The sequence below is a fragment of the Streptomyces sp. NPDC008313 genome (assembly GCF_042956125.1).
Taxonomy (GTDB): Bacteria; Actinomycetota; Actinomycetes; order Streptomycetales; family Streptomycetaceae; genus Streptomyces.
The window spans coordinates 1-55,906 of the sequence record NZ_JBIBFR010000012.1 but is presented as its reverse complement, the minus strand read 5'-3'; the positions used below and the strand labels follow the sequence as shown (position 1 = coordinate 55,906).

Below are 55,906 nucleotides of genomic sequence, written 5' to 3'. Positions count from 1 at the left end.
AGGTGAGCCGGGTCCTTGTAGACCGTGTCGGCCCCGGCCTCGGTCAGATCGGCCCGGGGAATCCCGCCGCACAGCACACCCACGCACGTCACGCCCGCCCGGGTGCCCGCGCGCATGTCCCACACGGTGTCCCCGACGAACACCGCGCGCTCCGCCGGGACGCCGGCCAGCTCCAGGGCGTGCTCGACGGGCTCGGGGGCCGGTTTTCCCTGCTCCACGTCGTCGGCGCTCGCCGTGGCCGTGATGGCGTCGTCCGCGTCGATCGCGCGGCGCAGCGCCGACAGCTCGTGCCCGCCCGCGGAGGTGGCGAGCACCACGGTCCAGCCGTCCCGGTGCAGCCGGCGCAGCAGCCGTCCGGCGTCCGGCAGGGCGGGCAGCCGGTCGAAGTACGTGCCGTAGAGGGCGGTGTGCGCCTTGCTGAGCGTGGCGGCCTCCTCGGGGTCCACGTCCTCGCCCAGGAGGTGGGTGACGAGGTCGTCGGAGCCCAGCCCCACCGCACGGTGGATGGCGTGCGTCGGCACCCGGCGTCCGGCCTGGCGGAACGCCTCCCACCAGGTCACCACGTGCAGATGGTTGGTGTCGACGAGAGTGCCGTCGACGTCGAAGACGGCTGCCCGGTCCATACGCTCTCCTTCTCGTGGGGCCGCCGCGCCGTCGCGGCGGGTCACCGGTCGCCGTACGGGTGCCCTCTCACGACGGGTCACCGGTGGCCGTACGGGTACCACGTCATCGGCCGGCCACGCGCGCCGGCCGGCGGCCCTCCCGGGTCCAGGCCAGCAGCTCGTCCGCGCTCCACGTGGTGATGACACGGTCGGCCGGCACCCCGCACTCCTCGGCCCGGGCGCAGCCGTGGATCTGCCAGTCGAGCTGCCCCGGGGCGTGCGCGTCGGTGTCCACCGAGAACAGCACACCCGCCTCGACGGCCCGGCGCAGCAGCCGCCGCGGCGGGTCGAGCCGCTCGGGGCGGCTGTTGATCTCCACGGCGGTACCGGACTCGGCGCATGCGGCGAAGACCTCGTCCGCGTCGAACTGCGACTCCGGGCGGCCGCGCCCGGTGACCAGCCGGCCCGTGCAGTGGCCGAGGACGTCCGCCCGTGGATCGCGTACGGCGGCGACCATCCGGCGGGTCATGGCCTTCGCGTCCATCCGCAGCTTGGAGTGCACGGACACGACGACGACGTCGAGCCGGTCGAGCAGCTCCGGTTCCTGGTCGAGCGAGCCGTCGTCGAGGATGTCGCACTCGATGCCGGTGAGCAGCCGGAACGGCGCCCACGTGCGGTTGAGGCGGGCGACGACGTCCAGTTGCTCGCGCAGCCGTTCGGGGGAGAGCCCGCGTGCCACGGTCAGCCGCGGTGAGTGGTCGGTGAGCACCGCCCACTCGTGCCCGAGCGCCGCCGCGGTCCTGCCCATCTCCTCGATCGGGCTGCCGCCGTCCGACCAGTCGGAGTGCAGATGGCAGTCGCCGCGCAGCAGGGCCCGCAGTCCTTCGCCCCCCTCCGCCAAGGGCGCCCCGGCCTCCTGTTCCAGGGTGCGCAGGTAGCCGGGCTCCGAGCCGTCCAGGGCCTCCCGCACCACCTGGGCGGTCTTCGGGCCGATGCCCTTGAGCGACTCCAGGGACCCGGCGGCCGCCCGCTCGGCGGCGGCTCCCTCCGGCAGTCCGGACAGCACGGCGGCGGCGGTCCGGAACGCGCGGACGCGATAGGTGGGCGCCTGGGCCCGCTCCAGCAGGAACGCGATCCGCTCCAGGGCCTCGACGGGGTCCATCGCCACCTCCCGGTTCCTGCCTCCAGCCTTGCCCAGGGGCGGCGTCCGCGCACGGCGGGGCCGGCGGTCCTCGCGCCACGTGGCGTACCGCCGGGCCGCTGACCGGCCGCAACCGCTCTACCCTCGAAGCATGACCGAAAGCGCGAGCCCTCGTGTCTCTGTCCCACGCATCATGGTGCTCGGGGTGCAGCCGGGCACGCCGCCGTTCCGCATCATGGAGATCGACGGCGAGATGGTCTGCGAGGCCAAGGGCATCACCGACGTCCTGCTGGTGGCCGCGGAGTACGGCATCACCGTCCACGACCTCGACGACCCGGACGTCGTCCGCTGGGTGGGCGGCGACAAGCTGACGTGGATGCCGCGCCGGGGACGGCGATGAGGGCGCGGGGCCCGGCCGCCGACACCCGGCGCGTCACCCGCGTCGTCGGTGTCCCGGCCGGGCCCCGCGCCGGCCTGCCCGTGCGGTCGCTCAGCCCACCGTCCACTTCTGGTTGGCCGCGCCCGAGCACGTCCAGATCTGCAGCCGTGTGCCGTTGGCCGAGTTGTTGTCCTTCACGTCCAGGCACTTGTTCGCCTGCGGGTTGACGATGTCGCGGGCCCCGGTGACGGTCCACTTCTGGGCGGCGGTGCCGTTGCAGTCGTAGAGCTGGACCAGGGCGCCGTCCGCCGTGCCGCCGCTGGTGACGTCGAGGCACTTGCCCAGGGCGCGCAGGGTGCCGTCGGAGCCCACCGTCCAGTTCTGGGCGGCGGTGCCGTTGCAGTCGTACAGCTGGACCGGGGTGCCGTTGGCGGAGTTGGCCCCGGCCACGTCGACGCACTTCCCGGCGAGCCCGGTGATCCGCCCGCCGGTGCCGCCGGAGTCGCCGCCCGTGGTCACCTTCACCTCGTCGACGATCAGCTGCTGCGGGAACGACGTCGAGCCGTCGGGGTCGCCGGGCCAGTAGCCGCCGACCGCGAGGTTGAGGATCAGGAAGAACGGCTTGTTGAACACCCAGGTCTTGCCGCCCAGGTCGGCGGGGGTGCGGCGCTGGTAGACGGTGCCGTCCACGGTCCAGGTGATGGAGTCAGGCGCCCAGTCCACCGCGAAGGTGTGGAAGGCGTCCGCGAAGGCCTGACCGCCGGGAAGGGTGTATCCGGCGCCTATACCGCCCGAACCGGAGTACCCGGGACCGTGGATCGTGCCGTGGACCGTCGACGGCTCGAAGCCGACGTTCTCCATCACGTCGATCTCGCCCGAGTTCGGCCAGCCGACCGATCCGATGTCGCTGCCCAGCATCCAGAAGGCGGGCCACATCCCCTGGCCGCGCGGGATCTTCATCCGCGCCTCGACGTGCCCGTACGTGCTGGTGAACTTGCCGGAGGTGTTGAGGCGGGCCGACGTGTACTCGCAACGCCCGTACCAGCACTGGTAGTCCGACGGGTTCTCGCGCCGGGCCGTGATCACCAGGTGGCCCTGGCCGTCCAGTGCCGCGTTCTTGTTGCCGGACGTGTAGTACTGCCGCTCGTGGTTGCTGACGTTGTCTCCGGTCTCGATCTGCCACTTGCCGGAGTCGACGGCCGAGCCGGCGGGGCCGTCGAAGGTGTCCGTGAACGTCGCGGCGGCGGCCGTCGAGGCGGAGTCGGGCGATTCGGGGCGTGCCTCGGCCGAGCCGACGGCGGCCGACGTCACGAGGACGGCGGACAGCGCGGCGAACAGGCATCTGCGGAGCAGGCGTGGGGAGTCCATGACTCTCCCTTCCGTGCGGCGCCGTGGGGACGGTGCGCCGACTGAGTGGGGGGCGGGGGACGTGCGTCGAGGGGATTCCGGGGTGCGTGGGATGCCGGGGACGCAGGCTTCGCCTCTTGATTTAAGAAGTGAACTAAGGGGGTGTCAAGACTCTGGTCCGGACCATCCGTTCAGAGGGAGCCCCCTGGGGCTCAGCCGAGGTCCCGGTCGCGCGGATGCGCCATGCGGCCCAGCCACCGGCCGAGCAGCAGATAACCCAGCAGGGCGCCCGCCGTGTTGAGGATGACGTCGTCGATGTCGAAGGCGCGTCCGGTGATGAGGGCTCCCTGGACCAGTTCCACCAGCAGCATCACCACCGCCGTCACGGCGGGTACCCGCACGACCCCCCGCAGCCGGGGGACCACCACCGGCAGCAGCACCCCGAAGGGCACGCCGAGCAGCAGGTTGCCGCCCACCTGCTTGAAGGCGTCGCGGAGTTCGGGCTGCGAGAGGTAGGCGTGCAGGGAGCGCCCCGGCCGCAGATTGCTGTGCGTCAGAGCCTCCGACGCCGGGGACGGCTCCAGGGTGATCCGGGCCAGCGCGGCCGCGAACGCCACCATCGCGGCGAAGGCCAGCAGCATGATCAGCAGCCGTACGGGCAGCGGGAGCGGACGCCGGCCGTGCGGGCCCGCCGCGCCCCGGCGGCGACCGGACTTCCCTCCGAGAGCGTGCGACTCCGTGTGGGGCATCCGGTCCTCCTGGCTTCAACTACCTTGTGTTTTCTGCCGGTTACCCCCGAAGGGGGACGGGATGCGCGATCCCCCGGCGCTCGCGGCGGGCGGCTTCGCGGCGGCGGACCCGGTTTCCGCCCGCGTTGCCGGGGCACTCCGGGCAGCGGACGGTCGCGCGCCGCCGCTCCGGGGAGCCGGGACGGTGCTTGGATGGCGAAACGGAAGATTCCGGACCGATCGATACGGGGCGGCGCGGACGGCGCGGGACGAGCCCGGGACGCCGCTGGACGGCGCGCGGCGTCGCCGGCCGCGCGCGGCGGACGGCCCGGCGGTGGCCTACGGCCGAAGACGGTGGAGGTGGCGGATGCGGCGGCGGACGGTGCTCGGCGGCGCACTCGAGGTGCTGGCCTGGTGGGCCGCTCTCACCCTGCTCTGGGTGATCCTCATCAGCGTGCCGGACGTCCTGGAGGCGGTGGTCGGCGCGGCCGCCGCCCTGCTCTGCGCACTCGTCGCCCGCGGCGCCCGCCGGGCGGTGGACGGCCGGTGAACGGATGGACCCTCGCGGCGGCCGCCGCGCTCACGGCGGGAGCCGGCGCCTGCGTGTGGGGCGTCGCCACCGGGCCGCTGCACCGCGGGCTGGTGGCGCAGAACCTGTCGACCTCGGTGGTCTGCCCCGGCCTGCTGCTGCTCGCCCAGGGCTGGTCCCGGCCGTCCTACGTCGACCTCGCCCTGGTCCTCGCCCTGCTCGGCCCCGTCGGCACCCTCGTCTTCGCCCGGCTGCTCTCCGAGGACCTGCGCGACGACCGGCCGCGCGCCCGGGGACTCACCCTCGGCGCCGCCGCCTTCGGCGCGGTGGTCGTCCTGGTGGTGTCCGCGGCCGCCGGACCCGGCCGGGCGATGGTGAAACTGCTGATCGTCGGCGTGCTCCTGGTCGGCGGGAACCTCGTCGCCTCACGGGCGCTGTCCGGCGGCCTCGAGGGAACGGAGGAGAACCATGGATGACGCCCTGGTCGTCGTCGCACTGCTGCTCGCCGCCGCCTCGGCGACCGCCGCCGTCGCCGTGCGCGACCCCGCGCGCCAGGCACTCGTACTGTCCCTCCTCGGCCTCGTCCTCGCCGTCCTGTTCACCGTCCTGCAGGCCCCGGACGTGGGCCTGTCGCAGCTCGCTGTGGGCTCGGCCGTCACCCCTCTGCTGATCCTCCTGTCGGTCCGCAAGGTCCGGCGCCGCGGCAAGGGGGAGACACGATGACCCGTCGCGCGCGGATGTGGGTCCTGGCCGCCGGCGGGGCCTGCCTCGCGGCGCTCCTCGTCGCCGCCTGCCTGGACCTGCCCGGCTTCGGCGGCGGCCGGCACCCCTACGGCGAACGGGCCGTGCACGCCTCCCTGGCCCGCCGGACCGCCAACGTCGTCTCCTCCGTCAACTTCGACCAGCGGGCCTTCGACACCCTCGGCGAGATGAGCATCCTCTTCGCCTCCGTCGTCGGCACCGTGGTGCTGCTGCGCCAGACCCGCGACGAGCACCGGGCCGCGCCCCGTCCCGCCCGCGTGGCGGCCCCCGTGCGGCGCTACGCGCTGCTGATCCTGCCCGTCGCCCTGCTCACCGGCCTCTACATCGTCGCCCACGGCCAGCTCAGCCCCGGCGGCGGCTTCCAGGGCGGCGTCGTCGCCGCGACCGCCCTCCACCTGCTCTACCTCGGCGCCGACTACCGCGCCCTGGAAAGGATGCGCCCCGTCGCCCTCTACGAGGCCGGCGACGCCCTCGGCACCGCCGCCTACCTCGTGACCGGCCTCGCCGCCCTGCTCGGCGGCGGCGCCTTCCTCGCCAACACCCTGCTCCCGTACGGGACGTTCAACACCCTGTCGTCGGGCGGCACCGTGCCCCTGCTGAACGCGGCCGTCGGCATGGAGGTGGCCTGCGCGGTCGTCGTCCTGCTCGCCCACTTCCTCGACCAGGCCGTCGAGATCGAGAAGGAGGGCGCCTCGTGAGCGTGTTCCCCTACCTGGTGGCCATGTGGGTCTTCCTGACCGGCTGCTACGGGCTCGCCACCAGCCGGAACCTGATCCACGCCGTGGGCTGCCTCGCGGTCTGCCAGTCCTCCACCTACATCCTGCTGCTCGCCGTGGGCTACCGGGACGGCGGCACCGCTCCGGTCTTCTCCGACGTGGAGCCCGGCTCGCGGCCGGTGGTGGACCCCGTCGTCCAGGCCCTCACCCTCACCGACATCGTCGTCGGCGCCACCGTCACCGCCCTCCTGCTCGCCCTCGTCACCCAGGTCGCCAAACGCCACGGCACCGTCGACCCGGACGAACTGCGGGAGCTGCGCGGCTGATGAACCACCTGCTGCCGCTGCTCGTCGCCGTACCGCTGCTCGGGGCCGCGCTCCTGGTCGCCCTCGGCCGCCTGCTGCCCCGCGTCCTCGCCGAGGCCCTGGGCTGCGCCGCCTCGGCGGCCACGGCGGCCCTCGCGATCGTCCTGCTGCTCGACTCCTCGCCGCCCATGGTCGAGTGGGCGGGCGGATGGATGCCCGTCTCCGGCGAGAGCGTCGGCATCGTCCTCGTCGGGGACGGGCCGGGACTCGGCATGGCCGCCCTCGCCTCGCTGCTCACGCTCGCTGCCCTCGCGTACTCCTGGCACTACTTCGAGGAGCCGCCGCGCGGCAGAGCCGGGGCGTTCCCGGCGCTGATGCCGCTCTTCCAGGGCGGCATGTGCGGATTCGCGATCGCCGGCGACCTCTTCAACGCCTTCGTCTTCTTCGAGCTGATGAGCGTCGTCGCCTACGCGCTGACCGGGCACCGGGTCGAGGAGGCCAGGGCCGTCCAGGGAGCGCTGACCTTCGGGGTCGTCAACTCCCTCGGCGCGTACGCCATGCTGCTGGGCATCGGGCTGCTGTACGCCCGCTCCGGCGAACTCGCCATGACACAGATCGGCCGGGGACTCGACGAGCACGGCGGACCCGACGCCCTCACCCTCGCCGCGTTCGTCCTCGTCCTCACCGGCCTGCTGGTGAAGTCCGCCGCCATGCCCTTCCACTTCTGGCTGCCGGACGCCCACGCGGTCGCGCCGACCCCGGTCTGCATGCTGCTGTCCGGCGTCATGGTCGAACTCGGCGCCTACGGCGTGTGGCGGGTGTACGGGGCCGTGTTCTCCGGTCCCGGCGGCGTCCCCGCCGCCGACGCGGAGCACGCCCTGCTGGTGATCGGCGCGCTGACGGCCGTCACCGGCGCGCTGATGTGCTGGTACCAGCGCCATGTGAAGCGGATGCTGGCCTGCTCGACGGTCGCCCACATGGGACTGTTCCTCGTCGGCATCGGCACGCTCACACCGGAGGGCGACGACGGCGTCGCCCTCTACATCCTCGGCCACGCCGGGGTGAAGGCCGCCCTTTTCGCCTGCGCGGGCATCCTCCTCGACCGGTACGGCTCCGTCGACGAGCACGCGCTGCACGGCCGCGCCCGCGAACTGCGCGGCGTCGCCGTGCTGTTCACCGTCGGCGGCCTCGGACTCGCCGGGCTGCCCCCGTTCGGCGCCGGGCTCGGCAAAGCCGTCACGGAGGAGGCGGCGGGAGCGGCGTTCAGCGTGCTGTTCGTCGCGGTGACCGCGGTGACCGCGGGCGCGGTGCTGCGGGTCGCCGCACGGGTCTTCCTCGGCCTCGGACCACCGCCCGAGGACCTGTCCTCGTACGAGACGACCGGCTCCGGCGAGGAACCCGAGACCCGGCACCGGCTGAGCCGTGTGCCGGACACGATGACCGCGGTGCCCGCGCTGCTGCTCGCCGCGTCGCTCGCGGTCGGCTCGGTGCCCGGATTCGCCGCCCGGGTCGGGCACGCCATGAGCGAGGCCGGTTCCGGCGGGGCGGTCGTCGCCCCGCCCCACTGGACACCGGCCGGCGTGCTGCTCGGACTCGCCTCGACGGCCCTGGCCCTGGGTCTCGCCGCGCTGGCTGTGACCCGGCCGGAGCTGCTGGGGGAGCGGGCCTGGACCGAGCCGCTGCGCCGGCTGCAGTCCGGGCACATCGGTGACTACGTGGCCTGGATGCTGGCGGGCGCGGCCCTGCTGGGGGTGCTCGCCCTCCCGGGGATCCTGACAGGGTGACGGCCCGGGGGGCCGCGCGGGTGTGCGGGGCGCGGCGGCGGGCGCGATCCGTCGGCCGGACGCGCGCGGCTCAGGTGCCGTAGGTGACCTTCACCTCCTCGAAGCCGAGCGAGTGCAGCAGTCCCTGGAGCATCCCGGTGGTGTTCTCCTCCGCGCGGTCGGCGAGTCGGCTGTCCTCGGCCGCGTCGCCGATGTGCCGGGCCGCGAGCCGCTGCACGGCCTGCTCGCTGTTCGGGTTGTCGGAGAAGACATCCCCGAGCCGGTCCAGGAGCCCGCGCTTCTTGGACACGGCGTACGAGCGGTCGGGGTCGAGGGCGGGCCGGCCCAGCCGGGCGTGCGGAAGACGCAGCGTGGCCGACGTACGGTCCTCGTTCACCTTCACGTCCTTCTCGCCGAGCCCGCCGAGGTCGACGTACGCGGCGACCGTGCCCGCGCCCACGTACAGCGTGCGGGTGCCGCGGATCGCGTCGGGCAGGTACTTGGCGTCCTTCTCCAGATCGACGACCACCTGGAAGTTGCCCGAGGCGGCGTCGTAACGGCTGATGTCCTGGATCGACTCGAGGAGGGCGGGCCCCGAACGGTCCCGGGTCTCCTCGCCGAACACGTCGCCGAGCCCCGGCAGGCCGATCAGCCGAAGACCGGCGAACAGCACCGCGAGCACCACGACCACCGAACCGACCGCCTTGGCCCAGCCGGGTGTGCGTCTGACGGACGTCGTCATGTCGACGGACCTCCTTCCTGGTCTCCGGATGCCCGCCGAACGCCGTGACAGGCCGCCCCGGTGGCAGACGGGGCGCAGACCGCGGGGCGACGCGGGTCCCACGGGGCGGAGGTCCGGGTGGGGGCAAAGGAGCGGGGGCCGTAGCATGAGCCGCGCATCCCGACTCGATCATGCGAGGAGCGTCCGTGCGTGACATCGCCGTGTTCAGCGGTAGTGCACATCCCGAACTGGCGGCCGAGGTCTGCGCGCATCTGGGCGTGCCCCTCAGCCCGACCCGCGTCAGCCGCTTCGCCAACGACTGCCTGGAGGTGCAGTTGCAGGCGAACTGCCGTGAGCGGGACGTCTTCCTCGTCCAGCCGCTGGTCACGCCCGTGCAGGAGAACCTCGTCGAGCTGCTGCTGATGTGCGACGCGGCGCGGGGGGCGTCCGCCGGCCGGGTGACGGTGGTCATGCCGCACTACTCGTACGCCCGCTCGGACAAGAAGGACGCGCCGCGCATCTCCATCGGCGGGCGGCTGATGGCGGACCTGATGGTGACGGCCGGGGCGAGCCGTGTGCTGGCGATGACGCTGCACTCCCCGCAGGTGCACGGCTTCTTCTCGGTGCCGGTCGACCATCTGCACGCCCTGCGGGAGCTCGCCGAGCACTTCCGCGGCTACGACCTGTCGCGCACGACGGTCGTCTCGCCGGACCTCGGCAACGCCAAGGAGGCCGCCGCGTTCGCCCGGATGCTAGGCGCCCGGGTCGCGGCCGGTGCCAAGCAGCGGTTCGCGGACGACCGGGTCAGCATCAGCTCGGTCATCGGGGACGTCGCCGGGCGGGACGTCATCGTGCTGGACGACGAGATCGCCAAGGGCAGCACGGTCATCGAACTCCTCGGGCGCCTGCGCGAACTGGGGCCGCGGTCCATCCGGGTCGCCTGCACCCACGGGCTGTTCGCGGCGGGCGCGCTGAAGCGGATCGGGGAGCAGCCCGACGTGCTGGAGATCGTCTGCACCAACACCGTGCCGATCCCGGCCGAGGAGCAGACGGAGAAGCTGCGGGTGCTCTCCATCGCGCCGGCGCTCGCGGAGGCGGTACGCCGCATCCACAACGGCGAGTCCGTCAGCGCCCTGTTCGACGCTCCGCAGGACTGACGTCTCCCGGACCGGCCGGGCCGGATGGGCAGTTCGTGCTCCGGGGGCGGCTCACACGGACCCGGAGGTCGTCTCGGGGCGGCACAGCGCCACGTCCAGCGAAGCCGACGGCGGCAGCAGTTCCGCGAGGCCGGTCACGCGCAGGACGCGCAGGGTCAGCGGGTGGACGCAGACGAGACGGATGCGGCCGCCGCGGGCGAGCACGCGGTTCCTCGCCCGGTGGAGCAGGCGCAGTCCCGAGCAGTCGAAGAACTCGACCGGCCGCAGGTCGATCACGACCCGCGGGTTCGGCAGCGCGGTCGCCGCGTCGAGCAGTGGGATGATCTCCACGGCCGCGGCGATGTCGATCTCACCGTGCAGTTCGAGCACGGTGTGGCCGCGATGCCGACGGACGCGCAGATGCCGGCTGACGGGTGCGTGTTCGTGCCGCACGACGACATCGCCTCCAACCGGCTGCTGACCCGCCCGGAAGCGGGTGGCCGTCACCGGGGTGCCGGTGCTCGCAGAACCGTTCCTTGCTCTGCAAGCTACCCCTGATGCAGTGAATTTCAGCATGGTCGGTTGACATATGTCGGTGAATTAAGGGTGCGGCGCTGGCGGGTGGCCCCGGACGTCCGCGCGGGCGTGGCACCCGTCGGCGCCCCCGCGGGCACCTTCCCGTGGCGGCCGGTGGCTCGGCGGCCGGCGGCTCAGCGGCTGGTGTGCAGCGCGACGAGCAACTGCCAGACCTGGTGGGCGATCTCCTCCGGGCCCGCGTCGACGAGGCCGTGCAGCCAGTCACCGAGGACACCCGCGAACGTGGCGGCGACGGCCGAGGCGACGAGAGGGGCGTCCGCGGCGCCCGCGAGCTCGCGCTCGGCGAGACTGCGGGCCCGCAGGTCCCGGTGGAGCACGCGGCCGAGCGGGCCGCCTCCGCCCGGGGTCAGCAGGGCGCGGTGGAGGGCGGCGTGCGGGGCCAGCCCGGCGAAGAACGCGAGGAGAGCGGGCGGCGCGGACACCGGATCCGGGCGGCCGCGCCAGGCGTGCAGCGCGTCCACGGCCTCACGCACGATGTCCGCGCAGGCGTCGACGGCCAGCGCTTCCAGATCCGCGTAGTGCACGTAGAAGGTGGCCCTGCCCACCCCCGCCCGGCGCACCAGGGCGGCGACGCCCACCTCCTCCAGCGGACGCTGTGCGCACTCCTCCAGCAGCGCGCGGCGCAGCCGGGCCCGGGTGCGGGCGGCCCGGGGGTCCTCGGCGGTCATCCCGCGACGAGGACGGCGGCCAGGGCGAGGGCGCCCGGCAGAGCCTGGGCGAAGAGGATGCGCCGGTTGGCGGTCAGTGACCCGTACACCCCGGCGACCACGACGCACACCAGGAAGAAGACCCGGACCCGGAAGCCGGTCGGATCGGCGGCGATCAGCCCCCAGGTGAGACCGGCGGCCAGAAACCCGTTGTAGAGACCCTGGTTGGCCGCGAGCGGAGCCGTCTCCCGGGCCATCTCCGGACCGAGCCCGTGCAGCCTGCGCCCCGGCTCCTTCTGCCACAGGAACATCTCCAGCACCAGGATGTACACGTGCAGTGCGGCCACCAGGCCCACCAGCACGTCCGCGACGATCCCCATCCCACAGCCTCCCCGGCGTACGCCCAGGTCGAATTCCTGGACAGGTGTCCACCGTAGCAGGACACCTGTCCAGGAAGACACCTGTCCAGGAAACCGGGAAAGACCCGTCGGGCGGACCGGGACGGGCATGGGGGGAGGGGCGTCGCGGGGTCACCCGGCGGGGACGGGGTATGCGGGTGGGTGTGGCAGCGGGCGGTCCACCGCTCCGCGCCCGCGATCCGTACGGAGGAAGCATGGCGCTGGTATTGGCGGGCGTGGTGGTGCTGGACTGCGCCGAGCCCGAGAAACTGGCCGCGTTCTACAAGGAGTTGCTGGACGCCGAGGAGACGGAGGCGACCGCGAACCGGGTCGAGATCCGGGGCGCCGACGGACTGCGCGTCGCCTTTCGCAGGGACGTGATGGCGACACCGCCGAGCTGGCCGCGCCCGGAGAACTCGCTCCAGGCCCACCTGGACTTCTACGTGGACGACCTCGACGAGGCGGAGCGCCGGGTCGTCGGACTCGGCGGGCGGCCCCTCGACACCAAGGACGCGTCGGGCCCCTTCGAGGAGCGCGGGTACGCGGACCCCGCCGGACACTCCTTCACCCTGCGCCGCGAGCCGAGCACGGCGCCCAAGCAGGGCTGACGGCCTCGGACCCGTGCGCGGGGAAGATGCGCCCGGCACGCCCGCCCGGGAGGCGGGCCGCCGGGCGCGGTTCAGTCCCGGCCGCCGTCCTCCGGTACGGGCCAGACACCCGTGGACCGTTCGATGGCCTTGGCGCCGGTGCGGTCCACCGCGCTGCGCACGACGGCGAACAGGGCACCCTGCAGCGCGGCGGCCAGCAGCACCTCGCCCCACCCGCGGTCCCGGTCCAGGGCGTCCGGTGCGTCGTCCTCGTGGCGGATGGCCTTCCACGTCGCCTGGAACGCCATCCCCGCGAGGGATCCGCCGACCCAGCCGAGTACGAAGCCGACCGGCTTGTAGGCGAGGGGGAGCTTCTTCTTCTTGGGCACCTCGGTCTCCTTCCGTGTCCGTGCCGGGCACGTCCTCACCGGCACCTCATCTGGCGGGTGTCCTGTTCGACGGTGAATACGCGCTCGGGCTCAGGGGCGCCCCCGGGCCGGGATCTCCTCGTCCGCGCGCACCGGGCCGGGCGGTGTCCCGTCGCCGAAAGGCCTGCCGCCCAGTTCGGCGCGGTGGTGCGGGGCGAGCCAGCCGGACAGACGGGGCCCGACCGGGACGATGCCGGTCGGGTTGATGCCCGTGTGGACCGTGTAGTAGTGCCGCTTGATGTGGTCGAAGTCGACCGTGTCCCCGAAGCCAGGCGTCTGGTACAGATCGCGGACGTACCCCCACAGCACCGGGTCCTCCGCCAGCTTCCAGAGGTTGCACTTGAAGTGCCCGTGGTAGACCGCGTCGAACCTGACCAGCGTGGTGAACAGCCGGATGTCCGCCTCGGTGATCGTGTCGCCGACCAGGTAGCGCTGTCCGGCGAGCCGCCCGGACAGCAGCTCCAGCCGCCGGAAGACGCCCGTGCACGCCTCCTCGTACTCCTTCTGCCCCGCGGCGAACCCTGCCCGGTAGACACCGTTGTTCACGTCCTCGTAGACGCCCTCCATGACCTCGTCGATCTCGTCGCGCAGCGCCTCGGGGTACAGGTCGGGCGCCCCGTCCCGGTGCAGGGCGGTCCACTCCGTGGCGAGGTCCAGCGTGATCCGCTGGTAGTCGTTGGTGACCAGCCTGCCGCTGGGCACGTCCACGACCGCGGGCACGCTGACCCCGCCGGGATAGCCGGTCTCCCGCGCGTCGTAGGCCTCGCTGAGGAAGCGGATGCCGAGCACCGGGTCGCGGCCGTCCGGATCGAGCGTGAACCGCCAGCTGCGGTCGTCCTGGACCGGGTCCGTGACCGCCAGGGACAGGGCGTCCTCCAGCCCCAGCAGCCGCCGCGAGACCAGCGCGCGGCTCGCCCAGGGGCAGGCGCGGCTGACGACGAGCCGGTAGCGGCCCGCCTCCACCGGCCAGCCGTCCCGGCCGTCCGCCGTGACGCGGTCCGCGAAGTGGCTCCTGGACCGCTTGAACGGCTTCCTCCCGTACGAGCTGTTGCCCTCTTCCTCGCTCTTCGTGTCACTCATGCGCCCGTTCCTTCCGGCATGTCGGGAAAGCAGTGTCTGGTGAGCGTTCCCCGTTTTCCGCCGGCGCAGCGGACCACCCGGGCCACAGCCCCCGCCGGATCTGCCCCGTCTCCCGCGAACCTCCGTGTGAGGCGCACCGGCGCGGGAATTCGGCGGGAGTGAGCCGGAAATCATCGAAACAGCCGAACGGACCGGGCGAGGCCGACGGGGCGGACCGCAGAACGCGGGTCACCGTCCTGGTCGCGCTGGGCGCCAACCTCGTCATCGCCGCGGCCAAGGCCGTGGGCGGTGTCTTCGCGGGATCACCCGCCCTGCTCTCGGAGGCCGCGCACTCGGTCGCCGACAGCCTGAACGAGGTCTTCCTCCTCGCCGCGCTGCGCCGCAGCCGCCGCCCCGCCGACAAACGTCATCCCTTCGGCTACGGGAAGGAGCGCTTCTTCTGGTCGCTGCTGGCCGCCGTCGGCATCTTCGTCATGGGCGGCTGCTTCTCGTTCTTCCAGGGGTTCGAGGCGCTGCGGAGCGACACCCAGGAGTCCTTCGAGGGCTACATCGCGGGCTTCGTGGTCCTCGGGATCGCGCTGCTCGCCGAGGGAGCCTCCCTGCTGCGTGCACTGCACCAGGTGCGCAAACAGGGCGGCGCGCAGGGGCTGCGCGACCCCGCCCTGCGCACCGTCGTCGCCGAGGACGGCACCGCGGTGCTCGGCGTGACGCTCGCGATCGCCGGGATGGGCCTGCACATGGCCACCGGACAGGTCGTCTGGGAGGCGTCGGCCTCGCTCGCCATCGGCGCGCTGCTGGTCTGCGTGGCGTTCTGGCTGGGGCGCGACGCGCGCGACCAGCTGATCGGTCAGGCGGCCGACGCCGAGGCGAGCCGGAAGATCCGCGCCCTGCTGAACGCGCAGCCCGAGATCGACAGCGTCGAGTCGCTGCTGACGATGCAGCTGGGCCTGGACTCGACCCTGGTGGCGGCCCGGATCGACCTCGCCCCCGGCATGGACAGCGAGGAGGTCGAGGAGATCGCCGTCCGCATCAAGCGGTCGCTGGCCCACGAGGTCCCGGAGGCCGACCAGATCTTCTTGGACGTGACCGACGCGGCGACGGCGCGCAGGGCCGCGCGCGACGGGGCGGCCGACGGCCGGACGGACGAAAGCCCCGCCGCGACGGGGGAGCGCGGCGGGGCCTGACCTTCGGGTGCCCGCCGTGCGCGGGACCATGCGCACGGGCGGGCGACGTCGCGGTCAGTTCCCGGAGACCGGCTCCAGTACGAAGACGGGAATCTCCCGGTCGGTCTTCTTCTGGTAGTCGGCGTACGCCGGGAACGCCGCGACCGCCCGCTCCCACCAGCGCGCCTTCTCCTCGCCCGTGACCTCGCGGGCCCGCATGTCACGGCGGACGGGGCCGTCCTGCAGCTCCACCACCGGGTGCGCCTTGATGTTGTGGTACCAGACCGGGTGCCGGGGCGCGCCGCCGAGCGAGGCCACCGCGGCGTAGTGGCCGTCGTGCTCGACGCGCATCACCGGGGACTTGCGGATCCTGCCGCTCCTGGCGCCCAGGGAGGTGAGGACGACGACGGGCAGCCCCGTGTCCCGCAGCGTCGTCCCCTCCGTGCCGCCCGAGCTCTCGTACAGCTCGACCTGTTCCCGCACCCACTGCGTCGGGCTGGGTTCGTACTCGCCCTCAAGAGGCATGACATCCGTCCCATCGTCGCCGTCGACTCGCTGTCCCACGTGCCCCCGCGGCGCCCCCTCCCGCGGCGGCGGGAGGACACCCACGCCACCAATGAACACCGGCGTCCCGGGGTTTCATCCACGCCGCGCCGCCCACGGTGCCGCCCGGCGGCCGATCGCATGACCTCACGGGTAATCGCCCTTCGCGGACGTCCTCGCGAGGATGGCGGGACGCACGAGCGAGGAGCCGTCCCATGACCCACACCACCCGAGACGTCGTCCGGGAACTGCTGCGCCGGATCGCCGCCGGCGACCCCGTCCGGACCGCCGAGCTGTACGCCGGGCACGTCGACTGGAAGCTGAACTGGCCCGAGGACGAGCACGGCCGGGCCGCCACTACGTGGATCCGGCACCGGTCCACGCGGGCCGACGTCGCCGGCCACTACCGCGAACTCGTCGCCCACCATGTGGCCGGGGAGGCGGCCACGGCCATCGAGCGGATCCTCGTCGACGGCACGGAGGCGGTCGTCCTCGGCGAGATCCGCCAGACCGCGCGGGCCACCGGACGGGCCTACCGCGCCCGGTTCGCCCTCCACCTCACCGTCGAGGACGGCCTGATCGTCCGGCACCACGTGTACGAGGACAGCCTTGCCGTGGCCGCCGCCTTCGGCACCGAGCCCGTCACGGCCGCGCGGGCCCGGTGAGCACGGCGGGGTCGACGGCCCCGGCCAGCGCGGCCATGCCCGCGTCGTTCGGGTGCAGGCCGTCGCCGCTGTCGTACGCGGGGCGCAGGGACCCGGGGACGCCGGGATCCGCGGTCGCGGCCGCGAAGTCGACGACACCGTCGAAGCCGTCGCCGCCGAGGATCCAGTCGTTGACGGCGAGGCGGACGGTGTCCTGCCCGGCGGTGAGGTTGCGGCTGGGCAGCAGGGTGCCGCCGACGATGCGGACGCCTCCCGCGCGCGCCATGTCGGTCAGACAGCGGTAGCCGTCGATGAGGTCCCCGGCGGTCAGGCCGGACCCGTCGGCGCCGACCCCGGTGAGGATGTCGTTGATCCCGGCCAGCACGACGACCGTGCGGACACCGGCATGGCCCAGGACGTCGTGCCCGAAGCGGTGCACGCAGGCGACCGCCGTCGAGTCGCTCAGCAGCCGGTTGCCGGCGACCCCCGCGTTGACCACGGCCGTCCGGTGGGACGCCAGGCGCCGCGCGAGGAGATCCGGCCAGCGCCGGTTCGTGTCCGGGGTCGTGTTCGCGCCGTCCGTGATCGAGTCGCCGAAGGCGACGACGGTGCCGTCGGCGTCGGACGCCTCGACCGTCAGCCCCGACAGGAAGTACCAGGACGACTCCGCGCCCGTGAACCCGGCCAGGCCCTCCCGGGCGGTGAGGTCGCCGGAGCCCGGCGGCGACACCCAGCACGTCCGCAACGCCTCCCGGTGGTGGGTGGACGGCCCCGTCTCCTCCGGCAGATGGACGCTGACCAGCAGCGCCTGCCCCCGCACGACGTCGACCGGCAGGACGTCGCTGTACACCTCCTGTCCGCGGCCGAGCACCGTCTTCGGGGCGTGGCCGAAGGTGACCGGCCGGAATGGGCCCGACGGCCCGGCGACACCGACGGCTCCCACGGTCAGTTCACCGGGTCCGTGCAGGTTGGAAACCCTGAGCCGGGCCCCGGGGCCGCTCGCGGTGGGGTGGATCACCATGCGTACGGTCTGGTCGGCGAAGGACCGCCCGAACGGCACCATGCTGGGCCCCCAGGCGGAAACGGTCTGCGTCGAGCTGCTCACGGCGTCCTCCATCGGACCCGAGCGTATCCGCTGTCCGTGAGAGGGCGGGCCGCGCCCGGGCGGGGTGGTTCGGCCAAGTCGGGTGCCCCCGCGATCTGGCCGAACTTCGCGTCGCCCTGTAGGTGTAGCCAGCATCTAATGAAGATCGACACGAGGGACCGCACCTTCGCCTGCGAGGTCATCCATGACAGAACCCGCCGTCACCGAGCCCGCCGTCACCGAACCCGCCGTCATCGGGCCCGCCGTCATCGACCACACCGTCACCGCTCAGGCCGCCGCCGGGCCCGCCGTCGCCGCTTCCGCCGGCACCCGGGACTCCGTCACCGCGAGCGCCGCCGCCGCACCCGTCCGCACGGAGCCGGTCGCCTTCCCCCAGGACCGGACGTGTCCCTACCATCCGCCCACCGGCTACGACGCGTTGCGCCGGGCGCGGCCGCTCTCGCGGGCGTCGCTCTACGACGGGCGTGAGGTGTGGGTGGTCACCGGGCACGCGGCGGCCCGTCAACTCCTCGCCGATCCACGGCTGTCGTCCGACCGCACCGGCCCCGCGTTCCCGGCGCCCACCGCGCGGTTCGCCGACAGCCGCAAGCGGCGGGTCGCCCTGCTCGGGGTGGACGACCCCGAGCATCACGCCCAACGCCGCGGGCTGGTACCGGCGTTCACCCTGAAGCGGGTCGCCGCGCTGCGGCCGCGCATCCAGGAGACGGTCGACCGGCTCATCGACGCGATGGAGGCGAAGGGGACGGAGGCCGAACTCGTCGGCGACTTCGCGCTGCCCGTCCCCTCGATGGTGATCTGCTCCCTGCTCGGCGTGCCCTACGCCGACCACGACTTCTTCGAGGAACAGTCCCGCAGACTGCTGCGCGGGCCGGCCTCGGCCGACACGCAGGACGCGCGGGACCGGCTCGACGCCTACCTCGGCTCGCTGATCGACCGCAAGCGCGCCGACCCGGGCGACGGGATCCTCGACGACCTGGTCCGCGACGGCCTGGAGTCGGGCACCCTCGACCGGGCGGAACTGACGTCCCTCGCCACGATCCTCCTGGTCGCGGGACACGAGACCACGGCGAACATGATCTCGCTGGGCACGTTCACGCTGCTCGCGCACCCGGGACGGCTCGACGAACTGAGGGCCGAGCCGGAGCTGATGCCCGCCGCCGTGGAGGAACTGCTGCGTTTCCTGTCCATCGCCGACGGCCTGCTGCGCGTCGCCACCGAGGACATCGAGACAGCCGGGGTGACCATCAGGGCGGGCGAGGGGGTCGTCTTCTCGACGTCGGTCATCAACCGGGACGAGGACGCCTACGCGCGGCCCGACGCCCTCGACTGGCGGCGCCCGGCCCGTCACCACGTCGCCTTCGGCTTCGGCGTCCACCAGTGCCTCGGACAGAACCTGGCCAGGGCCGAGATCGAGATCGCCCTGCGGTCCCTGTTCGGACGGCTGCCCGCACTGCGTCTCGCGCGGCCGGCGGACGAGATCCCCTTCAAACCGGGGGACACCCTTCAGGGGATGCTCGAACTCCCCGTGACCTGGCGGGAGCGGACGCGATGAGCCCCGGCGTCTCCATCGACAAGGACGTCTGCATCGGCGCCGGGCAGTGCGCGCTCACCGCGCCCGGCGTCTTCACGCAGGACGACGACGGCTTCAGCGAACTGCTGCCGGGCGGCGGGCGGGCCGGTGACCCGATGCTGCGGGAGGCGGCGCGGGCCTGTCCGGTCGCGGCCATCACCGTGTCCGGCTCCTGAGCGCACCGTCCTCGCCGTCGTGGCCGTCCTCGCCGTCGCCGTCCCGCCGTGGGCCGCCGCCGTCGGGGAGGCCGCGTCACGGCCCGCACGCCGGGCTGCGTAGGGTCGGGGCCCGTGACCGGACAACAACGCGACAAGCCGTTCCTGTACGTCGTCGTCTGCGCGGCGGGCGTCGCCCAGGACGTCGGCCGGCTCCTCACCGCCGCGCACGAGCGGAACTGGGAGACCGGCGTCATCGCCACCCCGCAGGGCCTCGGCTTCATCGACGTGGCGGCCGTCGAGGAGCGGACCGGCCACCCGGTCCGCTCCGCCTGGCGCCTGCCGGGCGACCCGCGCCCCTTCCCGGCACCGGACGCCGTCGTCGTCGCTCCCGCCACCTTCAACACGGTGAACAAATGGGCGGCCGGTACGGCGGACACCCTCGCGCTGGGCACGCTCTGCGAGGCGTACGGCCTGGGCGTGCCCCTCGCCGTACTGCCCTGTGTGAACGACGCCCTCGCCGCGCACCCCGCCTACCGGGAGAGCGTCGAACGCCTGACCGGCATGGGCGTGCGCTTCGTGGACCGCCGGCCGGAACTCGACTGGGAGGCGGTGCTGGACCTGGTCGCGCCCGGGGTGGGCGGGTGAGGGACCGGCGCCCGCGTCCGGGTCAGCCCGTCTCGCGGACGTAGCCCTCGTCGCCGGGCCGGGAGACCCGCACGTCCCGGCGGACGACGCTCAGCCGGTCCCCGTACCCCGCGAGCGCCTTGCGCAGCCCGTCGTCGGTGTACTCGACGTCCACCACGCGGTCGTCGAAGGCCTTCGCGTACACCCCGCACTCGTCGTAGGCTCCGCACTCCTCCGTGACCGCGAAGTCGAGACCGGTGCGGGAGCGGGCGCCGGCGAGTTCCGCGGTGTTCTTCTGCCCGATCGCCAGGTGCCGGGAGTGGGCGCGCGCCGAGAGCAGGCTGATGAACGCCGTGGCGTCGTCCGGGCCCAGCAGGTGCTTCGACCGGGTGTAGCTGTCGTAGTTGTCCGGCTCGACGGCGTCGAAGCCCTGGTCGGCGCAGCCGTCGATCCACTCGCCGACCCGGGCGGCGATCCGCTCGCGTTTGGCGGGGGTGCCGATGTCGAGCAGGGCCTCGTTCCAGTCGGTGTCGACGACGGCCTCGCCGTCCGCGTCGCGCAGCAGCAGGTCGGCGGGCCATTCGCCCCGCTCCCCGGGCTGCGCCTGGAAGGCGTTGACGTAGCAGATGTTGTACAGGCCCCGGGCGGGGGAGTCCTTCCGGTCGCGGCTGACGACGCGGACTCCCCGCGGGGGCGGGTAGGCGCCGCCGATCTGGTAGTCGAAGCCGGCGTTGCGCGGGGGAAGCCGGACCGCGGCGGGCTTCCCGTCGTGCGTGCGCTGCGGCCGGGGCGCCGGGTCGCCGGTGCCGCAGCCCGCGATCACCACGAGGGCGAGCAGCGGGGCGGCCGTTCTCACGACACGGGCGGCTGAGGTGGCGGGCATGTCCGTTCCGTCGCTCGCGGGTGCGGCCCCGCCTCGGACGCTCACGCGGTCCTGGCGACGGTGACCGGACTGGGACGCGGATCGGTCCGTACCGGCTGGGCGCACCTCTGCGTGCCGGGCGGACGCCTCGGCACACCAAGATCCAAGCCGCTGGGACCCGCCCGCGTCAAGACCGGCCGTCCGCCCCCGTCCGCCGACAGGCGGCGGCACCCGGGGACGAGGAGGAGCGCGGCACGGCGGGGGGCGGATGATCCCTTCGGGGTGGCGGGCCCGGTGTGAGCGCACGTACGCGTCCTGCGCGGGGGTCCGTGCTCAGCCGGGCGGCGGAGGCGGGTCGTGCGGCGGGTGCGGGGGACCGGGAGGACGCGGGGGCGGGGGAGGGAGGGTCTTGACGTCCGGGGCCGGTTCGGGCCAGACGAGCAGGACGGGGCAGGGGGCGTGGTCGACGACGAACCGTCCGGCGGGGCCCAGGCTGTGGGGGCCGAGGCGGGCACGGTCGCCGTCGCGGGCCAGCACCAGCAGATCGGCGCCGTCGGCGGCGGCGACGACCTCCCGCTCGGCGTGCCCGGTGCGCTCCAGCCGGGTGCAGGGGCCGGCCAGCCGCTCGGCGGCCGCGTCGAGCAGGAGCGCCGCCGAGGACGTGCCCAGCTCCTCCAGGCGGTCGCCTGGGTCGCGCTCGGGGTGTCCGCGGCCGAGCAGTCCGGCGAAGGCGCCGTGCGCCAGGCCCGGCACACCGGGCTCGCTGACGTGCAGCAGGACCACGTCGCTCGCCGGCGGCGCGTGGGTGCGTACGGCCTCCACACAGGCCGGCCAGGTCCCCTCGACGAGCCAGGCGATCACACGCATGGGCATCAGCCTCCGATGACGCGCAGCGCGAGCCAGAGTGCCAGGACGGCCGGGACCAGCGCCGCCGGGACGGCGATCACACCGAGCCGGGTGAACTCCCGGAGGTCCACGTCGTGCTCGTGCTGGTGCACGATACGCCGCCACAGCAGGGTGGCCAGGGAGCCCGCGTAGGTGAGGTTCGGCCCGATGTTCACGCCGAGCAGCACCGCGAGGACGGCACCGGACCCCGACGCGGCGGCCGGCGGCAGCAGTACCAGGACCGCGGGCAGGTTGTTGATCAGGTTCGCCAGCACGGCGGCGAGCGCGGCGATGCCGAGCAGCGCGGCCGGGCCGCTCCCGTCCGGCAGGATCCGGCCGAGGGCGCCGGCGAGTCCGTGGTCGACCACGGCCCGTACGACGATGCCGAGGGCCAGCACGAACGCGAGGAACGACGGCCCGGCGGCGCGCACCACCGTGAGCGGGGTGGCGCGCCCCCGGACCAGCGCCCGGGCCGCCAGGACCAGTGCCCCGGCCAGCGCCGACCACGCCGGGTCGAAGCCGGCCGCCGAGGAGACGACGAACCCGGCGAGCGTGCAGACGACCGTGACCAGCGCGAACACCGGCAGCTTCGGCGGCTCGCCGTCGGCGGGCGACGGGGCGGCCGCCGCCAGGTCGCGGGCGAAGAACCGGCGGAACACCAGGTACTCGGCGCCGATCGCCACCAGCCAGGGCAGCGCCATCAGCGCGGCGAAACGGGTGAAACTCAGGCCGCAGGCGCCGAAGGCGAGCAGATTGGTGAGATTGGAGACCGGCAGCAGCAGCGACGCCGTGTTCGAGAGGTGGGTGCACGCGTACACGTGCGGTTTGGGACGCGCTCCCATCCGGGCGGCGGTGGCGAAGACGACCGGAGTGAGCAGCACGATCGTCGCGTCCAGGCTGAGCACGGCCGTGATCGCGGAGGCGAGGGCGAAGACCGCGGCGAGCAGTCGCCCCGGGCTTCCGGCGGCCCGGCGGGCCGTCCAGGCCCCGCAGGCCTGGAAGAGCCCCTCGTCGTCGCAGAAGCGGGCGAGCACCAGGACCGCCGCGAGAAAGCCGATCACCGGGCCCAGCCGTCCGGCCTCCTCCCGCACGTGGTCCCAGGAGATGAGGCCGGTGCCGACGGCCAGGCCGGCGGCCGGTACGGCGACCACCGCCTCGGGCCAGCCGAACGGGCGGACGACCGCGCAGACCAGGACCGCGACGAGCAGGACGACGGAGAGCGCCTCGGAGATCGGGGTGTTCAGGGTGCGGCCCTCCGGGACACGGGTCGTGGTGCCCGCTCATCAAATCACCCGGGACCGGGCCGTCACTCCTCCAGCAGCGCCAGCTCGGCCCAGATCGTCTTGCCCTCGGGGGTGTGGCGGCTGCCCCAGCGCTGGGTGAGCTGGGCGACGAGGAGGAGCCCGCGGCCGCCCTCGTCGAAGGTCTTGGCGCGCCGCAGATGGGGTGCGGTGGAGCTGGTGTCGGAGACCTCGCAGATCAGGATGGTGTCGTCGTGGATGAGCCGCAGTCGGATGGGCTGTTCGCCGTACCGGATGGCGTTGGTGACCAGCTCGCTGACGACCAGTTCGGCGGTGAACGTCGCCTCGCTCATGTTCCAGGTGTCCAGCTGGTCGACGACCTGCTTGCGGATCGGGGCGACGAGCGAGGGGTCGGCGGGGATGTCCCAGGTCGCGACCTGGGAGGCCGGCAGCCCGCGGGTGCGGGCGACGAGCAGCGCCACGTCGTCCGGTACGCCCGCGGGGGGAAGCAGCGACCGCAGGATCTCCTGGCAGGTGCCCTCAAGGGACGGGGAGGGCTGGGCCAGGGCGCGGCACAGCAGCTCGTGGCCCGCCTCCGTGTCCCGGTCGCGGCCTTCGATCAGGCCGTCCGTGTAGAGGGCGAGGACCGTGCCCTCGCGCAGCTCCAGCTCGATCGACTCGAAGGGCAGTCCGCCCAGGCCCAGCGGTGGCCCGGCCGGGAGGTCGATCTGCCGCGCCGGGCCGCCGGGCGGGAGCATCACGGGCGGCGGATGCCCGGCCCGGGCGAGGGTGCAGCGGCGCGACACCGGGTCGTACACCGCGTACAGACAGGTCGCGCCGACCTCGCCGGTGGTGCCCTCGCCGCCGGACTCCGTGGACAGCCTCAGCACGAGGTCGTCCAGGTGGGTGAGCAGTTCGTCGGGCGGCAGGTCGATGTCGGCGAGGGTGCGCACGGCCGTCCGCAGCCGGCCCATGGTCGCGGAGGCCTGCACGCCGTGGCCGACGACGTCCCCGACGACCATGGCGACCCGCATCCCGGACAGCGGGATCACGTCGAACCAGTCGCCGCCCACCCCGGCGCGCGCCGCCGGGAGATAGCGCGAGGCGGCCTCCACCGCGGCCGTGCGCGGCAGCGACCGGGGCAGCAGGCTGCGCTGCAGGGCGAGGGCGGTCTCGCGCTCGCGGGAGAACCGGCGGGCGTTGTCGATGCACACCGCCGCGCGGGCCGTCACCTCGTTGGCCAGCAGGATGTCGTCGGGCGTGAACGGCTCGGTCCGCCGGTACCGGGTGAGGACGGCCACGCCGAGCGTGGTGCCTCGGGCCCTGATCGGCACGGACATCGTGGAGTGGAGGCGGAACTCCGGGATCAGCCGGGCGCGCGCCGGGTCCCAGCCGAGCCAGTCGCCGAGCGTGCTGGAGGGGTCGGGCACGACCGTCGTCCGGCCGGCCACCAGGGAGTCCGCCTGCGGTGAGGAGAGGGGGTAGACGTCCACCTCGCCGAGTTCCAGGACGGCCTCGGGGCAGCCGGGGGTGACCGACTGGTGGGCGACGCGGCGCAGGGTGACCGGGGCGGTCGGCCGCTCGGGGGAGGGTTCGCCCTCGGGCCCCAGGGCGTCCAGCAGATCGATGCTGGCGAAGTCGGCGAGCACGGGGACGCAGATGTCCGCCAGCTCCTGGGCGGTGCGGGCCACGTCGAGGGTGGTGCCGATCCGGACGCTCGCCTCGTTGACCAGCTGCAGCCGCTCGCGCGCCCGGTACTGCTCGGAGAAGTCGTGGGCCGCGACGCACAGTCCGCGTACCCGCCCCGAGGGATCGGTGAGCGGTGCGATCCGCAGCAGCCAGGCGTGCGCGTGATCCTCGCCCCCGGCCCGCTGGAACGTCTCCACGGCGCTCCCGCGTCCGGTGACGAGCGCGTCGCGCAGGTGCTGCTCGAACTGCTCGCTCTCCGGCCTGCCGCCGATCTCGCAGGCCAGCAGACCGCGGATGTGTTCCTCCGGGAGGCCGATCACCTCGGCCATCGCGTCGTTGAGCCCGTGCAGCCGCAGCCGCTCGTCGTAGACGGCCATGGCGCAGGGGGACTGCGCCAGCACGGCGGCCGTCAGCGGGTCGTCCGGCCCCCACCGCCCGGACGGCTCCCGGTCGCCTGTCAGCGGGGTGACGACGAGCCATTCCTCGCCGCCGCCCTCCGGCCGTCTGCGGTGGGCGAGCAGCCAGACGTTCAGGTGCCGGCCGTCGCGGTGGACCAGGGTGAGGGTGCCGCTCCAGCGGTCGCCGGGCGGCCCGCTCCGGCCGGGCGGGCCCGCGGAGACCAGCAGGTCCGCGGCCGGGCGGCCCTCGACCTCGTCCGCCGTGTAGCCGAGCAGCCGTCGGGCACCCTCGCTCCAGTGGACCAGGGTGCCGTTCTCGTCCACGACGGCCCTGGCCGTGGCGGCCTCGCCGACAGGGTGGACCGGGCTCATCGTCGCCACTCCATTGCGGACACTCACAGTGAACAAGCGAGTCGCTATCGCTCCAGAGTAGTGCGTGCCGGCCCGGCGCACCCGGAATACGGCCTTTCGTACGGCATGGGGCCGGTGAGCCGTGGTGGGTCCGGGTGGCCGGAGGGGCGGGGGTGCCGGCCCAGGGTGCCGCGGCGCGGGCGTGGCCCACCCGGGGCGTGCGGATTTCGAAAGCCGCGGCCGGCCCGCGAGTTGGCCCGCCGGCCTGCGGTTCTTATTGACGAACTTTCAGTGGTGCGGATGTTGCCCAAGTGCCTTGTTGGCCGTGAGCGTGTTGTGCAAGGGTGAACTCCCCGCGCGCCGGCAATGTCCGGCCCGAATCCCCGGTTCGGTATTCCGGACCCTTGACGAGATCGAAAGGCTCTCGGCCCGGCGGCCGGCGTGCGGCTTTCGTTCCCTGTCGTTTTCTGTCGCTCTGTCGAAAAGGTATGCCCCATCGGGAAGCCTTTTCGGCGCTCGATCTCCTGCGTGCCGCCCCGCACCGTGGAAGGAACCCCGCTCAGTGCCCACCCGCCACCCTCCTCGTCCCGCGTTTCCTCCCCACCCCGGGCTCGCCCCCGGGGAGCCCGACGAGAATCTCGCCGCCCTGCTGAAGGGCCGGCCGCGGGGCGAGACCGCCTACCCCGTCGCGCTGCTGATGGCGCGGCACTGGCAGCCGGTGTACGACTACTCCGCCATCTGCCTCGCCACTTCCGCGGAAACCGCCTCGATCGTCTGCGCCGCCGCTTTCCACACGGTGCTCGACGGCCTCGCGCGGACCGGGTCGGGGGCCGCGCTGCGCCCTCAACTCCTCGTGACCGTACGGGACATCGTCAAGGAGTGGTCCGCGGACCCCGGGATATCCGGCGCCCTGCCCGACGTGCGCAAACCCGCCGGGGGGCGGGGGATGCGGGTCGCCAAGACCCTGACGCCGGAAAATCGCAAGCTCGCCCGGCGCGCATTCAGGGCCCTTCCCGGGCTCGCCCAGTGCCTGTTGTGGCACACCGAGGTCGAGGCCGAACACATATCCGTACCAGCCGGTCTGTCGGGCATGGACGACCGTACGGCGTCGGCCACGCTGGACCAGTCGCGCGAACAATTCCGGGAGGGCATCGTACGAGCCCACCGCGAACTCGCGCCGACCAGTGAATGCCGTTTCAACAACCGCCTGCTCGACGTCCCGATTCGCCGGGGCGGCGCCCTGCTGCCCGATGTGCAGCAGCATCTGCTGGACTGCCCCTACTGCCGGGGTGCCGCCGAACAGCTCAGCCATTTCGAGGGCGGGCTCGGCCTTCTGCTCGCCGAGGCGGTCCTCGGCTGGGGCGCCCGGCGCTACCTCGACTCGCGGCCCGGCCGGGCGCACCGCCGCGGCACCGGCACGCGGGAGACGGCCCGCTCCGGCGCCAGGCCCCCGGGCGCCGGAGGCCGCCACCGGCTGCTCCACGGCGAGCCCGCCGCCAGGGGCGCCGCCGCCGTCCAGCGCAACGCCAGGACGCTGCTCACGGGAGCGGCGCTCTTCTCCGCCACCGTCCTCGTCACCGTCCTCGCCACCAGCCTCTGGTCGGACGACGGCGCCCCCGGCCCCGGCGCGTCCGCCGGCGCGAGCAGCCGTCACACCGTGTCCCCGGCCCCGGACGCGCCCACGGCCTCGGCACCCCCCGGCTCGGCCGGACTGCCCACCGCTCCCCGGCAGACCCGGCTGCGCAACGTGGCGGTCGGCCTCTGCCTCGACGTCCTGGGCGGCAGGGCGAAGACCGGCGCCGGGACCGCCCTCGCCGCCTGCTCCTCCACCTGGACACAGAAGTGGTCGTACGAGAAGGACGGACTGCTGCGCAGCGTCGCGAACCCGGAGCTGTGCCTGGACTCCCGCGCCGACGACGGTCTCGTCGTCCTGGACCGGTGCGCCGCCAAGGGCGAGGCCCACGGTGACGACGTGCGCTACGACCTCACCGTCCGGGGCGAGTTGCTGCCCCGCTGGCGCGACGGACTCGCCGTGGCCCCGGCCTCCGACGACCCGAAGGCGGAGGTCGTCGTCAAGATCCGCGACACCTCGGACGAACAGCGCTGGGCGACCGACTCCGCGTCGGCCGCGCCGGAGTCGCTGTCCGTCGCGGGAACGGCCCGCCCGCCGACACGGACCGGCACCCGGACGCCCTCCGCGGGCGACGGCCCGGCGCGGCCGGCGGCGGGCCCCGCGCATCCCGGGGGCGGCCACGGCGCGCAGCGGGCGTAGCGCGGGCGTCGGACGGCACACGGACGGGCGGCCGGCGGCCCGTGCTCCGGGGAGGGAGCCGCCCGGCCCACCCGGCCCCGCTCCGGCGGCGCCGCGCGGCCCCTATGAGGAAGGCGCCCGCGTGCTCGTGCGCCGCGCGAGGACGCCGGCGCCCCGCCGGACGGCCCTCACGCTCCCGTCGGTGGGAACTCCCGCAGGTCGGCGGGGCCGATCGTGCCGGGGCGCGCGTGGCCCGACAGGGCCAGGGTGAGGTCGAGTTCGGCCAGCAGACAGCGGACGACGTGCTCCACGCCGGCCTGCCCGTCGAGGCCGAGCCCGTACGCGTAGGGCCGTCCGACGAGCACCGCCCGCGCGCCGAGCGCGAGCGCCTTGAAGATGTCGTCGCCGGTACGGATCCCGCTGTCGAACAGGACGGTCAGCCGGTCCCCGACCGCCTCGGCCACCCCGGGCAGCGCGTCGGCGGCCGCGACGGACCCCGCCACCTGCCGCCCGCCGTGGTTGGAGACGACCACCCCGTCCATCCCCGCGTCGGCCGCCAGACGGGCGTCGTCCGGGTGCAGGATCCCCTTGAGGACGATCGGACCGTCCCAGTTCTCCCGCAGGAACGCCAGATCCGGCCAGGTCTTGCCGGGGTCCGCGAACATGCTCACGAAGTGCGTCACGGCCGCGTTCGGGTCCTCGTGCACCGGCTTGGCGAGACCGGCCCGGAAAGCGGGGTCCGTGAAGTAGTTGGCGGTGCCCACTCCGTGCAGGAACGGCAGGTACGCCTGGTCGAGGTCGCGCGGACGCCAGGCCAGCAGCGGTGTGTCGAGCGTGACCATCAGAGCGGTGAAACCGGCCGCCCTCGCCCGCTGCAGGAAACTGCGGGTGACCTCGCGGTCCTTGGCCCAGTACAGCTGGAACCAGCGCTCCGCGTCCCCCATCGCCTCCGCGACCTGCTCCATGGGGGTGCTGGACGCCGAGGACAGGACGAAGGGCACGCCCTGCGCCGCCGCGGCCCGCGCGGCGGCGCACTCGGCGTCCGGGTGCATGATCGACAGCACACCCACCGGGGCGAGCGCCAGCGGAGCCGGCAGCGCCCGGCCCAGCACCTCGACCGACAGGTCCCGCTCGCTCACGTCGCGCAGCATGCGTGGCACTATCCGGCGCCGTTCCAGCGCGGCGCGGTTCGCCAGGGCGGTGCTGCCGCTGCCCGCGCCGCCCGCCACATAGCCGACCGGTCCGGGCCCGAGCCGCCGCTCGGTGAGCTCCTCCAGGCGCGTCAGGTCCGTGGGCAGCCGGGGCACGGCCCCCGTCATGCCGTTGAGATAGATCTCGTACTGGAAGTCCGCCCAGTGCTTCGCCATCCGCGCATCCCGCCTCTCGTCCCTGGGACAGCCCTGTATCCCATGATCGTGACGGCCGTGACAAGGCCGGTCCGCGGTGCGTACGGGCCCGTAGCGGAATGTTTCCGGCCGATTGCCGAGCCGTGGGAACCGGCCAGGGCACGTCACCGGACGATCGGCAACCGCTCAGTTCAGGGGCTCGTTCGTTCGGATTCCGTTACTTCTAGCCACTGATTCAACACTCAAAGTTACCCTGAATCCGTCGGTGCGATGTGTGTTCCCGGACCGGACTCGGCAGACTCGCGCTCGCCGAACCGGGCAACCGGCCGGCGCGGCACGACCGGCGCGGTACGACCCGTACGGCACGACCGGAACGGTACGACCGAACCGCCACCCCTACCGGCACCGACCGGGCCGGCAGGGCTCCCGACCGAAGCGGAAGGATGCACACAATGCCGAACACCGCGCGCTGGGCAGCGGCCCTCACTCTGACGGCCACCGCCGTCTGCGGCCCCCTCTCCACCACCGCCCTCGCCTCCCCGGGCCACGCCCCGGCCTCGCTCTACGCCCCGTCGGCCCTGGTGCTCACCACGGGCCACGGCCAGAACGCGGCCGCCGTCGCCCCGGAACGCGCGGTCACGCTGAACTGCGCCCCGACCGCCTCGGGCACCCACCCCGCCGCCCGCCAGGCCTGCGCCGAACTGCGGGCCACCGGCGGGGACTTCGACGCCCTGGCCGACAGAGGCGACGTCATGTGTACGAGGCAGTACGACCCCGTGGTCGTCACGGTCGACGGCGTCTGGCAGGGCAAGCGCGTCTCCTACGAACGCACCTTCGCCAACGAGTGCGTGAAGAACTCCCACGGGATGACCGTCTTCACGTTCTAGAGACCGGGACCATGCCGTCCCCGCGAAAATGGACCGAGGGCTTGTTGCTGGGGAGTGCGAGCCTCGTCGCGGGAACGCGCACGGTTCCGTACCGGGGCCGGCCGGGCGGAGTGGGGCCGCCCGGCCGGATCCCGGAACCGGTACGCCGGGGCCGTGGGCCGCAGACGCGGCCCACGGCCCCGGCGGCCGTCGTGCGCGCGGTAACGACGGGTACTCCCTGCCTGGACGGCGAACGCGGCCGGGACCGGGCGCACCGCACGGGGCCTGGCGCGCGCCTGTTCAGGAGGAGGCGCAGACCTCCCGCGGCACCGACGCCGGGAGCGTGGTCCGGTCGCTCTGCCGGGCGATCTCCGCCCACCAGGACGAGCCGTCCTCGATGTGCCGCAGCAGCACGCCCTCGCGGATCGCCCAGGGGCAGATCGTGACGGACCTCAGTCCGGTCAGTTTCATCACCGTGTGCCCGACGACCGCCCCGGCCAGGCTCTGCGCGGCCCGCGGTGCGGAGATGCCCGGGAGCGCCGCGCGCCGGGCCGCAGGCAGTTCGGCCAGCCGGTCCAGCGAGCGGCGCAGGTCCGCGCGGTGCAACTCCCGTACGGCGAAAGGCCCGTGGCGGCCCGGCGCGGCACCGCTCAGCCGCGCCAGCTGCTGGAACGTGCGGGAGGTCGCCACGGCGGTGCGCGGCCCCTCCCAGCGGACCCGCGCGGCCACGTCCCGCAGCTGATGGCGGACCGCGCGGCGCATCGCCCTCACGCTCTCGGCCGGGGGCGGGTCCTGCCCGTCGAAGAACTCGTGGGTCAGCCGCCCCGCACCGAGCGGCAGCGACGCCACGAAGTCCGGCAGCCGGCCCCGCCCGAAGGCCACCTCCAGGGAACCGCCGCCGATGTCGAGCAGGGCGAGCGGACCCGAGCGCCAGCCCATCCAGCGGCGCGCGCCGAGGAACGTCAGCTCGGCCTCCACCTCGCCCGGCAGGGTGCACAGCCGCACCCCGGTCTCCGTCCGCACGGCGCGCAGCACCTCCCGCCGGTTGGGGGCGTTGCGCACCACGGCGGTCGCGAAGGCCAGCGGGCTCTCCGAGCCCCACCGCTCGGCGGTGCGGCCGGCCGAGCGGACCGCCCGGACCAGCTGCCGTACGCACTCCTCGGGGATCGGGCCGCCCGGCTCGACCTGTTCGGACAGCCGCAGCCGCCACTTGGCGGTGTGCACCGGCAGCGGCACCCCGCCCTCCGCGTCGGCCACCATGAGCCGTACGGTGTTCGATCCCACATCCAGCACGCTGACCCGCATGGCTCACCCCTACCCACCCGGCCGTCCCGCACGCGCGTTCGCGCGACAGGGATCAGGGGGTGTCCGACACCCCCTGGAAGGCGTCGCTCACCGCATCTGACGCCGCACCAGCTCGTGCAGCCGGCCGCCGGTGTCCGCGAGGAGCTCGGCGGGCGGCCCCTGCTGGGCGACGCGGCCGTCCTCCATGACGATCACCCGGTCCGCGTCCATCACCGTGGACAGCCGGTGCGCGATCACCACCCGGGTGGCGTTGAGCGCCCGGGTGCTCTCGATGACCGTGCGCTGCGTCGCGTTGTCCAGCGCGCTGGTCGCCTCGTCGAAGAAGAGGATGCGCGGACGGCGGATCAGCGCCTGCGCGATCATCAGCCGCTGCCGCTGGCCGCCGGAGATCGCCCCGCTGCCCTGGACGATGGTGTGCAGCCCCATCGGCATCCGCCTGATGTCCTCGGCGAGGCCCGCCATCTCCGCCGCCGCCATCGCCTCCTCGGGCGTGTAGGGCTCGGTGCCGCAGATGCAGTCCAGGATCGACCCGGTGAACGGCTGGGCGTGCTGGAGCACCACCCCGCACTGCCGGCGCACCGCCGACTGGTCCAGGGCCGCGAGGTCCTGGCCGTCGTACAGGACGCTCCCCGAGAGCGGCCGGTCGAAGCCGATGAGCAGCCGCAGCAGCGTGGACTTGCCGCAGCCGCTGGGGCCGACGACGGCCACGAACTCGCCCGGCCGGACGTCGAACGAGACGTCGTCGAGGACCAGCGGGCCGTCGTCGGAGTACCGGAACGACAGCCGCCGCGCCTCGACGCCCCCGGACAGGACCCCGGGCGCGGTACTCGCCGCGCGGACTTCGGGTGTGGCGTCGAGGACCGGCCTGATCTCCTCGAACATCGGCAGCGCGGCCGCCGCCGAGACGAACGCGCCGGTCAGCTGGGTGACCGAGGTCAGCAGCATCGTCAGGGACGTACTGAACGTCAGGAACGCGCCGGCCGACAGCGACCCGCGCGCCGGGCCCGCGAGCAGCATGAACATCAGCAGGGTGCACAGCGGCAGGTACACCGAGCCGAGCACCGTCGTGACGTTCTTGATCCGGCCGACCTTCTGCTGCAGCTCACGGCTGCGCGCGAACTCGCCCGCCCAGGCGGCGTACGCGTAGTTCTCCGCGGCGGCGACCCGCAGCTTGGGCAGCCCGCGCAGCGTCTGGAACGCCCTGTTGTTCAGCTTGTTGCCGAGCACGACGAGGCGGCGCTGCCAGCGCACCTGCCACAGACCGAGCGCCAGGAACACGGCGGCCACGACGACCAGCATGGCGATCGCGGTCAGCGCCAGCGGGACGCTGTACCACAGCAGCAGCCCCAGGTTCATCGCGCCGACCGTCGCGGACTGCGCGACCGTCGGGCCGATGCCCGCCAGCAGCCGCCGGATCGCGCTGACGCCCATGGCGGCACTGGCGAGTTCACCGGTCGAACGCTGCGTGAAGAACGTCGTCGGCAGCCGCAGCAGCCGGTCCCACACGGCGGGCTGGAGCGTCGCCTCGACCCGGCCCTCCATCCGCAGCAGCGTCAGGTTCTGCAGCAGCATGAAGGACGCCGAGACGACACTGGTGACGACGAGCGCCAGACAGACCTGGGCGATGAGACCGCGCTCGGCCCGCGGCACGTACTCGCCGAGCACCTTGCCGGTGGCCAGCGGCACCAGGGCGCCGATCGCCACGGTCACCAGCCCGCTGACCGCCAGAGCGCGCAGATCGCCGCCGGTGCCGCGCATACAGAACCGCAGCAGGCCCAGGGCGCTGGGCCGGCGTTCCGGCAGCGGGCGGTAGAACATCACCGCGCGCGGCTCGAACTCCTCGGCGTTCGCCTTCTCGACGGGCGTCTCCCGGCCCGAGGACGGCTGCACCGCCACATATCCGCCGCGCCGCCACAGCAGCGCCACCGGCGCCCCCGACAGTGCCCGGTGACCGACCAGCGGGCCGACGTCGTCACGCCACCAGCGCCCCTGAAGACGTACCGCGCGGGTGCGGACCCGGGAGGCGATCGCGATCCGTTCGACCGGGTCGAGGCGGTCGCTCCCGGCGCCGCCGCGTTCCGGCCCGGCGAGCGCGATGCCGGCGGCGCGGGCCACCAGCTCGCAGGCCGCGTACGTGGCGTCGGCGTCGGCCGCCGTGGTGCGCCGGGCCGACGGCTTGCCGATGGAGGCGAGCAGTGTCCGGTCGGCCCGCGCGCGCACCGCCTCACCGGCGGCGATGCCCGCGGCCGTCCGGTGCTCGTGCCCGGTCTCCACCTGCTCGATCCAGCGGTCGAGCGTGGTCAGCAGCCGGTACTGCTGGTCGACCATGCCCTGCCAGACCGCCGGGTCCATCAGGAGGTCGGCCGCGGCCTCCGCGCCGTACAGCGAGCCGTAGCGCACACTGCCGGGCGGCACCTGCATCCAGAAGACGTCGTCGTCGGCCGGCGCGGCCGCCGGTTCCGTGGCCGTCGGCGCCTGGAAGAGAATGGACAGACTGCGGCCGGCGCCGAGCGCCAGGGCGTACTCGAGCGGGCTCGTCGTCGGCGGCACGTACTGCGGGTTGCCGTACGCGTCGTAGGACCAGGTCTCCGTGCCCGGCTGCTGGTACAGCTCGCGCAGCACGATCCGGCGCACCGCGCAGTCCCGCAGCGGCCTGCCGACGAGCGTGTGCTGCGGTCCGGCGACCGGGCCGAGCAGCAGTGACCCCGCCTCCAGCCGGCCCAGATGGTGCCAGTGGCTCTGCTGGGCGGCGTCGACCGCGAACAGGTCCATGGCGCCCGCCGCGACCAGCCACAGCACCTGAGGGCCCTCCAGGTCGAGGCGGCCCGGCCCCGAGCAGTCGACCGGCGTGCCCATGGTCCCGAGCGCGCCCAGGACCAGGTCGCCGTCGTGCGCCGTCGTCATCTCACCGCTCCTCGACCAGCTCGGCGTACGGGCCGCCGGCCGCCATCAGGGCGTCGTGACGCCCGCGTTCCACGATCGTGCCGTGCCGCAGCACCACGATCTCGTCGCTGTCGCGCACGGTGCTCAGCCGGTGCGCGATCACCACGCAGGCGCAGCCGCGCCGGCGCAGGTTGTCGATGACGAGCTGCTCGGTCTCGGCGTCCAGCGCGCTCGTCACCTCGTCCAGCACCAGGATGCTCGGCTTGCGCACCAGGGCCCGCGCGATCTCCAGCCGCTGGCGCTGCCCGCCGGAGAAGTTGCGCCCGTCCTGCTCGACCCGGCTGTGGATGCCGCCCGGGCGGCGCGCCACCACGTCGTACAGCGCCGCGTCCCGCAGCGCCGCGACGACCGCCTCGTCCTCGATGGACGGGTCCCACAGCGCCACGTTGTCCCGGACCGTGCCCTCGAAGAGGAAGACGTCCTGGTCGACGAAGGACACCGAGGCGGCGAGCGCGCCCCGCGGGATGTCCTCCAGCCGCTGCCCGTCGATACGGATCGTGCCCTCCCACGGCGTGTACAGACCCGAGATCAGCCGGGACACCGTCGACTTGCCGCTGCCGGAACCGCCGACCAGCGCCACCTGCCGTCCCGGCCCCACGCTCAGCGAGAAACCGCTGAGCAGCGGCTCGTCGAGCGGGCTGTAGCCGAACGTGATGTTCTCCAGCTCGACATGGCCGTGCAGCCTGCGCGTGGAGTCCCCCGAACCGGTTCGCGCGTACAGCGGGTCCGCCTCGAAGTTCTCCACGTCCTTCAGCCGCGCCACGTCGGCGGCGAAGTCCTGGATGCGGCCCGCGACGCCGTTGAGCCGGGTGAGCGGCGTCGTGAACCGGGTCACCAGCGCCTGGAAGGCGACCAGCAGGCCGACGGAGATGTGTCCCTCCACGGCGCGCATCCCGCCGATCCACAGGATCAGCGCGCTGTTGAGCATGGCCAGCGTCGGCGCGGCCACGCCCAGCCAGGCGCTCGGCACGCCGAGGCGCTGCTGCTCCTCCAGCGTGGTGGCGTGCTGCCCGGCCCATTTGCGGAAGTAGCCGTCCTCGCCGCCGGTCGCCTTCATCGTCTCGATCAGCTGCAGACCGGTGTACGCGGTGGTGGTGAGGCGGGCGCTGTCCGCGCGCAGCTTCGCCGTCCGGGTGGCGCGCAGCCGGATCACGACGCGCATGGCCACCACGTTGAGCAGGGCCACTCCCACTCCGACGGCGGTCAGTTGCGGGTCGTAGGTGTACAGCAGTACGGCGTACAGCACCACCACGACCGCGTCGACGCCGGCCGCCGCGAGGTCGCGGGAGAGCGTCTCGGCCACCGCGTCGTTGGACTGCAGCCGCTGCACCAGGTCGGCGGGGCTGCGCTGGGAGAAGAACGTGACCGGCAGCCGCAGCAGATGCCGCAGGAACCGGGCGCTGCCGAGCGTCGAGGAGACGATCCGGCCGCGCAGCAGATTCGCCTGCTGTAGCCAGGTCAGCACCACGGTCAGCAGCACCGAGGCGGCCATCGACGCGAACAGCACGCCGAGCAGCGAGGTCCGGCCCCCGATCAGGAACATGTCGATGTAGGCGCGGCTCAGCGCGGGCAGCGCCGCGCCGACCACCACCAGCAGCAGACTGGCGAGCACCGCCGCCGGCATCGTGCCCGACGTGCCGCGCAGCCGGGCCGGCATGGCGCCGAGCACTCCGGGCCTGCGTCCGCCCCGGCGGAAGCCGTCGCCCGGTTCCATCACCAGGACGACACCGGTGAAGCTGCTGTCGAAGTCCTCCATGGGCACGAACCGGCGGCCCTTGCCGGGGTCGTTGACGTACACGCCCCGGCGGCCGAAGCGCCGGCCCGTCCCGTCGTAGACGACGTAGTGGTTGAACTCCCAGAACAGGATGGCGGGCGCTTTCACCTCGGCCAGCGCCGCCGTGTCCATCTGCATGCCCTTGGCGGTCAGCCCGTAACTCCGGGCCGCCTTCAGCAGGTTGCTCGCGCGTGATCCGTCCCGCGAGACCCCGCACGCGATGCGCAGTTCCTCCAGCGGCACGTGACGCCGGTAGTGGCCGAGCACCATGGCGAGCGAGGCCGCCCCGCACTCCACGGCCTCCATCTGCAGGACGGTGGGCGTGCGGACGGTGCGGCGCCTGCCCGTGCGGGCGTCGCGCGGCGGCGCGGCGCGGCGCCGGCCGCGCACCGGCGGCGGGGGTGTCGCGGTGCCGCGGCGCGCGGCGGTGGCCGTGGTGCCCCGGGGCGCGCTCACGGCAGCAGCCAGTCGACGGGGCGCTGGTCGGCCAGGTGGACGGAGCCCGTCGCGAGGGTCATGGACGTGAGAGCGAACGGCGGCCCGTCCGCCGAGGACCAGGCGTACCCGGAGGCGCTGCCCGGCTTCCGGTCGAGACGGACGAGTACGGCCACCGGCCTGCCCTTCTCGGTGAACTGTTCGCCGAGTTGGCTGTCGCCGAGGAAGGCGGTGATCTGTTGCCGGGTCCTGGCGGTGCGGTCGACCGACGCCACATGTCCGCGCAGCACCCCGTACCGCTGGGCGGGTGCCGACTGGACGGTGAGGTCCACGGCCGCGTGCGCGGGGATGGCGGAGGCGTTCTCGGCGGGCACGTACACGGTCGCGTACAACGGGTCCTTGGCGTGCGCGACCTTCTCCACGGCGGCGATGTCCGCACCGGTCGTGACGATCGCGCCGATGTCGGCGCCGAGCGTGGTGACGCGGCCCGCGGCGACGGTCCGCACGACCGTCTCGCCCCCGGTGGTACGGACCTTGAGGACGGGCGCGTCGGCGGGGAGCCGTTCGCCCTCCTTCACGAGGACCGCGGTGACCTGACCGGCGACCGGGCTCTGCAGGACGTAACTGCCCTGCGCGTGCGTGAGGACGGCCGGCGCGCTCACGGTCGACCGCACGCTGCCCGTCACGGCCCAGACGGACGCGGCCGCCATGACGAGGACGGTCACGGACAGGACGAGCCAGCCCTGGGGGCGGGCGAAACGCACCGGAAGGTCGAGTTCTTCCGGCGACTGCAGCTTGGCGAGGGCCTGTTGGCGGAACTGCACGGGACTTCCCTCACCTGTTCGAGAGGTTCATGGCAGCCGTGAGTCCCGGAACCGGGGAGCGGTTCCGGGACCCGGAGGCACACGGTGCGGTCAGAGACCGGCGACCAGGCCGGTGACCGGAGCGGTGTTCAGGCCGGTCACACCCTCCACGGTGCCGACGGCGGTGCCGACGACGCCGGAGACCGGGGCGACCGAGTCGACGAGACCGGTGACGGTGCCGACGGCGTTCAGGGACAGACCGCCGGAGACGTTGTCGAGGTCGGCGTCCGAGATCTCGGCGGTCTCGACACGGGGGGTGGAGTTCATGGGGGAACTTCCCTTCGTAAGAATAATTGACAAGGGGGGAGCGGCGCCCTCCGGTGACGGATGACGGCCGCGGACCGCGGGCGCCAGGCGCCCGTCGCCGGGAACCGGAGCGGCCCCCGCGGTGCAACGGATCAAAGCACGCCGCCGCGTCCGGCCTCCACTCAATCGGGGCTCCGACCAGGGGTTTCGTGCTCCCTGACGACCCATCCGTGCAGGCGCGCGCACCGCTTGGGGCCGACTTCTTCACAGTCTGCGCGGCATCGGTGCGCGAGGACGGGTTGTCATGCCGGGGAGGGACGCGGCGGCCGGCCCCGAGGACACGGCGAGGCCACGGCGCTGTGCAGATCCGTGGGGCCGGGTGACGCGATTGCGCTTTCACTGTGCAGATTCCCTGAAGCCGGGATTCCGCTCCCGGCGGGAGACCGCGTGTCACCGCCTCGTCGCCCGGGGTGACGAAGCGCCGGGGCTTCGGCGGCCGTTGAACGCACCGGGTGAGGAGTCCGTATCAACAGCCGTCCAGGCGCCCCGAGTTCAGCTGCCGAACGGTGGCAGGGACCCCGCCCCCAGGAGGTCGACAGGTGAGTCACAAACGGATACCCAAGAGGAAGGCCGCGCTGGCGGCGGGAAGCGTGGTGGCGCTCGGTGCGGCGGCACTCCTGCTGCCCCACGCCAACGCGTCCCAGACGGACGGGGACACGCCCGCCCCCAGGACGCTCGGGGCGGCCGACGCCCCGGCCCTCGCCTCGCGGCTCTCCACCAGGCTCGGGGACGCCTTCGCCGGCTCGTACTACGACGCGGGCAGGCGGCAGGTCGTCGTCAACGTGGTCGGTGCCGACAGTGACGCGGTGAACGAGGTCAGGAAGGCCGGCGCCGTCCCCCACGAGGTGCGCAACAGCACCGCGGCGCTGAAGTCCGCCGCCACGACGCTCAGGTCCGACGCGAGCGTCCCGGGAACCGCCTGGTCCGTCGACCCGAAGACCAACGAGATCCGGGTCACCGCCGACAGCACGGTCACCGGAGCGCGGTGGAACAAGGTGAAGTCGGCCGTCGACACGCTCGGCCGGGACGTCGCGACGGTACGCAGGTCCGCCGGCACCTTCCGGACGTTCGTCGAGGGCGGCGACGCCATCTTCGGGGGCGGCGCCCGCTGCTCCCTCGGCTTCAACGTCACGGCGGGCGACGGCTCCCCGGCGTTCCTGACGGCGGGTCATTGCGGCGTCGCGGCCGCCGAATGGTCGGACGCCCAGAACGGCGCTCCGATCGCCACCGTCGACCAGGCGACCTTCCCCGGAAACGGCGACTTCGCCCTGGTGAAGTACGACGATCCGAACACGCAGGCGAGCAGCACGGTGAACACCGGCAACGGCCAGAGCGTCGAGATCACCGGGGCCGCGGACGCCGCGGTGGGCCAGCAGGTCCTGCGCATGGGCAGCACCACGGGCCTCCACGACGGCACGGTCACCGGCCTCGACGCCACCGTCAACTACCCGGAGGGCACGGTCACCGGTCTCATCCAGACCGACGTCTGCGCCGAGCCCGGCGACAGCGGTGGCTCCCTGTTCACCCAGGACGGCAGCGCGATCGGCCTCACCTCGGGCGGAAGCGGTGACTGCACCAACGGCGGTGAGACCTTCTTCCAGCCGGTCACGACCGCGCTCCAGGCGGTCGGCGCGACCCTCGGGACCGGCGACGCGGGCGCCGGTGGCGACCAGGCGGGCGGAGACCAGGGCGCCGGTGACGAGGCGGGCGCCGGTGGCGACCAGTCGGGTGACGGCGCGGGCGATCAGTCCGGTGACGGGTCGCAGCAGGCCGGTGACGGCGCCGCCGACGGCTCCGGACCGGTGACCGGGGGCCACTGACCCGCCAGCGGCGCCGGATCCCGGCCCGCGGCGGGAGCGAGCAGAGGTCCGGCCCTCCGGCGGGAGGACCGGACCTCGTCGCGCACGGCGCCGGGCGCGCGGACCCGCGCGGTCACACCTCCCGTGTCCGCAGCAGCAGCAGCGCGACGTCGTCCGCCCGCCCCCGCGCCTCCCGGTGGTGCCGCACCAGGCTGTCGGCCAGCGCGTCCAGGGGCATCTCGCCGTCGCGCGCGAGCCGTTCCCCGAGCGCCGCCAGGGACTCCTCGATGTCGACGCCCGGGGACTCGATCAGCCCGTCCGTGTAGAGGGCGAGCAGCGACCCGGGAGCGAGCGGGATCTCCGTCGTCGGGTACACCGAGGCGGCGTCGACCCCCAGCAGCGGTCCGCCGGCCAGGTCGAGCACCCGCACCTTTCCGTCCGGACGCCGCAGCAGGGGCGGCGGATGTCCCGCGCGGGCCAGCACGGCCCGCCCGCGCTCCGGGTCGAGGCTCAGATACACGCAACTGGCGAACAGTTCGCTGCCCAGGTCGATCAGCAGCCGGTTGGTGCTCCGCACGACCTCCCCCGGCTCCTGGCCCACGGCCGTGTAGGCGCGTACGGCGGTACGGATCTGACCCATCAGGCCCGCCGCCGTCACGTTGTGCCCCTGGACGTCGCCGATCACGGCCACCGCGCGGCCGTGATCGGGGACGACGTCGTAGAAGTCCCCGCCGATGTCCATGCCCTGAGTCGCCGGCAGATAGCGTGCGGCGGACTCGATGCCGGGCAGCGACGGCAGGGAGTGCGGCAGCAGCGCGGCCTGCAGACCGTGCGCCAGCCGGTGCTTCGCGTCGTACAGCGTGGCCCGCTCCAGCGCCTGGGCGATCAGCCCGCACAGGCTGGTCAGTACGGCACGCTCGTCCGCCGGGAAGGGATGCGGCTCCGTGTACGTGAGGACGCACACCCCCACCGGGCGGCCCGAGGCGACCAGCGGCAGGAAGGCCCAGGCGGCCATCCCGTCCGGTGCGGCGTCCAGGGAGGGATAAGCACTGCGCCGCTGTTCCGCCGACTCGAAGAACGCGGGGACGCCGCTGTTGAGCACCTGCGTACCCGGCGTCTGCGAGCTGAGCGGCGTCCCGTCGAATCGCTCCACGAACCGGGCGTCCGCGTACCCGCGGTGGCCGAGCACGTGCAGCCGGCCGCCCTGCGCGCGGCAGACGACCAGGGCCTGGCTGCCGACGGCGGGCGCGATCTCGTCCGCGACGAGCTGCACCACGTCCTGCACCCCCACCGCCTCGGTGAGCGCGCTGGCCAGGCTCAGCACGTGGGAGATGGTCACCAGACCGCGTGACTCCTCGGCGCGGCGGGGCTCGGAGCGGCTCATCTCGGCGACCGCCCGCGCCCGGGAGATACGGACGCTCAGCCCGCTGGTACTGGGGTAGAGCCGGAACGACAGCCAGGTGCCGGGCGGCCGCAGCGCCACGAACGAGGTGACGTGCTGGCTGAGCAGCGCGGCCCGGTAGCGGTCCTCGTAGACCGGGTCGTTGAGCCACGGCACGGACACCCACAGGCGGCTGCCCATCAGCGTCTGAACCGGGACGCCGAGCAGCTCGGCCGTCGCGGCGTTGGCGAAGCCGACCCGGCCGTGCAGGTCGAGCGAGCACAGCCCGTACGGCAGCCGGGCCACCATCCGGGAGGCCTCCAGCGACCCCAGGGCGGCGGCGTCGGTCGCCCCGGCCGCCGGGGCGAGCAGATCCGGCTCCGGGTGAGCGGGGTACCCCTCCGCCCGGGACCGTTCGAGGCGCAGCGCGAGCCGGTCGCAGGCGGAGGTGAGATGGTCGCGCTCCCAGTCGGACAGCTCCGGCGGGTGCGAGCCCGGCCAGGTCACGAAGACCGCGCCGTACGCGGTGTCCGGCGTCGCCACCGGAAGCGCGGCCAGCGCGAACGGGTAGGGGAGGACCACGGCGATCCGGGGATAGCGGCGGGCCATCTGCTGCTCCCCGCTGGCCCAGATCAGCCGCCTGTCCCGCACCGCCTCGGCGACCGGGATCGGGGCGTTGAGCCCCACCCGCTCCCACGGCGCGGCGAACGCCCGAGGCAGCCCGGCCATGACCGCCATCTCCAGCACGTTGGAGCCGGGCGCCAGCAGGTACACGGCTCCCGAGTGCGCGTGGACGTCGTCCATCATCGCGGCCAGTGCGAGCGAGAGCGCCGGACGGCCGATCGGTCCCGGGGCGGAGGACGGGGCCTGCTCGGGCACGGGCACCTGCCCCTCGGTCACGCCCACCACCTCCTCGCACCGCCGCGCGACGGCCCCCGGGCCAAGGCTCTCCCGTCACGCCCGTTCCCGCACGGCGAGCGGCGGGGCGCCGGCACGGGGCCGCGGGCGCCGTACCCCCTCGGACCGGTCTCATGCACCGCATTCGAAGCGCCGAACGGCACACGGACGCCCCTGCCGCGCGCCCCCCACGCACCTGGATGGCCGGTTCTTCGCGCCTGCGGACGGTGAGGGGCGTCAACAATGGGCACGCGCTGAAGACGGAGGAACCGTCGACGGAACGCTGAAGGGGCGGGACGTGATCCGAGTACTGCTGGTGCACGACTTATGTCTGGTGCGGTCGGTCCTGGCGGAGTGGCTGCGCCGGGAGACGGACATGCGGGTGGACGACACCGCGTGGACCGGGGCCTGCGGGCGGCTGCCCGCGGTGCGGCCCGACGTCTGTGCCGTGGACCTGGAGTGCGCCGACGCGCACGGGTCCCCGCCGCTCGCCGAGCTGTGCGGCCGGCGCGCCGGGCTCCCGGTACCGCGCCTCCTCGTGCTGGCCAGCGCCCGCAGACCCGGGCTGCTGAAGCGGGCGGCCGAGGCCGGGGCGCTCGGATACGTCGACAAGGAGGGCTCGCCGCAGCGGCTGGTGACCGGGATACGCCACGTCGCCGAAGGGAAACGTTTCGTCGACGACTCGCTGGGCTTCGGCTTCCTGAAGGCCGCCCAGATGCCGCTGACCGACCGTGAGCTGAGCGTGCTCTCCCTCGCCGCCGCGGGGGCCTCCGTCGCGGAGATCGCCCGGAGCCTGCACCTGTCCCACGGGACGGTACGCAACTACATGGCCGCGATCACCCGGAAGACCGGGGCGCGCAACCGCATCGACGCCATCCGCATCTCGCAGGGCGAGGGATGGCTCTGACGGTTCCGGCCGCCCCGGCGGCGGCCGAGTGAGCGGGAGCCGAAGCGGGGGTCACCGCCCGGCCCGGGAAGCGGGGGCGGACGGGACGGGGGTCCAGGAACCGACCAGGTCGCGGTAGAGCGGCGACCGCTCCAGCAGCTCCTCGTGGTCCCCGTACGCGGTGCTGGTGCCGTCCATCACCAGCACCTTCCCGGCGCGCCTGGCCGAGCTGATCCGGTGCGCCACGACCACGAGGGTGGTGTCCGGGCGGCGGGCGAAGGCGCGCTCCGCCCGTTCCTCCGCCGCGGGGTCCAGGTGGCAGGTCGCCTCGTCGAGCAGGACGACGCGCGCGTACGACAGGTACGCCCTGGTCAGCGCGATCAGCTGGCGTTCGCCCGCGGACAGGGCCGAGGGAGCGACCTCGGCCCGGAAACCGCCGAGTCGGCCGACCAGTCCGGTCAGGCCGACCGCCTCGGCCGCCGCCCGCAACTCCGCCTCCGGCACCGGATCCGGCCGCCCCCGGCCCAGGTTCTCGGCGAGCGTCCCGGTGTGGACGTACGCCTCCTGCGGGATGAGGACCCGGTGCGCGTGGGACGCGTCGCCCGGGACCGGGTGCCCGCCCAGGCGGACCGTGCCGCGTCCCGGCACCAGCAGCCCGGCGATGAGACCCGTGAGCGTCGACTTGCCGATGCCGCTGGGGCCCACGACGGCGATGTGGGCACCCCGCGGGACGGCGAGGTCGAGCCCGTCGATGACGGGTTCGCAGGCGGGGCCGTAGGCGAAGGTGAGGCCGCGGACGTCGATGGCGGGGAGGTCGATGGCGGGGAGGCCGGCCGCCGGGACGCCGTCGGCCGCGCCGGAACCGGCGGCCGCGCCGGAACCGGCCGCCGGCGCGTCCGGGCGCCGCGGCGCCGGGCCCGCGGACAGGCGGCGCAGGATGACGGTGAGGCGGGCGCCGCTGGTGCCCAGGCCGTGCACCAGGTTCTGCAGCGCCGGAAGCAGCGACTGGGTGACGTAGGCGAGGGCGCCGACCAGCGCGCCCGGAGTGACACCGCGCTCCAGCAGCCGGGGCGCGGCGACGAGCAGCAGCACGATCGGGAGCTGGCCGCCGACCGCCAGCGACGCCACCCGCACGATGCCCCACCGGGCCAGCGAGCCCGCCGCCCGCACCTCCGCGCCGACGCACGCGCCCGCGTCGGCGGCCACCCGCTCCCGGGCGCCGCCGGCCGTGATGTCCCTGAGCCCCGGGCAGACCGTGCCGAGCCGGCCGGCGAGCGCCTCGTCGGCGACCAGGAAGTCCCGCTGCCGGCGCGCCAGCGGCCGCAGCGTCCCGGCGAACAGGGCGACGCCCGCGGCGAGCGGGGGAGCGACCACCAGCAGGAGCAGGGGGTCGAGGGAGAAGAGGCCGACGAGCGCGCCCGCCGTGGTGAAGAGGAACGACCGCGACACCATCACGAGTCCGGCGAAGGTGTCGCGGGCCATCTCCACCTGCTGGGTGAGCCCGGACAGCGCCCCGCCGTCCGCCTCGCGGACCCCCCGCTCCACCACGTGCCGCACCAGCCGGTCGCGCAACGGCTCGACCAGGGCGGCGACCGCCCGGTACACACGCCCCGTCCCGAAGGCCCCGGCGACCACCGCGAGCGCTCCGGCCGCGAGCCAGCCGAGCCCCACGGCGGACCGGCCCGCCAGGAACCCGTCGTCCAGGGCCCGCGCGGGCGCGTATCCCATGAGGAACGTCTGGCCGGTCTCCAGCGCCGACCAGGCCGCCAGCCGCAGCACCACCCGCCACCTGGCGCGCAGGAACCGCAGCCCGCGCACGCCGACGCCGCTGGGGACGGAACCCGGGGCCGGGTCTTCGGATCGCCCGGCCCGCCGCCCGGTGTGCTCCGCCCGTTCGCGGAGCACCCCCTCCCGTCCTTCGACCGCGGTCACCGGTCCGTCCCCTCCGCCGTCTTTGCCGTCTCCGCCGTCTTTGCCCGCCCGTCGTCCGCGGCGTCCTCGCCGGCCGTGAACACCGCCCGGTACGCCGGTGAGCGCCACAGCCGGGCGTGGGGCCCCAGGGCCCGTATCCGGCCTCCGTCCAGCCACGCGACGGCGTCCGCGCGCGCCGCCGTGGACGTTCGGTGGGCGACGACGAGGCGGCTGCCCCCCTCCGGACGGGACAGCAGCGCCCGGGTGATGTGGTGCTCGGTGACGGTGTCGAGGCTCGACAGCGCGTCGTCGAGGACGAGCAGCCTGGCCGGGTGGGCGAAGGCCCGGGCGAGTCCGAGACGCTGGATCTCACCGCCGGACAGCGGGGCACCGGCGCACGGCGTGGCGTACCCCTCGGGCAGCCGGCGGACGAACGTGTCGGCGCGCGCCGCGCGGGCGGCCTCCCGCACCCGGTCCGGGGAGGGCTCGGGGACACCGAAGGCGATGGTGCCGCCGATGGTCGCGCCGAGCAGCACGGGCCGTTCGAAGGCGTAGCCGACGGCGGGACGCAGCGCGTCGGGCGCCAGTTCGCGCAGCGGCACCCCGTCGAGCAGGACCTCGCCCTCGTCGGGATCGGCGAGGCGTCCCGCGAGCGCCGCGAGGAGGGACTTGCCGGCGCCCGAGCGGCCGACCACCGCGAGGGTGGTGCCCGCCGGGACGACGAGGTCGACCCCGTCCAGCACGGTGCGGCCGCCACGCCGGGCGGTCACCCCGCGCAGCTCCAGCCTGCCCCGCCCGGGCGGCAGCCGGCGCGTCCCGTGGACCGTCGCCGGTTCGTCCAGCAGCTCGCCCAGCCGCCGGGCCGAGGCCCGGGCCCGCACCAGACCGGACACCTGGCCGACCAGCACGCCGACACCGGTCGCGAGGACGGCGTAGCGGGACGCGGCGAGTACGTCGCCGAGGGACAGCCGGTGGTGGACGAGAAGCAGTCCGGCGGTGGCGAGGACGCCGAGCTGCAGCAGCGGTGCCACGGCCACGGCCCTCGCGGCCGCCCGGCCCTGCACCCGCCACATCCGGTGGCCCTCGCGGGAGAGGTCGGGGAGCGGGCCCAGGACGCGCTCGACCTCCTGGTCGGCGCTGCCGTCCGCGGCGATGGTGCGGTGTCCGCCGATCGCCTCCGCCAGCCGTCCCGCGATGCGTCCCTGCGCCTCCTGGTAGCGCGCCACGCACTGCGAGGAGTCGCGGGCGAAGGCGCGCAGCAGCAGGGTGAGCAGCGGCGCCCCGCAGATCAGGACGGCCGTCAGCCAGGGGTCGAGCAGCCCCAGTGCCACCATCGCGCCCAGGGGTCCGGCGAGCGCGGCGGCGAGTGCGGCCAGGGTGGCGGGCGCGGTGCCCGCCTGTGCGGCGTTGCCGACGAGACGCGCCACGAGCTCTCCCGAACCGAAGCGGTGCAGGGCCCGTGGCCCGACGGACAGGACGTGCCCGATCAGCCGCTCGCGCAGAAAGCCGGTGGCCCGGGCGTTCGTGGTCGCGGCGAGCACCGTCTCGACCGCGTCGAGGACGGCGAGCAGCAGCACCAGGCCGGCGCAGTACAGCACCCAGCGGGTGGCCCGCGGGTCCCCCGGGTGCGCCAGCAGCAGGTCCAGGGCCCGGCCGAGCACGGCCGGCAGCAGCAGGCCGGCGCCCGCCGCCGCCACGGTCGCCAGGCACAGGACGGCGCAGCGGCCGCCGCTGTGCCGGGTCGCCGCCCTGAGCAGCGGGGCGGAGGCGTCGGGGGAGGCGGAGGTCTTCTCGGGCGTCACGGCCTGCGTGGTCACAGGGGTCTCCACAAGGGGTCGTCGTACGGCTGCCCGCGTCCGGAGCGCCGAAGGACCCCGAGCGGCCTCTCCCCGCGAGGGGGAGAAGGCCGCCCGGGGTCAGGCCCTCTCGTTCAGATCAGGCCGGGCTGATCCGGACGAGGGATCCTGGCCGCAGCCGTCAGAGGCAGAGCAGGACGCTCGCCGCGGAGACGCAGGAGAGCAGGCTCACGGTGCTCGCGCCGCCGCCGCCGGTGTGCTCGTCGGACTCCATCGTCTGCAGGTCGAGAAGTGCCATCTCGTGTGTCCTTTCCCTTGATGGGGACGGGGTTGAGTCACGACTCCGCACAGTCGCGGAGCCGCGTTTTCAGGGCCGCCGTGAAGGCGGCGGGAGGAACGGCAGGTGGGCCGGGGCCGCACCGTCGAGGGCCGCGCCGAGTGCCAGCAGGCACCCTGCCGTTCCGGTGGCGAGGTCCATGGAGAGCCGCATCATCTGGTGTCCGGGGAAGGCCAGCCGGCCCTGGTACGACATGGCGAACCAGCCGAGCGAGGCGACCTGTTCGTCCAGCCGTCCGGGGGTGGCGCCCGGCGCGGTGGTGCGGCTGAGGTGCAGGATCATTCCCGCGCGGCCCTGGAGGAGTCCGGGCTGCGCGTAGAAGCGTGAGGTGGCGGCCGTCAGGATCGCGTCCCTGGCCCGTTCGAACGCCGGGGCGGGGCCGGTCCCGTCCGTGCCGGGAGCCAGCGCGAGATGGTCGTCGATCACCATGCCGAGACCGACGCTCCCGTCGCCGAGGTAGGGCAGGGTGCGCCAGCCCTCGTCGACCTCGAGGCCGCCGCCCTTCTGGACGACACAGCACTCCAGGTCCTGGGCGAGCGCCCGCGCGGCGGCGTCCAGGAGCGCCGTCTCGCCGGTCGCCTCGTACCGCCGGAGCAGGAACAGCGCGGGACCGCTCGCGCCGCGCATCAGCCCGGCGCGCCGCTTGGGCGGTGCGGGACGTGGTTCGGCGAGCCGTTCGACGAGCAGGCGCGCGGCCTCGTCGGCGCACTTCTCCAGTTCCGTCTCGCCGGTCGAGCGGGCCAGGGAGCCGAGGACGAGACCGAGCCCGGCGAGCCCTCCGCGCAGATCGGAGGAGAGGCGCTGCCACTTCTCCCGCAGGATGCCGTCGACCAGGTCCAGTGCCCGCTGCCGGTGCCCGAGGAGGTCCAGGACGTGGGCGACGCCAGCGACCCCGTCGTACAGCCCGAGCGGCGTTCCGGCGGGGACGGGGTCCGTGTGGTCCAGGAGCCAGCGTTCGCCCGCCTCGTACCGCTCCGTGCCGGTGGCGGCGAGGGCGTACAGCACGCCCGCGGCCCCGTGGGCGAGCCCGAGGCCGCCGCCGTCGGAGAACTGGGCGACGTCGCCGGGGAAGAGCCGGTCGTCGCGCTCGGGCGTGGCCGAGGCCAGGATCGCCTTGACCATCGAGTCGCGGCTGCGCGGCCAGTCACCGGGCTCGGGGAGCACGGCGAAGGCCGCCGCGGCGGCGCCGGAGGTGCCCGCTCCGCCGGCCCCCGCGGGCCGCCGGTCGCCGGTGATCTCCGCGACCGCCTCGTCCAGGAACTCCGGGGGGATGCCGGGGAACTGACCGGCGATGACCTCGGCCAGATGGGCGGCCTTGTCCCGGTCCACCACGAACAGCGTGGTGACTGGCATGAACAGGGCGAGCCGCAGACAGGCCAGCGCGTACCGGTCGACGTCCGCTCCCGTCCGGTCCGGAGGTGCGAAGAAGCCGGGGTGGGCGACGACCTGGCGGCCGTTCTCCTCGACGGGTGCCGCCGCCTCGAAGTCGAGCAGGAACACCGACTCGTCGTCCGGGGCGACCATGATGTTGAACACGTGCAGGTCGTTGAAGACGATGCCCCGCGCGTGGACCGCCTCGACGGCCTTCTCCACCGCGCGGTGGATCCGCAGCGCCCAGGCCGTGTACGCGGCGACGGCGTCCGGGGCCGGGTCCGGGGTGAGCAGGGGGTGCCGTTCGGCGAAGCAGGCGTTGAGGGGACGTCCTTCGAGGAAGTCCATGACGAGGAAGCGGTGGTCGCCGAGCGTGAACCAGTCCCGCACCTCCGGGACCACTCCGCAGCCGGAAACCTGTTCGAGGGCCTGCCTCTCCCGTTCCAGCCGGGCGACCGCGTCGGCTCCGTCCGCCGCCAGCCCCGCGTGCGGCCGGCCCTCCTTGAGGACGACCTTGCGTCCGTCCCGCACGTCGGTGCCCGCGTACACCCCGCCGCCGTTGGAGAAGTGCAGTGCCTTCTCGATGCGGTACGGCAGGTCGCCGACCGTCGTCGTGTTGCGGGCCGCGAGCTGCGGCTCCAGGAACGCCGGCAGCGTCACCCAGTCGGGCACCTGGAAGGAGGGCTGCCGCAGGTCCGGTACGAGCCGGCCCTCACCGTCCCGGACGGCCAGCACGAGCGAGCCCCGCTCGTCCACGACGAAGGATCGCGCGAAAGCGCCGTAGCGGACGTACAGCGGGCCCTCGTTCCAGCGCAGGTCCGTGAGGATGTACGGGCCCTCCAGGCCGTCCAGGGCCGCGCCCAGCTCGCGCAGCACCAGGTGCAGCTGCTCCTCGTCCGCCGGGTAGACGGTGACGAACTTGCCGCTGGTGTCGCGGGCCGCGTACTTGGTGTTGCGCAGGTGCAGCAGATGCGGGCCGGGCACGAACTTGAAGGGGATCCTCCGGGGCACGCAGTAGTCCCAGACGGCCGCCGCGATCCGCTCCGCGTTCGCCCGGGTGGCGGAGGCGTGCACCTTCCAGCCCTGCGCGGGCCCCTGGAGCGGGGCGCCGTCCGCGTCGAGCGGCGTCAGCGTCAGCCAGTCGCCGATCCGGTCGGAGTGCCACCCCTCGGGCACCGGCCGGCGGGCCGTCTCGTACGAGGGCGCGGCGGCCTGTCCGCCGGCGGACAACCGGTCCGGCGTCTCGTAGAAGTACCTGTCGGCCAGCGCGTACACCTCGTACCGCTTGTCCATGCCTCAGCCCCCTAGCCCGTCCCCTCGGTCACTGGGAGTGAGCCTTCCAGGCGCAGGGGGGCCACGGACAGTAACGCCTGTCACGAGATCGCCGTGCAGTACGCACGCGTCAAGTCATGTTCGGCACGTTTCGAGCGGGCCGGGGCGTCCGGGCGGGCCGCGCGGGCCCCGCCGGGGCCGTCGCGGGCCGTTTCCCGGCGGTCCGGCGGGCCGTTTCCGCGGGTCCCGGGGCCCCGGAACGGTCACAGGGGCTGCGCGAGCGTGCGGGACGCGCTGTAATGACGGCGTGGTCAGTGAGGGTTCTACGGGGCGCGGAACGAGGACCTCGCGTGCCGAACTCGCCCTCGGCACGCTGCCGCCGGGCCTCGACCCGCGCGAGCGGCTGCACCACGTTCTCGAACTGGCACTCGTGTTCGGCGGCGCGGCCGTCGCCACCGTGTACGCGCCGGGCGTGACCGGCGACGAGCTGTGCCTCATCGAGTCGGCCGGGGCGCCGAGGGCGCTGTACGGGCTGCGCGACAGCTACTCCCTGACAGGCGGGTCGCCCGCCGCGGCGGCACACCGCTCCGGCCTGCCCCTGTGGCTCACCGCCGCGGAACTCGCCCGGACCGCCGACTCCCGCCGCACGCCCGCCGGGGAGTTCTCGCTGGCCGTGCTGCCGCTGAGGGACTGCGGCGCGCTGATGGCGGTCGGCGAGAACCCGGACGGCTTCACCACCGAGGACCGGGACTGCCTCACCCTGCTCGCCGCCGCCGCGTCCTGCCCGGCACACTCCCCGTTCGACGACTCCGACGAGCTGCCCGTCAGCGCGTTCACCCTCGCCATGGACAGCGGTCACGTCGAGGTCGACGACGCGATGCTGCGGCTGTTCGGGCTGAGCCGCGCCGACTTCGACGGCAAGGTGGAGACACTGCTGTCGATGACCGTCCCCGAGGACCTGCCGTCGCTGATGTCCGTGGTCGAGCCCGACCACATGTCCATCGGCGACCGCGAGCTGGAGTTCCGCATCCTCCAGCCGTCCGGCGAGCCCAGGTGGCTGCGGCTGCGCGGACGGCTGCTGCCCGGCGGCGAGGGCCACCCCGCCCGGCTCGTCGGCACCGTCGTCGACGCCTCCACACTGCGCCCCGGGGTCAACGACGTGGCCCGCGTCCAGCGCCTCGCCGCGGCCCTGGCCACCGCCGGCACCGTCCGCGACGTGGGCCGGGCCGTCGTCACGGCACTGCGCAAGCCCCTGCGGGCCGACCGGATCGCCCTCGCCGAGCTGGAGGGCGAACGCCTCGTCGTCACCGTCCTCGACCCGCCCCAGCCGGAGGCCTGGCCCGAGCTGTGGCGCTCCGAATGGCGCTCGGAGTGGCCCGACGCCCCCGTCCGCTCCATGCCGACCCTGGCCGCCGCCCTGCGCGAGGGCCGCGCCGCGATCTGGCCCGCCGGAACACCCCTGGAGCCCGCGCTCGCCGGCGTGGGCCCCGGCGGACTCGCCGTGCTGCCGCTGCCCGCCGGCGCCCGCATGGCCGGCGCCTGCCTGATCGGCTGGGACAGCCCGCACGACTTCGGACCCGACGAGCGCGCCCTGCTGACCGCCTCCGCCGGCCTCGCGGGACAGGCACTGCTGCGCGCGCACGCCTTCGACGCCGAGCACGAACTGGTCGGGATGCTCCAGCGCAGCCTGCTGCCGCGCCGCCTGCCCCGGCTGCCGGGCGCGGTCGCCGTCGCCCGCTATCTGCCCACCACGGCGGGCCTGGAGGTCGGTGGCGACTGGTACGACGTCATCCCGCTGCCCGACAACCACGTCGCCCTCGTCATCGGCGACGTCCAGGGCCACAACGCCTCGGCCGCCACCCTGATGGGCCAGATGCGCACCGCCCTGCGCGCCTACGCCGTCGAGGGCCACCCCCCGGACGTCGTGGTCTCGCACGCCAACCGCCTCCTCATGGACCTGGAGACCGACCTCTTCGCCACCTGCTGCTACGTCGACGTCGACATGGAGGAGGGCTCCGCCTGGTTCGTCCGCGCCGGACACCTGCCGCCGGTGCTGCGTCACCCGGACGGCGTGACGGAGATCGCCTGGTCGGAGGGCGGGCCCCCGCTCGGCGTCGTCGGCCGGGCGGACTTCCCGATGGCCCCCCTGCGGATGCGGCCCGGCACGATCGTCGCCCTCACCACCGACGGGCTCGTCGAGTCCGTCGACGTCGACGTCGACAACGGCCTCGACCGGCTCGCCCGGGACCTGGCCGGAGCCGACCCCGGCCGCCTCGGACTCGTCGCCGACGGCCTGCTCTTCGAGGCCAACCGCAGCGACGACGTGGCGCTGCTCCTCATGCGCTACGACGGGATGACGCTGCGCCCGCTGAGGGAGAGCTGGACGGTCTGGCGGGTCCCGGAGGCGGTCCGGCACGCCCGCCGCTTCACCCGGCGCACCCTGCGCTTCTGGGGCGTGGCCGAGCAGGCCGACGCCGCGCTCCTGGTCGTCTCCGAACTCGTCACCAACGCCCTCGTGCACACCGAGGGCCAGATCAGACTCGACCTCACCCTCGTCAGCAACCGGCTGCGGGTGGCCGTCGCGGACTCCTCGCCCCGTTCCCCCATGAAGCCCACCAGCGTCGGCTGGGAGGCCACCGGCGGCCGCGGCATCCTCCTCGTCGACGCCATGTCCGCGGCCTGGGGGACACTGCCGGTCAGCGGCGGCAAACAGGTGTGGAGCGAGATCCTGCTGGACTGAGCGCACGCCGAAGGCGCGGCTTCCGGAGCGGCCGGGCCCCGGGCGCCGGGAGATGACACCCTGGACGGGTGCGCCTCCTGCTGATGTCCGACACCCATCTGCCCAAGCGGGCGAAGGAGCTGCCCGCGCCGCTGCTCGGGGAGATCCCGGCGGCCGACGTCGTGATCCACGCCGGCGACTGGGTCGACGCCGCCACGCTCGACCTCCTCCAGCACCGCTCCCGGAGGCTGATCGGGGTGTACGGCAACAACGACGGCCCGGACCTCCGCGCCCGCCTGCCCGAAGTCGCCCGCGCGGACGTCGGAGGGCTGCGCCTCGGCGTCGTCCACGAGACCGGCCCGGCCCAGGGCCGCGAACGCCGCTGCGCCGCGCGCTTCCCCGACCTGGACGTGCTGGTCTTCGGGCACAGCCACATCCCCTGGGACACCACGGCCACGACCGGACTGCGGCTGCTCAACCCCGGCTCGCCGACCGACCGCCGGCGTCAGCCGCACCACACCTACATGACCGCGACCGTCTCCGGAGCCTCCCTGCGCGACGTCACCCTGCACCGGCTGGAGCCCCGGACGACCGGCGCCCGCTGAGCCGCGCCCCGCGGGCGTCGATCCGGCCAAGACGAGGTCAGCCCGCGGACGGGCCCGTCCAGCCGGCCGGGACGTGAGCCAGCCGGACGCGCTGCGGGTGGTCCCCGACGGCGACGGACACCCTCTTCTCACCGGTGGCGAAGTCGATGGCCGTGACCCGGTCGGCGCCGCTCTCGGAGATGACGCAGTCCTTGCCGTCGCCGCTGACCGTCGCCCAGTACGGCTTGGAGGCGGGGACGAGCGGGCCCTCCTGGAGCGTCGCGCGGTCGACGACGGTCGCGTAGTCGTCCATCGTGCCCGCGACGCACAGTTTGCTGCCCGACGGGTTCATCGAGATGCCGTGGTGACGGGAGTCGTTGACCCAGGTGGTGCGGTCCGTGCTGGTGTCCGGGTTCTTCGGGAGGGTCTTCATCCGGGTGATCCGGTCGGTGGCGACGTCGTACTCGAAGAAGCCGTTGAAGAACGACACCTGGAAGTAGAGCTTGGACTCGTCGGGGCTGAGCGCGGCGGGCCGGACCGCGTCGGAGTAGTCCTTCAGCCCGAACGCGTCGAGGCGTTCGCGCATGTCGATCACCTTCACCTGCTTGAAGGTGGTCGCGTCGACGACGGTGATGTGCCGGTCGCCCTTCGTCCAGTCCAGCCAGGGCGCGTCGAGGGCGGTGTTGACGTCACCGATGGACATGTTCCAGATGTACTTGCCGTCGTGCGTGAAGATGTTCTCGTGCGGTTTGTCGCCCGTGGCGAACGACCCCACCTGCCGGCCCGTGTCGATGTCCAGGACGTGCACGGTGTTCGAGGTGGAGGCGGAGACCGCGACGCGGGTGCCGTCGGGGGAGACGGCCATGTGGTCGGAGCGGTAACCGGACACCGGGAAGCGCCAGTTGACCTTCCCGGTGGCCAGGTCGATCGAGACGACGTCGGCGAAGCTCGGACGCGACGCCACCAGCGACCTGCCGTCCGGCGTCGAGTACATGTCGTCGACGAGCTGGTCGTGGCCCTCTCCGACCCCGTTGCGGATGGCCTGGAAGTAGATCCACTTGATCGGGTCCGCGTTGATCTCCGCCATCCGCGCCGCCTTGTCCGGCACGACGTCGATCCGGCCGATCCTCGCGAGGTCGCCGGTGGACCGGATGACGTCGGCGGTCCCCTCCCAGTTGTTGCCGACGAACATCACCTCGCGCAGATCCGCGGAGGCGTCCGTCGTGCCGGCCGCGTGTGCCGTGCCGCCGGCCGTGAGGGTGAGGACGAGGGCGGCGGCGAGAGAACAGAGGTGCCCGGTTCTGAGGACAGACATCGTGGGGTCCTTGTCGTCGGTGGGGGCGTGCCTGCGCATCGGACGTGGAACGTGGTCGGACATGATCCGGACGCGAGCCGGGCGGTCCGCCGAGATTGCCGGGGCATGACAAGCTCGGCGCAAGTGTGAATACGGCTGCGTTCAGAGTTGACTTACTGGAAAGTAGGGAGAGGGCGCCCTTCTCCACAAGCCCCCGGACGCGACAAACTTCCCCCGGCCCGTGCATCCGGCGCGACGGGCAGGACCGGGGCGGCGCCGGGCACGAGCGGAGGGGGAGCGGGTGACGGGCAGGCTCAGACAGCCGACCGGACGCTACGGCGGCAGGTCCGCCGAGGAGCGGCAGGCCGAGCGGCGCCGCCGGTTCCTCGACGCCGCACTCCGCCTCTTCGGCGGGACGCCCGGCTTCAGAAACACCACCGTCGCCGCGCTGAGCGAGGCCGCGGGACTGTCCACCCGGCAGTTCTACGAGGAGTTCCGCACCCTGGAGGACGTCCTGGCCGCCCTCCACCTCCAGGTCAACGACTGGGCGGAGGAGGCCGCCCTCACCGGCCTGGCCGGGGCGGCGGGCCGGTCCCTGGAGGAGCGCGCCACGGCCGCGTTCCGGGCCTACGCCGCCGATGTCACCGGTGATCCGCGGCGGCTGCGCATCACCTTCATCGAGATCGTCGGCGTCAGCGAGCGGCTGGAGCGGCAGCGGCTGGCCCGCCGTGCCCGCTGGATCGACTTCATCTGCGCCGAGGCGGCGGACGCGGTGGCGCGCGGGGAGGCGGCCCCGCGGGACTACCGCCTGGCCGCCGCGGCCTTCATCGGCAGCGTCAACGGGCTCCTGCACGACTGGAGTTCGGGCTGGGTCGACGCCACCCTCGACGAGGTCGTGGACGAACTCGTCCGGCTCCTCCTCGGGGCCATCCGCCCCGCCGACGCGGCCACGGACGCCGGCACGGACGCCGGCTGCGACGCCGCCCCGGACCGGGGACCGAGAACCTAGCCCCGGACGGCCGTCAGCACGGCCGCCGCCGGCACACAGGCCGCCGCCGCGCCCAGCAGGAGGCAGGCGCACAGCCGCCGGCGCAGCAGCCGGTACGCCCGCTCGTACTCGGCTCGCAACTGGGCGCCCCGTCGCGCGGTGCGCTGCCAGGAGCGCCGTGAGAGCGCCAGGTACCGCTCGGTGAAGCGCTCCTCGACCTCCGCGCGCCGGCTGTCGGGGAGCCAGTCGAACTCCCGGGTGAAGCGGGCGGCCTCGGCCCGGCCCTCGCTGCGGGCGGCCTCGATCAGCAGATGCCCTTCCAGCCCGCGGATCAGGTCCCCGGCGCCCGAGGGCCGTTCGTCCATCGCCGTCATCGCAGGACCGCCCGCCCGGCGGCCGGGGACACCGCGCCGGCCGCCCCGACCCCGGGGTGGTGCAGGTCGAACGCCGGGGATTCGCTGCGGATCCGCGGCAGGCTGTGGAAGTTGTGCCGCGGCGGCGGGCAGGACGTCGCCCACTCCAGCGAACGGCCGTAGCCCCACGGGTCGTCGACCTCGACCTTCTTGCCGTACTTGGCCGTCTTCCAGATGTTGTAGAGGAACGGCAGGAACGACAGGCCCAGGACGAAGGAGAAGATGCTCGACACCGTGTTGAGCGTGGTCAGCCCCTCCACCGCCAGATAGTCGGGGATGCGGCGCTGCATCCCGTTCGCGCCGAGCCAGTGCTGCACCAGGAACGTGCCGTGGAAGCCGGTGAACAGCGTCCAGAAGGTGATCTTGCCGAGGCGCTCGTCGAGCATCTTGCCGGTGAACTTCGGCCACCAGAAGTGGAAGCCGGAGAACATCGCGAAGACGACGGTGCCGAACACCACGTAGTGGAAGTGCGCCACCACGAAGTACGAGTCCGACACGTGCGCGTCGATCGGCGGGGAGGCGAGCATCACGCCGGTGAGACCGCCGAAGAGGAAGGTGATCAGGAAGCCGGTGGCCCAGAGCATGGGGGTCTCGAAGCTCAGCGACCCCTTCCACATGGTGCCGAGCCAGTTGAAGAACTTCACACCGGTCGGCACGGCGATCAGGAACGTCATGAACGAGAAGAACGGCAGCAGCACCCCGCCGGTGACGTACATGTGGTGCGCCCACACCGTCACGGACAGACCCGCGATGGCGATGGTCGCGCCGATCAGGCCCATGTAGCCGAACATCGGCTTGCGGGAGAAGACCGGGATGACCTCGGAGACGATGCCGAAGAACGGCAGCGCGATGATGTACACCTCCGGATGGCCGAAGAACCAGAACAGGTGCTGCCACAGCAACGCCCCGCCGTTGGCGGCGTCGAACACGTGCGCACCGAATTTCCGGTCGGCCTCCAGGGCGAACAGCGCGGCGGCCAGGACCGGGAAGGCGAGCAGGACCAGCACCGCGGTCAGCAGCACGTTCCACGTGAAGATCGGCATCCGGAACATCGTCATGCCCGGAGCGCG

At 73.8% G+C, this 55,906-nt stretch carries 51 protein-coding genes (1 of these 51 cut by a window edge); 21 read left to right on the top strand and 30 right to left on the bottom strand.

The window, feature by feature from the left end; all coding sequences use genetic code 11:
• Positions 1–623, bottom strand: the 5' portion of a protein-coding gene (locus tag ACFY93_RS17770; RefSeq protein ID WP_391359516.1) for an HAD-IA family hydrolase. 40 nt of this gene lie to the left of the window's left edge; the window shows 623 of its 663 coding nt (coding positions 1–623); its start codon is at positions 621–623; its stop codon lies off the left edge, out of view.
• Between the two features lie 103 nt (positions 624–726).
• Positions 727–1,764 (bottom strand): PHP domain-containing protein, encoded by a 1,038-nt coding sequence (locus ACFY93_RS17765; RefSeq protein WP_391359513.1) that lies wholly within the window; start codon positions 1,762–1,764, stop codon positions 727–729.
• Positions 1,765–1,894: 130 nt separating this feature from the next.
• Here ACFY93_RS17765 and ACFY93_RS17760 point away from each other — a divergent pair, with 130 nt between their 5' ends.
• Positions 1,895–2,143 (top strand): hypothetical protein, encoded by a 249-nt coding sequence (locus ACFY93_RS17760; protein WP_391359510.1) that lies wholly within the window; start codon positions 1,895–1,897, stop codon positions 2,141–2,143.
• A 90-nt stretch (positions 2,144–2,233) separates the two neighbouring features.
• On the opposite strand, the gene ACFY93_RS17755 is transcribed toward ACFY93_RS17760, so the two are convergent.
• Together ACFY93_RS17755 and ACFY93_RS17750 are read right to left on the bottom strand one after the other, a co-directional pair.
• The gene (locus tag ACFY93_RS17755; RefSeq protein WP_391359507.1) at positions 2,234–3,490 is read right to left on the bottom strand and encodes a ricin-type beta-trefoil lectin domain protein; all 1,257 of its coding nucleotides are present in this window, start codon (positions 3,488–3,490) and stop codon (positions 2,234–2,236) included.
• Between the two features lie 191 nt (positions 3,491–3,681).
• Complete coding sequence (locus tag ACFY93_RS17750) at positions 3,682–4,218, bottom strand: VanZ family protein (protein WP_391359504.1); 537 nt, start codon at positions 4,216–4,218, stop codon at positions 3,682–3,684.
• 346 nt (positions 4,219–4,564) lie between these two features.
• On the opposite strand from ACFY93_RS17750, the gene ACFY93_RS17745 reads away from it, so the two are divergent.
• The 6 genes from ACFY93_RS17745 to ACFY93_RS17720 are packed head-to-tail and all read left to right on the top strand — an operon-like array spanning position 4,565 to position 8,293.
• Positions 4,565–4,747 (top strand): hypothetical protein, encoded by a 183-nt coding sequence (locus tag ACFY93_RS17745; protein ID WP_391359501.1) that lies wholly within the window; start codon positions 4,565–4,567, stop codon positions 4,745–4,747.
• Positions 4,744–5,202: a monovalent cation/H+ antiporter complex subunit F gene (locus ACFY93_RS17740; RefSeq protein ID WP_391359500.1), complete on the top strand. Its 459-nt coding sequence runs from the start codon at positions 4,744–4,746 to the stop codon at positions 5,200–5,202. The genes ACFY93_RS17745 and ACFY93_RS17740 overlap by 4 nt, the downstream gene beginning before the upstream one ends.
• The gene (locus ACFY93_RS17735; protein ID WP_391359497.1) at positions 5,195–5,449 is read left to right on the top strand and encodes a hydrogenase subunit MbhD domain-containing protein; all 255 of its coding nucleotides are present in this window, start codon (positions 5,195–5,197) and stop codon (positions 5,447–5,449) included. The genes ACFY93_RS17740 and ACFY93_RS17735 overlap by 8 nt, the downstream gene beginning before the upstream one ends.
• Complete coding sequence (locus ACFY93_RS17730) at positions 5,446–6,186, top strand: MnhB domain-containing protein (RefSeq protein ID WP_391359494.1); 741 nt, start codon at positions 5,446–5,448, stop codon at positions 6,184–6,186. The genes ACFY93_RS17735 and ACFY93_RS17730 overlap by 4 nt, the downstream gene beginning before the upstream one ends.
• A gap of 23 nt (positions 6,187–6,209) precedes the next feature.
• A complete protein-coding gene (locus ACFY93_RS17725; RefSeq protein ID WP_391359914.1) occupies positions 6,210–6,530 on the top strand; it encodes an NADH-quinone oxidoreductase subunit K in 321 nt (106 codons plus the stop codon).
• Positions 6,530–8,293 carry a proton-conducting transporter membrane subunit gene (locus ACFY93_RS17720; RefSeq protein ID WP_391359492.1) on the top strand — a complete coding sequence of 588 codons (1,764 nt, stop codon included), beginning with the start codon at positions 6,530–6,532 and terminating at the stop codon, positions 8,291–8,293. The genes ACFY93_RS17725 and ACFY93_RS17720 overlap by 1 nt, the downstream gene beginning before the upstream one ends.
• Positions 8,294–8,363: 70 nt before the next feature.
• Here the strand turns inward: ACFY93_RS17720 and ACFY93_RS17715 are convergent, their stop codons facing one another.
• Complete coding sequence (locus ACFY93_RS17715; RefSeq protein ID WP_391359490.1) at positions 8,364–9,014, bottom strand: DUF4230 domain-containing protein; 651 nt, start codon at positions 9,012–9,014, stop codon at positions 8,364–8,366.
• Positions 9,015–9,199: 185 nt separating this feature from the next.
• On the opposite strand from ACFY93_RS17715, the gene ACFY93_RS17710 reads away from it, so the two are divergent.
• Positions 9,200–10,150 carry a ribose-phosphate diphosphokinase gene (locus ACFY93_RS17710; protein WP_391359487.1) on the top strand — a complete coding sequence of 317 codons (951 nt, stop codon included), beginning with the start codon at positions 9,200–9,202 and terminating at the stop codon, positions 10,148–10,150.
• A 51-nt stretch (positions 10,151–10,201) separates the two neighbouring features.
• Here ACFY93_RS17710 and ACFY93_RS17705 read toward each other — a convergent pair whose 3' ends face one another.
• The 3 genes from ACFY93_RS17705 to ACFY93_RS17695 all read right to left on the bottom strand — a co-directional run bounded on the left by ACFY93_RS17705 (position 10,202) and on the right by ACFY93_RS17695 (position 11,753).
• Positions 10,202–10,582, bottom strand: coding sequence for an anti-sigma factor antagonist (locus ACFY93_RS17705; RefSeq protein WP_391359485.1), 381 nt, complete (start codon positions 10,580–10,582; stop codon positions 10,202–10,204).
• Between the two features lie 257 nt (positions 10,583–10,839).
• Positions 10,840–11,394 (bottom strand): TetR family transcriptional regulator, encoded by a 555-nt coding sequence (locus ACFY93_RS17700; RefSeq protein WP_391359482.1) that lies wholly within the window; start codon positions 11,392–11,394, stop codon positions 10,840–10,842.
• A complete protein-coding gene (locus ACFY93_RS17695; protein ID WP_391359479.1) occupies positions 11,391–11,753 on the bottom strand; it encodes a DUF1304 family protein in 363 nt (120 codons plus the stop codon). Before ACFY93_RS17695 ends, ACFY93_RS17700 begins: the two co-directional genes overlap by 4 nt.
• Before the next feature lie 233 nt (positions 11,754–11,986).
• Here ACFY93_RS17695 and ACFY93_RS17690 point away from each other — a divergent pair, with 233 nt between their 5' ends.
• Positions 11,987–12,379: a VOC family protein gene (locus tag ACFY93_RS17690; RefSeq protein ID WP_391359476.1), complete on the top strand. Its 393-nt coding sequence runs from the start codon at positions 11,987–11,989 to the stop codon at positions 12,377–12,379.
• A 71-nt stretch (positions 12,380–12,450) separates the two neighbouring features.
• On the opposite strand, the gene ACFY93_RS17685 is transcribed toward ACFY93_RS17690, so the two are convergent.
• Together ACFY93_RS17685 and ACFY93_RS17680 are read right to left on the bottom strand one after the other, a co-directional pair.
• Positions 12,451–12,747 carry a DUF4235 domain-containing protein gene (locus tag ACFY93_RS17685; protein WP_391359473.1) on the bottom strand — a complete coding sequence of 99 codons (297 nt, stop codon included), beginning with the start codon at positions 12,745–12,747 and terminating at the stop codon, positions 12,451–12,453.
• Positions 12,748–12,837: 90 nt separating this feature from the next.
• On the bottom strand, positions 12,838–13,866 hold the full coding sequence (locus ACFY93_RS17680; protein ID WP_391359470.1) for a glutathione S-transferase C-terminal domain-containing protein: 1,029 nt from the start codon (positions 13,864–13,866) through the stop codon (positions 12,838–12,840).
• Positions 13,867–14,024: 158 nt separating this feature from the next.
• Here ACFY93_RS17680 and ACFY93_RS17675 point away from each other — a divergent pair, with 158 nt between their 5' ends.
• Positions 14,025–15,050 (top strand): cation diffusion facilitator family transporter, encoded by a 1,026-nt coding sequence (locus ACFY93_RS17675; protein WP_391359468.1) that lies wholly within the window; start codon positions 14,025–14,027, stop codon positions 15,048–15,050.
• Positions 15,051–15,104: 54 nt separating this feature from the next.
• On the opposite strand, the gene ACFY93_RS17670 is transcribed toward ACFY93_RS17675, so the two are convergent.
• Positions 15,105–15,554 carry a nitroreductase/quinone reductase family protein gene (locus tag ACFY93_RS17670; protein WP_391359465.1) on the bottom strand — a complete coding sequence of 150 codons (450 nt, stop codon included), beginning with the start codon at positions 15,552–15,554 and terminating at the stop codon, positions 15,105–15,107.
• 233 nt (positions 15,555–15,787) lie between these two features.
• Here ACFY93_RS17670 and ACFY93_RS17665 point away from each other — a divergent pair, with 233 nt between their 5' ends.
• The gene (locus ACFY93_RS17665; RefSeq protein WP_391359463.1) at positions 15,788–16,237 is read left to right on the top strand and encodes a nuclear transport factor 2 family protein; all 450 of its coding nucleotides are present in this window, start codon (positions 15,788–15,790) and stop codon (positions 16,235–16,237) included.
• Here the strand turns inward: ACFY93_RS17665 and ACFY93_RS17660 are convergent.
• Positions 16,215–17,321 carry a GDSL-type esterase/lipase family protein gene (locus tag ACFY93_RS17660; RefSeq protein WP_391359462.1) on the bottom strand — a complete coding sequence of 369 codons (1,107 nt, stop codon included), beginning with the start codon at positions 17,319–17,321 and terminating at the stop codon, positions 16,215–16,217. The genes ACFY93_RS17665 and ACFY93_RS17660 overlap by 23 nt on opposite strands.
• Positions 17,322–17,505: 184 nt before the next feature.
• On the opposite strand from ACFY93_RS17660, the gene ACFY93_RS17655 reads away from it, so the two are divergent.
• The 3 genes from ACFY93_RS17655 to ACFY93_RS17645 all read left to right on the top strand — a co-directional run bounded on the left by ACFY93_RS17655 (position 17,506) and on the right by ACFY93_RS17645 (position 19,694).
• Positions 17,506–18,873, top strand: a complete 1,368-nt coding sequence (locus ACFY93_RS17655) for a cytochrome P450 (RefSeq protein ID WP_391359459.1) — start codon at positions 17,506–17,508, stop codon at positions 18,871–18,873.
• Positions 18,870–19,067, top strand: a complete 198-nt coding sequence (locus ACFY93_RS17650) for a ferredoxin (RefSeq protein WP_391359456.1) — start codon at positions 18,870–18,872, stop codon at positions 19,065–19,067. The genes ACFY93_RS17655 and ACFY93_RS17650 overlap by 4 nt, the downstream gene beginning before the upstream one ends.
• 114 nt (positions 19,068–19,181) lie before the next feature.
• On the top strand, positions 19,182–19,694 hold the full coding sequence (locus ACFY93_RS17645) for a flavoprotein (protein WP_391359453.1): 513 nt from the start codon (positions 19,182–19,184) through the stop codon (positions 19,692–19,694).
• A gap of 22 nt (positions 19,695–19,716) precedes the next feature.
• Here ACFY93_RS17645 and ACFY93_RS17640 read toward each other — a convergent pair whose 3' ends face one another.
• The 4 genes from ACFY93_RS17640 to ACFY93_RS17625 form a co-directional block, all read right to left on the bottom strand.
• Positions 19,717–20,556, bottom strand: coding sequence for an endo alpha-1,4 polygalactosaminidase (locus ACFY93_RS17640; protein WP_391359450.1), 840 nt, complete (start codon positions 20,554–20,556; stop codon positions 19,717–19,719).
• Between the two features lie 312 nt (positions 20,557–20,868).
• Positions 20,869–21,402, bottom strand: a complete 534-nt coding sequence (locus ACFY93_RS17635) for a universal stress protein (protein WP_391359447.1) — start codon at positions 21,400–21,402, stop codon at positions 20,869–20,871.
• 5 nt (positions 21,403–21,407) lie between these two features.
• Positions 21,408–22,664, bottom strand: a complete 1,257-nt coding sequence (locus ACFY93_RS17630) for an SLC13 family permease (RefSeq protein WP_391359912.1) — start codon at positions 22,662–22,664, stop codon at positions 21,408–21,410.
• A 62-nt stretch (positions 22,665–22,726) separates the two neighbouring features.
• Entirely contained in the window at positions 22,727–25,120 is a 2,394-nt protein-coding gene (locus ACFY93_RS17625; protein ID WP_391359444.1) for a SpoIIE family protein phosphatase, read from the bottom strand.
• 541 nt (positions 25,121–25,661) lie between these two features.
• Here ACFY93_RS17625 and ACFY93_RS17620 point away from each other — a divergent pair.
• On the top strand, positions 25,662–27,371 hold the full coding sequence (locus tag ACFY93_RS17620; protein WP_391359441.1) for a ricin-type beta-trefoil lectin domain protein: 1,710 nt from the start codon (positions 25,662–25,664) through the stop codon (positions 27,369–27,371).
• A gap of 167 nt (positions 27,372–27,538) precedes the next feature.
• Here ACFY93_RS17620 and ACFY93_RS17615 read toward each other — a convergent pair whose 3' ends face one another.
• On the bottom strand, positions 27,539–28,717 hold the full coding sequence (locus ACFY93_RS17615) for an alpha-hydroxy-acid oxidizing protein (RefSeq protein ID WP_391359438.1): 1,179 nt from the start codon (positions 28,715–28,717) through the stop codon (positions 27,539–27,541).
• A 431-nt stretch (positions 28,718–29,148) separates the two neighbouring features.
• On the opposite strand from ACFY93_RS17615, the gene ACFY93_RS17610 reads away from it, so the two are divergent.
• A complete protein-coding gene (locus ACFY93_RS17610; protein WP_391359435.1) occupies positions 29,149–29,583 on the top strand; it encodes a protease inhibitor in 435 nt (144 codons plus the stop codon).
• Positions 29,584–29,862: 279 nt separating this feature from the next.
• Here ACFY93_RS17610 and ACFY93_RS17605 read toward each other — a convergent pair whose 3' ends face one another.
• From ACFY93_RS17605 to ACFY93_RS17585, 5 genes are all read right to left on the bottom strand, one after another.
• Entirely contained in the window at positions 29,863–30,867 is a 1,005-nt protein-coding gene (locus tag ACFY93_RS17605) for a Ppx/GppA family phosphatase (RefSeq protein ID WP_391359433.1), read from the bottom strand.
• Positions 30,868–30,954: 87 nt separating this feature from the next.
• Positions 30,955–33,771, bottom strand: a complete 2,817-nt coding sequence (locus ACFY93_RS17600) for an NHLP bacteriocin export ABC transporter permease/ATPase subunit (protein WP_391359430.1) — start codon at positions 33,769–33,771, stop codon at positions 30,955–30,957.
• Position 33,772: 1 nt separating this feature from the next.
• Positions 33,773–35,890: an NHLP family bacteriocin export ABC transporter peptidase/permease/ATPase subunit gene (locus ACFY93_RS17595; RefSeq protein ID WP_391359909.1), complete on the bottom strand. Its 2,118-nt coding sequence runs from the start codon at positions 35,888–35,890 to the stop codon at positions 33,773–33,775.
• A 146-nt stretch (positions 35,891–36,036) separates the two neighbouring features.
• The gene (locus ACFY93_RS17590; protein WP_391359427.1) at positions 36,037–36,843 is read right to left on the bottom strand and encodes an HlyD family efflux transporter periplasmic adaptor subunit; all 807 of its coding nucleotides are present in this window, start codon (positions 36,841–36,843) and stop codon (positions 36,037–36,039) included.
• 90 nt (positions 36,844–36,933) lie between these two features.
• Entirely contained in the window at positions 36,934–37,149 is a 216-nt protein-coding gene (locus tag ACFY93_RS17585) for a type A2 lantipeptide (protein ID WP_391359424.1), read from the bottom strand.
• A gap of 578 nt (positions 37,150–37,727) precedes the next feature.
• Here ACFY93_RS17585 and ACFY93_RS17580 point away from each other — a divergent pair.
• A complete protein-coding gene (locus ACFY93_RS17580) occupies positions 37,728–39,008 on the top strand; it encodes an alpha-lytic protease prodomain-containing protein (RefSeq protein ID WP_391359421.1) in 1,281 nt (426 codons plus the stop codon).
• A gap of 112 nt (positions 39,009–39,120) precedes the next feature.
• Here ACFY93_RS17580 and ACFY93_RS17575 read toward each other — a convergent pair whose 3' ends face one another.
• A complete protein-coding gene (locus tag ACFY93_RS17575; RefSeq protein ID WP_391359418.1) occupies positions 39,121–41,277 on the bottom strand; it encodes a SpoIIE family protein phosphatase in 2,157 nt (718 codons plus the stop codon).
• A 286-nt stretch (positions 41,278–41,563) separates the two neighbouring features.
• Here ACFY93_RS17575 and ACFY93_RS17570 point away from each other — a divergent pair, with 286 nt between their 5' ends.
• The gene (locus ACFY93_RS17570) at positions 41,564–42,172 is read left to right on the top strand and encodes a LuxR C-terminal-related transcriptional regulator (protein WP_391359415.1); all 609 of its coding nucleotides are present in this window, start codon (positions 41,564–41,566) and stop codon (positions 42,170–42,172) included.
• A gap of 51 nt (positions 42,173–42,223) precedes the next feature.
• On the opposite strand, the gene ACFY93_RS17565 is transcribed toward ACFY93_RS17570, so the two are convergent.
• The 4 genes from ACFY93_RS17565 to lanKC form a co-directional block, all read right to left on the bottom strand.
• A complete protein-coding gene (locus tag ACFY93_RS17565) occupies positions 42,224–44,083 on the bottom strand; it encodes an ATP-binding cassette domain-containing protein (RefSeq protein WP_391359412.1) in 1,860 nt (619 codons plus the stop codon).
• Positions 44,080–45,879: an ABC transporter transmembrane domain-containing protein gene (locus tag ACFY93_RS17560; RefSeq protein WP_391359409.1), complete on the bottom strand. Its 1,800-nt coding sequence runs from the start codon at positions 45,877–45,879 to the stop codon at positions 44,080–44,082. The genes ACFY93_RS17565 and ACFY93_RS17560 overlap by 4 nt, the downstream gene beginning before the upstream one ends.
• A 160-nt stretch (positions 45,880–46,039) precedes the next feature.
• Positions 46,040–46,156 carry a SapB/AmfS family lanthipeptide gene (locus ACFY93_RS17555; RefSeq protein ID WP_010988897.1) on the bottom strand — a complete coding sequence of 39 codons (117 nt, stop codon included), beginning with the start codon at positions 46,154–46,156 and terminating at the stop codon, positions 46,040–46,042.
• A 69-nt stretch (positions 46,157–46,225) separates the two neighbouring features.
• On the bottom strand, positions 46,226–48,859 hold the full coding sequence (lanKC, locus tag ACFY93_RS17550; protein ID WP_391359406.1) for a class III lanthionine synthetase LanKC: 2,634 nt from the start codon (positions 48,857–48,859) through the stop codon (positions 46,226–46,228).
• 286 nt (positions 48,860–49,145) lie between these two features.
• Here lanKC and ACFY93_RS17545 point away from each other — a divergent pair, with 286 nt between their 5' ends.
• Together ACFY93_RS17545 and ACFY93_RS17540 are read left to right on the top strand one after the other, a co-directional pair.
• The gene (locus tag ACFY93_RS17545) at positions 49,146–51,578 is read left to right on the top strand and encodes a SpoIIE family protein phosphatase (RefSeq protein ID WP_391359403.1); all 2,433 of its coding nucleotides are present in this window, start codon (positions 49,146–49,148) and stop codon (positions 51,576–51,578) included.
• A 68-nt stretch (positions 51,579–51,646) separates the two neighbouring features.
• On the top strand, positions 51,647–52,162 hold the full coding sequence (locus ACFY93_RS17540) for a YfcE family phosphodiesterase (protein ID WP_391359400.1): 516 nt from the start codon (positions 51,647–51,649) through the stop codon (positions 52,160–52,162).
• Between the two features lie 37 nt (positions 52,163–52,199).
• On the opposite strand, the gene ACFY93_RS17535 is transcribed toward ACFY93_RS17540, so the two are convergent.
• Positions 52,200–53,456, bottom strand: coding sequence for a YncE family protein (locus tag ACFY93_RS17535; RefSeq protein WP_391359398.1), 1,257 nt, complete (start codon positions 53,454–53,456; stop codon positions 52,200–52,202).
• 280 nt (positions 53,457–53,736) lie between these two features.
• Between ACFY93_RS17535 and ACFY93_RS17530 the strand changes: the two genes are divergently transcribed.
• The gene (locus ACFY93_RS17530) at positions 53,737–54,444 is read left to right on the top strand and encodes a TetR family transcriptional regulator (RefSeq protein ID WP_391359395.1); all 708 of its coding nucleotides are present in this window, start codon (positions 53,737–53,739) and stop codon (positions 54,442–54,444) included.
• Here the strand turns inward: ACFY93_RS17530 and ACFY93_RS17525 are convergent.
• Both ACFY93_RS17525 and ACFY93_RS17520 read right to left on the bottom strand, forming a co-directional pair.
• Complete coding sequence (locus tag ACFY93_RS17525) at positions 54,441–54,788, bottom strand: hypothetical protein (protein ID WP_391359392.1); 348 nt, start codon at positions 54,786–54,788, stop codon at positions 54,441–54,443. The two genes, ACFY93_RS17530 and ACFY93_RS17525, sit on opposite strands and share 4 nt — an antisense overlap.
• Before the next feature lie 5 nt (positions 54,789–54,793).
• Positions 54,794–55,906: cbb3-type cytochrome c oxidase subunit I (locus ACFY93_RS17520; RefSeq protein WP_391359389.1), on the bottom strand; the 1,113-nt coding region annotated here is incomplete at its 5' end.

Bases quoted from the DNA above. Each gene is read 5' to 3' on its own strand.
- ACFY93_RS17555 (WP_010988897.1), bottom strand. From the start codon at position 46,156: ATGGCACTTCTCGACCTGCAGACGATGGAGTCCGACGAGCACACCGGC.
- ACFY93_RS17615 (WP_391359438.1), bottom strand. From the start codon at position 28,717: ATGGCGAAGCACTGGGCGGACTTCCAGTACGAGATCTATCTCAACGGC.
- ACFY93_RS17605 (WP_391359433.1), bottom strand. From the start codon at position 30,867: ATGCGGGTCAGCGTGCTGGATGTGGGATCGAACACCGTACGGCTCATG.
- ACFY93_RS17680 (WP_391359470.1), bottom strand. From the start codon at position 13,866: ATGAGTGACACGAAGAGCGAGGAAGAGGGCAACAGCTCGTACGGGAGG.
- ACFY93_RS17640 (WP_391359450.1), bottom strand. From the start codon at position 20,556: ATGCCCGCCACCTCAGCCGCCCGTGTCGTGAGAACGGCCGCCCCGCTG.
- ACFY93_RS17745 (WP_391359501.1), top strand. From the start codon at position 4,565: ATGCGGCGGCGGACGGTGCTCGGCGGCGCACTCGAGGTGCTGGCCTGG.
- ACFY93_RS17730 (WP_391359494.1), top strand. From the start codon at position 5,446: ATGACCCGTCGCGCGCGGATGTGGGTCCTGGCCGCCGGCGGGGCCTGC.
- ACFY93_RS17720 (WP_391359492.1), top strand. From the start codon at position 6,530: ATGAACCACCTGCTGCCGCTGCTCGTCGCCGTACCGCTGCTCGGGGCC.
- ACFY93_RS17655 (WP_391359459.1), top strand. From the start codon at position 17,506: ATGACAGAACCCGCCGTCACCGAGCCCGCCGTCACCGAACCCGCCGTC.
- ACFY93_RS17695 (WP_391359479.1), bottom strand. From the start codon at position 11,753: ATGGGGATCGTCGCGGACGTGCTGGTGGGCCTGGTGGCCGCACTGCAC.
- ACFY93_RS17595 (WP_391359909.1), bottom strand. From the start codon at position 35,890: ATGGAGGCCGTGGAGTGCGGGGCGGCCTCGCTCGCCATGGTGCTCGGC.
- ACFY93_RS17725 (WP_391359914.1), top strand. From the start codon at position 6,210: ATGTGGGTCTTCCTGACCGGCTGCTACGGGCTCGCCACCAGCCGGAAC.
- ACFY93_RS17625 (WP_391359444.1), bottom strand. From the start codon at position 25,120: ATGAGCCCGGTCCACCCTGTCGGCGAGGCCGCCACGGCCAGGGCCGTC.
- ACFY93_RS17610 (WP_391359435.1), top strand. From the start codon at position 29,149: ATGCCGAACACCGCGCGCTGGGCAGCGGCCCTCACTCTGACGGCCACC.
- ACFY93_RS17735 (WP_391359497.1), top strand. From the start codon at position 5,195: ATGGATGACGCCCTGGTCGTCGTCGCACTGCTGCTCGCCGCCGCCTCG.
- ACFY93_RS17700 (WP_391359482.1), bottom strand. From the start codon at position 11,394: ATGACCGCCGAGGACCCCCGGGCCGCCCGCACCCGGGCCCGGCTGCGC.
- ACFY93_RS17635 (WP_391359447.1), bottom strand. From the start codon at position 21,402: ATGCGTGTGATCGCCTGGCTCGTCGAGGGGACCTGGCCGGCCTGTGTG.
- ACFY93_RS17585 (WP_391359424.1), bottom strand. From the start codon at position 37,149: ATGAACTCCACCCCCCGTGTCGAGACCGCCGAGATCTCGGACGCCGAC.
- ACFY93_RS17525 (WP_391359392.1), bottom strand. From the start codon at position 54,788: ATGGACGAACGGCCCTCGGGCGCCGGGGACCTGATCCGCGGGCTGGAA.
- ACFY93_RS17665 (WP_391359463.1), top strand. From the start codon at position 15,788: ATGACCCACACCACCCGAGACGTCGTCCGGGAACTGCTGCGCCGGATC.
- ACFY93_RS17650 (WP_391359456.1), top strand. From the start codon at position 18,870: ATGAGCCCCGGCGTCTCCATCGACAAGGACGTCTGCATCGGCGCCGGG.
- ACFY93_RS17600 (WP_391359430.1), bottom strand. From the start codon at position 33,771: ATGACGACGGCGCACGACGGCGACCTGGTCCTGGGCGCGCTCGGGACC.
- ACFY93_RS17715 (WP_391359490.1), bottom strand. From the start codon at position 9,014: ATGACGACGTCCGTCAGACGCACACCCGGCTGGGCCAAGGCGGTCGGT.
- ACFY93_RS17670 (WP_391359465.1), bottom strand. From the start codon at position 15,554: ATGCCTCTTGAGGGCGAGTACGAACCCAGCCCGACGCAGTGGGTGCGG.
- ACFY93_RS17755 (WP_391359507.1), bottom strand. From the start codon at position 3,490: ATGGACTCCCCACGCCTGCTCCGCAGATGCCTGTTCGCCGCGCTGTCC.
- ACFY93_RS17760 (WP_391359510.1), top strand. From the start codon at position 1,895: ATGACCGAAAGCGCGAGCCCTCGTGTCTCTGTCCCACGCATCATGGTG.
- ACFY93_RS17690 (WP_391359476.1), top strand. From the start codon at position 11,987: ATGGCGCTGGTATTGGCGGGCGTGGTGGTGCTGGACTGCGCCGAGCCC.
- ACFY93_RS17765 (WP_391359513.1), bottom strand. From the start codon at position 1,764: ATGGACCCCGTCGAGGCCCTGGAGCGGATCGCGTTCCTGCTGGAGCGG.
- lanKC (WP_391359406.1), bottom strand. From the start codon at position 48,859: ATGGACAAGCGGTACGAGGTGTACGCGCTGGCCGACAGGTACTTCTAC.
- ACFY93_RS17750 (WP_391359504.1), bottom strand. From the start codon at position 4,218: ATGCCCCACACGGAGTCGCACGCTCTCGGAGGGAAGTCCGGTCGCCGC.
- ACFY93_RS17535 (WP_391359398.1), bottom strand. From the start codon at position 53,456: ATGTCTGTCCTCAGAACCGGGCACCTCTGTTCTCTCGCCGCCGCCCTC.